The sequence below is a fragment of the Streptomyces sp. NPDC001410 genome, assembly GCF_042895235.1.
Classification (GTDB): Bacteria; Actinomycetota; Actinomycetes; order Streptomycetales; family Streptomycetaceae; genus Streptomyces.
Window position 1 is genome coordinate 1 of sequence record NZ_JBIAWE010000032.1, and the last position, 51,945, is coordinate 51,945.

Annotated in this window: 49 protein-coding genes and 1 pseudogene; 24 read left to right on the forward strand and 26 right to left on the reverse strand. The window is 71.7% G+C overall.

Going from position 1 to position 51,945, the window contains the following annotated elements:
* Positions 1–115: 115 nt before the first annotated feature.
* A complete protein-coding gene (locus tag ACFY3C_RS43150; protein WP_386575507.1) occupies positions 116–1,252 on the reverse strand; it encodes a methyltransferase in 1,137 nt (378 codons plus the stop codon).
* A 78-nt stretch (positions 1,253–1,330) separates the two neighbouring features.
* Between ACFY3C_RS43150 and ACFY3C_RS43155 the strand changes: the two genes are divergently transcribed.
* Complete coding sequence (locus ACFY3C_RS43155) at positions 1,331–1,981, forward strand: alpha-ketoglutarate-dependent dioxygenase AlkB family protein (RefSeq protein ID WP_390774811.1); 651 nt, start codon at positions 1,331–1,333, stop codon at positions 1,979–1,981.
* Between the two features lie 48 nt (positions 1,982–2,029).
* Entirely contained in the window at positions 2,030–3,277 is a 1,248-nt protein-coding gene (locus ACFY3C_RS43160; protein WP_386575154.1) for an ROK family protein, read from the forward strand.
* Positions 3,278–3,314: 37 nt separating this feature from the next.
* On the opposite strand, the gene ACFY3C_RS43165 is transcribed toward ACFY3C_RS43160, so the two are convergent.
* Complete coding sequence (locus ACFY3C_RS43165; protein WP_386575155.1) at positions 3,315–3,980, reverse strand: serine/arginine repetitive matrix protein 2; 666 nt, start codon at positions 3,978–3,980, stop codon at positions 3,315–3,317.
* Positions 3,981–4,167: 187 nt separating this feature from the next.
* Between ACFY3C_RS43165 and ACFY3C_RS43170 the strand changes: the two genes are divergently transcribed.
* Positions 4,168–5,463 (forward strand): phosphatase PAP2 family protein, encoded by a 1,296-nt coding sequence (locus ACFY3C_RS43170; protein WP_390774812.1) that lies wholly within the window; start codon positions 4,168–4,170, stop codon positions 5,461–5,463.
* Positions 5,464–5,473: 10 nt separating this feature from the next.
* On the opposite strand, the gene ACFY3C_RS43175 is transcribed toward ACFY3C_RS43170, so the two are convergent.
* From ACFY3C_RS43175 to ACFY3C_RS43195, 5 genes are all read right to left on the reverse strand, one after another.
* Complete coding sequence (locus ACFY3C_RS43175; RefSeq protein ID WP_390774813.1) at positions 5,474–5,668, reverse strand: DUF1272 domain-containing protein; 195 nt, start codon at positions 5,666–5,668, stop codon at positions 5,474–5,476.
* A gap of 126 nt (positions 5,669–5,794) precedes the next feature.
* Entirely contained in the window at positions 5,795–6,703 is a 909-nt protein-coding gene (locus ACFY3C_RS43180) for a phosphotriesterase (protein ID WP_390774814.1), read from the reverse strand.
* The gene (locus ACFY3C_RS43185) at positions 6,700–7,284 is read right to left on the reverse strand and encodes a DUF4865 family protein (protein WP_390774815.1); all 585 of its coding nucleotides are present in this window, start codon (positions 7,282–7,284) and stop codon (positions 6,700–6,702) included. The genes ACFY3C_RS43180 and ACFY3C_RS43185 overlap by 4 nt, the downstream gene beginning before the upstream one ends.
* Before the next feature lie 40 nt (positions 7,285–7,324).
* Complete coding sequence (locus ACFY3C_RS43190) at positions 7,325–7,714, reverse strand: cupin domain-containing protein (RefSeq protein ID WP_386575161.1); 390 nt, start codon at positions 7,712–7,714, stop codon at positions 7,325–7,327.
* Between the two features lie 17 nt (positions 7,715–7,731).
* Positions 7,732–8,295: a TetR/AcrR family transcriptional regulator gene (locus tag ACFY3C_RS43195; RefSeq protein WP_390774816.1), complete on the reverse strand. Its 564-nt coding sequence runs from the start codon at positions 8,293–8,295 to the stop codon at positions 7,732–7,734.
* A gap of 181 nt (positions 8,296–8,476) precedes the next feature.
* Between ACFY3C_RS43195 and ACFY3C_RS43200 the strand changes: the two genes are divergently transcribed.
* Genes ACFY3C_RS43200 through ACFY3C_RS43210 form a run of 3 tightly spaced genes read left to right on the forward strand, consistent with a single transcriptional unit; the run spans position 8,477 to position 12,068 of the window.
* Entirely contained in the window at positions 8,477–8,767 is a 291-nt protein-coding gene (locus ACFY3C_RS43200; RefSeq protein ID WP_386575165.1) for an SHOCT domain-containing protein, read from the forward strand.
* Positions 8,764–9,510, forward strand: coding sequence for an ABC transporter ATP-binding protein (locus tag ACFY3C_RS43205; RefSeq protein WP_386575166.1), 747 nt, complete (start codon positions 8,764–8,766; stop codon positions 9,508–9,510). Before ACFY3C_RS43200 ends, ACFY3C_RS43205 begins: the two co-directional genes overlap by 4 nt.
* Positions 9,507–12,068: an ABC transporter permease gene (locus ACFY3C_RS43210; RefSeq protein WP_390774817.1), complete on the forward strand. Its 2,562-nt coding sequence runs from the start codon at positions 9,507–9,509 to the stop codon at positions 12,066–12,068. The genes ACFY3C_RS43205 and ACFY3C_RS43210 overlap by 4 nt, the downstream gene beginning before the upstream one ends.
* Before the next feature lie 69 nt (positions 12,069–12,137).
* On the opposite strand, the gene ACFY3C_RS43215 is transcribed toward ACFY3C_RS43210, so the two are convergent.
* Positions 12,138–12,716, reverse strand: coding sequence for an ATP-binding protein (locus ACFY3C_RS43215; RefSeq protein ID WP_386575169.1), 579 nt, complete (start codon positions 12,714–12,716; stop codon positions 12,138–12,140).
* A 227-nt stretch (positions 12,717–12,943) separates the two neighbouring features.
* Positions 12,944–13,267, reverse strand: coding sequence for a hypothetical protein (locus ACFY3C_RS43220; RefSeq protein WP_145880253.1), 324 nt, complete (start codon positions 13,265–13,267; stop codon positions 12,944–12,946).
* Between the two features lie 375 nt (positions 13,268–13,642).
* Here ACFY3C_RS43220 and ACFY3C_RS43225 point away from each other — a divergent pair, with 375 nt between their 5' ends.
* Positions 13,643–14,767, forward strand: a complete 1,125-nt coding sequence (locus tag ACFY3C_RS43225) for a PLP-dependent cysteine synthase family protein (RefSeq protein ID WP_145880254.1) — start codon at positions 13,643–13,645, stop codon at positions 14,765–14,767.
* Positions 14,768–14,783: 16 nt separating this feature from the next.
* On the opposite strand, the gene ACFY3C_RS43230 is transcribed toward ACFY3C_RS43225, so the two are convergent.
* The 3 genes from ACFY3C_RS43230 to ACFY3C_RS43240 all read right to left on the reverse strand — a co-directional run bounded on the left by ACFY3C_RS43230 (position 14,784) and on the right by ACFY3C_RS43240 (position 17,281).
* A complete protein-coding gene (locus ACFY3C_RS43230; protein WP_390774818.1) occupies positions 14,784–15,758 on the reverse strand; it encodes an alpha/beta hydrolase in 975 nt (324 codons plus the stop codon).
* Positions 15,759–15,912: 154 nt separating this feature from the next.
* On the reverse strand, positions 15,913–16,377 hold the full coding sequence (locus ACFY3C_RS43235) for an SRPBCC family protein (RefSeq protein WP_390774819.1): 465 nt from the start codon (positions 16,375–16,377) through the stop codon (positions 15,913–15,915).
* A 73-nt stretch (positions 16,378–16,450) separates the two neighbouring features.
* On the reverse strand, positions 16,451–17,281 hold the full coding sequence (locus tag ACFY3C_RS43240; protein WP_390774820.1) for a DeoR/GlpR family DNA-binding transcription regulator: 831 nt from the start codon (positions 17,279–17,281) through the stop codon (positions 16,451–16,453).
* Positions 17,282–17,585: 304 nt separating this feature from the next.
* Between ACFY3C_RS43240 and ACFY3C_RS43245 the strand changes: the two genes are divergently transcribed.
* Positions 17,586–19,919, forward strand: coding sequence for a hypothetical protein (locus tag ACFY3C_RS43245; RefSeq protein WP_390774821.1), 2,334 nt, complete (start codon positions 17,586–17,588; stop codon positions 19,917–19,919).
* 4 nt (positions 19,920–19,923) lie between these two features.
* Here the strand turns inward: ACFY3C_RS43245 and ACFY3C_RS43250 are convergent, their stop codons facing one another.
* The 4 genes from ACFY3C_RS43250 to ACFY3C_RS43265 form a co-directional block, all read right to left on the reverse strand.
* Positions 19,924–22,362 carry a right-handed parallel beta-helix repeat-containing protein gene (locus tag ACFY3C_RS43250; RefSeq protein ID WP_390774822.1) on the reverse strand — a complete coding sequence of 813 codons (2,439 nt, stop codon included), beginning with the start codon at positions 22,360–22,362 and terminating at the stop codon, positions 19,924–19,926.
* A 111-nt stretch (positions 22,363–22,473) separates the two neighbouring features.
* A complete protein-coding gene (locus ACFY3C_RS43255) occupies positions 22,474–23,079 on the reverse strand; it encodes a hypothetical protein (RefSeq protein ID WP_386575177.1) in 606 nt (201 codons plus the stop codon).
* Positions 23,080–23,248: 169 nt separating this feature from the next.
* Positions 23,249–24,073: an MOSC domain-containing protein gene (locus ACFY3C_RS43260; RefSeq protein WP_386575179.1), complete on the reverse strand. Its 825-nt coding sequence runs from the start codon at positions 24,071–24,073 to the stop codon at positions 23,249–23,251.
* Between the two features lie 43 nt (positions 24,074–24,116).
* Positions 24,117–24,551 carry a DUF6643 family protein gene (locus ACFY3C_RS43265; protein ID WP_386575180.1) on the reverse strand — a complete coding sequence of 145 codons (435 nt, stop codon included), beginning with the start codon at positions 24,549–24,551 and terminating at the stop codon, positions 24,117–24,119.
* 296 nt (positions 24,552–24,847) lie between these two features.
* On the opposite strand from ACFY3C_RS43265, the gene ACFY3C_RS43270 reads away from it, so the two are divergent.
* A complete protein-coding gene (locus tag ACFY3C_RS43270; RefSeq protein ID WP_390774840.1) occupies positions 24,848–26,140 on the forward strand; it encodes a TerD family protein in 1,293 nt (430 codons plus the stop codon).
* Positions 26,141–26,147: 7 nt separating this feature from the next.
* Here the strand turns inward: ACFY3C_RS43270 and ACFY3C_RS43275 are convergent, their stop codons facing one another.
* Entirely contained in the window at positions 26,148–27,323 is a 1,176-nt protein-coding gene (locus ACFY3C_RS43275; RefSeq protein WP_386575181.1) for a glycosyltransferase, read from the reverse strand.
* A gap of 57 nt (positions 27,324–27,380) precedes the next feature.
* Here ACFY3C_RS43275 and ACFY3C_RS43280 point away from each other — a divergent pair, with 57 nt between their 5' ends.
* Together ACFY3C_RS43280 and ACFY3C_RS43285 are read left to right on the forward strand one after the other, a co-directional pair.
* Positions 27,381–28,175, forward strand: a complete 795-nt coding sequence (locus ACFY3C_RS43280) for a glutamate racemase (RefSeq protein WP_390774823.1) — start codon at positions 27,381–27,383, stop codon at positions 28,173–28,175.
* A gap of 94 nt (positions 28,176–28,269) precedes the next feature.
* Positions 28,270–28,815 (forward strand): hypothetical protein, encoded by a 546-nt coding sequence (locus tag ACFY3C_RS43285; RefSeq protein WP_386575184.1) that lies wholly within the window; start codon positions 28,270–28,272, stop codon positions 28,813–28,815.
* Between the two features lie 415 nt (positions 28,816–29,230).
* Here the strand turns inward: ACFY3C_RS43285 and ACFY3C_RS43290 are convergent, their stop codons facing one another.
* A complete protein-coding gene (locus tag ACFY3C_RS43290; RefSeq protein ID WP_386575185.1) occupies positions 29,231–30,184 on the reverse strand; it encodes an O-antigen ligase family protein in 954 nt (317 codons plus the stop codon).
* A gap of 299 nt (positions 30,185–30,483) precedes the next feature.
* On the opposite strand from ACFY3C_RS43290, the gene lnt reads away from it, so the two are divergent.
* The 4 genes from lnt (at position 30,484) to ACFY3C_RS43310 (ending at position 35,522) form a co-directional block, all read left to right on the forward strand.
* The gene (gene lnt / locus ACFY3C_RS43295) at positions 30,484–32,091 is read left to right on the forward strand and encodes an apolipoprotein N-acyltransferase (protein ID WP_390774824.1); all 1,608 of its coding nucleotides are present in this window, start codon (positions 30,484–30,486) and stop codon (positions 32,089–32,091) included.
* A gap of 67 nt (positions 32,092–32,158) precedes the next feature.
* Positions 32,159–32,638, forward strand: coding sequence for an NUDIX domain-containing protein (locus ACFY3C_RS43300; protein WP_386575187.1), 480 nt, complete (start codon positions 32,159–32,161; stop codon positions 32,636–32,638).
* Between the two features lie 54 nt (positions 32,639–32,692).
* On the forward strand, positions 32,693–33,493 hold the full coding sequence (locus ACFY3C_RS43305; protein ID WP_390774825.1) for a 3-hydroxybutyrate dehydrogenase: 801 nt from the start codon (positions 32,693–32,695) through the stop codon (positions 33,491–33,493).
* 76 nt (positions 33,494–33,569) lie between these two features.
* A complete protein-coding gene (locus ACFY3C_RS43310; RefSeq protein WP_390774826.1) occupies positions 33,570–35,522 on the forward strand; it encodes a helix-turn-helix domain-containing protein in 1,953 nt (650 codons plus the stop codon).
* A 47-nt stretch (positions 35,523–35,569) separates the two neighbouring features.
* On the opposite strand, the gene ACFY3C_RS43315 is transcribed toward ACFY3C_RS43310, so the two are convergent.
* On the reverse strand, positions 35,570–36,949 hold the full coding sequence (locus tag ACFY3C_RS43315; RefSeq protein WP_386575191.1) for an MFS transporter: 1,380 nt from the start codon (positions 36,947–36,949) through the stop codon (positions 35,570–35,572).
* Positions 36,950–37,681: 732 nt separating this feature from the next.
* Positions 37,682–38,146, reverse strand: a complete 465-nt coding sequence (locus tag ACFY3C_RS43320) for a 3'-5' exonuclease (protein WP_390774827.1) — start codon at positions 38,144–38,146, stop codon at positions 37,682–37,684.
* 777 nt (positions 38,147–38,923) lie between these two features.
* Here ACFY3C_RS43320 and ACFY3C_RS43325 point away from each other — a divergent pair.
* Positions 38,924–39,685, forward strand: coding sequence for a hypothetical protein (locus ACFY3C_RS43325; protein ID WP_390774828.1), 762 nt, complete (start codon positions 38,924–38,926; stop codon positions 39,683–39,685).
* A gap of 66 nt (positions 39,686–39,751) precedes the next feature.
* On the opposite strand, the gene ACFY3C_RS43330 is transcribed toward ACFY3C_RS43325, so the two are convergent.
* Positions 39,752–40,204 (reverse strand): MerR family transcriptional regulator, encoded by a 453-nt coding sequence (locus ACFY3C_RS43330; RefSeq protein ID WP_390774829.1) that lies wholly within the window; start codon positions 40,202–40,204, stop codon positions 39,752–39,754.
* 28 nt (positions 40,205–40,232) lie between these two features.
* Between ACFY3C_RS43330 and ACFY3C_RS43335 the strand changes: the two genes are divergently transcribed.
* On the forward strand, positions 40,233–41,003 hold the full coding sequence (locus tag ACFY3C_RS43335) for a methyltransferase domain-containing protein (RefSeq protein WP_390774830.1): 771 nt from the start codon (positions 40,233–40,235) through the stop codon (positions 41,001–41,003).
* A 108-nt stretch (positions 41,004–41,111) separates the two neighbouring features.
* Positions 41,112–41,687 (forward strand): TetR/AcrR family transcriptional regulator, encoded by a 576-nt coding sequence (locus ACFY3C_RS43340; protein ID WP_390774831.1) that lies wholly within the window; start codon positions 41,112–41,114, stop codon positions 41,685–41,687.
* A 202-nt stretch (positions 41,688–41,889) separates the two neighbouring features.
* Here the strand turns inward: ACFY3C_RS43340 and ACFY3C_RS43345 are convergent, their stop codons facing one another.
* Complete coding sequence (locus ACFY3C_RS43345) at positions 41,890–42,459, reverse strand: TetR/AcrR family transcriptional regulator (RefSeq protein ID WP_390774841.1); 570 nt, start codon at positions 42,457–42,459, stop codon at positions 41,890–41,892.
* Here ACFY3C_RS43345 and ACFY3C_RS43350 point away from each other — a divergent pair.
* The 3 genes and pseudogenes from ACFY3C_RS43350 to ACFY3C_RS43360 all read left to right on the forward strand — a co-directional run bounded on the left by ACFY3C_RS43350 (position 42,376) and on the right by ACFY3C_RS43360 (position 45,950).
* Positions 42,376–42,945: a hypothetical protein gene (locus tag ACFY3C_RS43350; protein ID WP_390774842.1), complete on the forward strand. Its 570-nt coding sequence runs from the start codon at positions 42,376–42,378 to the stop codon at positions 42,943–42,945. The genes ACFY3C_RS43345 and ACFY3C_RS43350 overlap by 84 nt on opposite strands.
* Positions 42,942–44,391 (forward strand): annotated as a pseudogene (locus ACFY3C_RS43355) (MFS transporter). Before ACFY3C_RS43350 ends, ACFY3C_RS43355 begins: the two are co-directional and overlap by 4 nt.
* Positions 44,392–45,380: 989 nt before the next feature.
* Complete coding sequence (locus ACFY3C_RS43360; RefSeq protein WP_390774832.1) at positions 45,381–45,950, forward strand: hypothetical protein; 570 nt, start codon at positions 45,381–45,383, stop codon at positions 45,948–45,950.
* Positions 45,951–46,671: 721 nt separating this feature from the next.
* On the opposite strand, the gene ACFY3C_RS43365 is transcribed toward ACFY3C_RS43360, so the two are convergent.
* The 3 genes from ACFY3C_RS43365 to ACFY3C_RS43375 form a co-directional block, all read right to left on the reverse strand.
* Entirely contained in the window at positions 46,672–47,790 is a 1,119-nt protein-coding gene (locus ACFY3C_RS43365; RefSeq protein WP_390774833.1) for a HoxN/HupN/NixA family nickel/cobalt transporter, read from the reverse strand.
* 216 nt (positions 47,791–48,006) lie between these two features.
* A complete protein-coding gene (locus ACFY3C_RS43370; protein WP_390774834.1) occupies positions 48,007–48,654 on the reverse strand; it encodes a DUF305 domain-containing protein in 648 nt (215 codons plus the stop codon).
* Positions 48,655–48,751: 97 nt separating this feature from the next.
* On the reverse strand, positions 48,752–49,210 hold the full coding sequence (locus tag ACFY3C_RS43375; protein ID WP_390774835.1) for a hypothetical protein: 459 nt from the start codon (positions 49,208–49,210) through the stop codon (positions 48,752–48,754).
* A 151-nt stretch (positions 49,211–49,361) separates the two neighbouring features.
* Between ACFY3C_RS43375 and ACFY3C_RS43380 the strand changes: the two genes are divergently transcribed.
* The 3 genes from ACFY3C_RS43380 to ACFY3C_RS43390 are packed head-to-tail and all read left to right on the forward strand — an operon-like array spanning position 49,362 to position 51,176.
* On the forward strand, positions 49,362–49,919 hold the full coding sequence (locus tag ACFY3C_RS43380) for a hypothetical protein (RefSeq protein WP_390774836.1): 558 nt from the start codon (positions 49,362–49,364) through the stop codon (positions 49,917–49,919).
* Positions 49,903–50,271: a BlaI/MecI/CopY family transcriptional regulator gene (locus ACFY3C_RS43385; RefSeq protein WP_390774837.1), complete on the forward strand. Its 369-nt coding sequence runs from the start codon at positions 49,903–49,905 to the stop codon at positions 50,269–50,271. The genes ACFY3C_RS43380 and ACFY3C_RS43385 overlap by 17 nt, the downstream gene beginning before the upstream one ends.
* Complete coding sequence (locus tag ACFY3C_RS43390) at positions 50,268–51,176, forward strand: M56 family metallopeptidase (RefSeq protein WP_390774838.1); 909 nt, start codon at positions 50,268–50,270, stop codon at positions 51,174–51,176. Before ACFY3C_RS43385 ends, ACFY3C_RS43390 begins: the two co-directional genes overlap by 4 nt.
* Before the next feature lie 231 nt (positions 51,177–51,407).
* On the opposite strand, the gene ACFY3C_RS43395 is transcribed toward ACFY3C_RS43390, so the two are convergent.
* Positions 51,408–51,809, reverse strand: coding sequence for a hypothetical protein (locus ACFY3C_RS43395; RefSeq protein WP_390774839.1), 402 nt, complete (start codon positions 51,807–51,809; stop codon positions 51,408–51,410).
* Positions 51,810–51,945: the final 136 nt, after the last annotated feature.

Here is a 51,945-nt window from a genome sequence, read left to right on the forward strand (position 1 = left end):
GTGCGGTGAAGATTCGACACCTCCACCACACACGGAGGCCTTCGCCACGATCAAGACCGGCCCGCGTTAACAACGCTCGTGATCAATACAGCTAGGCCCTGTCGTCAAACAGGACCTAGCCCCGCTTGACGGCCTTCAGCACCACGAACTTCGGGTCGCTCGCCACCAGTTGGCTGTTCCCGAACAGCCGCTTCAGCTTGACGTGGTACCCGAGGTGCCGGTTGCCGATCACCCACAGCTCGCCGCCGGGGCGCAGCGTACGCTTCGCCCCGGTGAACATCCGCCACGCCGTCGCGTCCGTCGTCGCCTGGTGGGAGTGGAACGGCGGGTTGTTCAGGACGAGGTCCACACTGCCCGGCGCCACCCCGGCCAGCCCGTCCCCGACCCGGAACTCGGCGTGCCCGGGCACCCCGTTGGCCTTGTACGTCGCCTCCGCCGAGGCCACGGCCTGGAACGACTCGTCCACGAACAGCACTTCGGCCCGCGGATCGGCCACCGCCACCGCCGTACCGACCACGCCGTTGCCGCAGCCGAGGTCCACCACGCGCCCGCCGCCCGTCCCGGCCGGCAGATGCTCCAGGAAGAACCGGGTGCCGATGTCGAGCCGGTCGGCACAGAAGACGCCCGCGTGATTGACGACCGTCCGCCCCGAGACCGCGCCGACACCGTCCGGGAGCGCATAGCTGTACGGCCACGGGTTCGCCGGCCGCTCAAGGGCCGGGTCCGGGGTGCAGAAGATCAGCCGGGCCTTCTGCTGCGCGAGAGAGGTCCGGGTCGGCCCGAGGATCCGCTCGAACAGCTCCAGCGTGGAGGTGTGGATCTCCTTCACCATCCCGGTGCCGACGACCACCGTCTCCGCGTGCACCGCGGGAGCGAGCCGCAGCAGCTGGTCCTCCAGCAGCGCCAGGCTCTTCGGCACGCGCACCAGCAGCACGTCCACCCGCTCCGGCGGCGGGTCCTGCGTGGTGAGCAGGCCCACGGCACCGGGCTCGACCCCGGCTCGGGCCAGGTTCGCCCGGGTCGCCTCCTGGCTCAGGAAGGAGTCGGTGATCTGCGTCGGCCGGTGCCGCGCGAGCGCCGTCACGAGTGCGCCCCAGCGGTCGCCCACCACCACGACCGTGCCCGTGAGCGGCACCCCCTCCTCGGCCAGGTGCCGCAGCAGGTACGCGTCGGAGGCGTCCCAGGCACGCAGCCGGTCGCGGGGATCCTCGGGGAAGCGGGACAGCTCGAACTCGCCCCACGGAGTCGTCATACGGTCGTTCATCGCCCCCCAGGCTAGCCGAGCCGCAGCTCAGGGCCGGTCGGACGGGGCTCGGGCAGGATGGAGCGCATGGACGTGGAACTGTTTTTGCGGGAGCGGGCCGAGGTCGCACCGGGCGCCGTGCACGTCCCGCACTGGCTCGACGCCGAGCGGCAGCGCGCGCTCCTGACCGCCTGCCGCGACTGGGCGCGCCCCCCTGCCGGACTGCGCACGGTCCGCACGCCCGGCGGCGGCACGATGACCGCCCGGCAGGTCTGCCTGGGCCTGCACTGGTACCCGTACGCCTACGCCCGCACGGTCGTCGACGGCGACGGCGCCCCCGTCAAGCCCTTCCCGGCCTGGCTGGACGAGCTGGGCCGCCGCGCGGTGGCCGACGCGCTCGGCCCGCAGGCGGTCCCGGCCGAGCCGTACGACATCGCGCTGATCAACTTCTACGACGGCACCGCCCGCATGGGCATGCACCGCGACGCCGACGAGCGGTCGGACGCGCCGGTGGTGTCGCTGAGCCTCGGCGACACCTGCGTCTTCCGCTTCGGCAACACAAAGACTCCTACGAAGCCGTACACCGACGTGGACCTGCGCAGCGGAGACCTGTTCGTCTTCGGCGGGCCCTCCCGGCTCGCCTACCACGGCGTGCCCCGCGTGCACCCCGGTACGGCGCCGCCGGAACTGGGTCTCGCCGGGCGGCTGAACATCACCCTGCGGGTGAGCGGGCTGTAGATCACGGCACCGGCCCCGACAGCTGCGGATCATGGGAGACTCACCCTCATGAGCGGCAAGGCGGACCCCCGGAAGGCGGGGGAAGGGACCACCTCGAGGGTGCGGCTGGACCGGGGGCGCGGAGCGCTCGGACCCGCGCTGGAGCTCGTGCACACGGGGCGGGCGCCGACCCGGGCCGTGCTCACCGCCGAACTCGGGGTCACCCGGGCGACGGCCGGAGCGGTGGCCGCGGAGCTGGAGGCGCTCGGGCTGATCCGGGTCGATGCCCGGCCGGGCGCGGCAGCCGGTGGCCAGGGGCGTCCCTCGCACCGGCTGGAGGTCGCCGAGGACGGCCCGGTCGCGCTGGCCGCGCAGGTCCACGCCGACGGCTTCCGGGCCGCGCTGGTCGGCATCGGCGGACGGATCGTGGCGACCGCGCCCGGCTGCGAGACCGTCGACGCCGACCCGGCGAAGGTGCTGGGCTCCGTGGTGGAGGCCGGCGCGGAACTCCTCCGTACGACCGGCCGCCGCTGCGTCGGCGCCGGACTCGCCGTCCCTTCCGCTGTCGCCGAACCCGACGGCCTGGCCCTCAACCCCCTCCACCTGGCCTGGCCGGTGGGCGCACCGGTACGCCGGATCTTCGCCGAGTGCGTACGTTCCGCCGGCATCACCGGTTCCGCCTTCGCGGGCAACGACGTCAACCTCGCCGCGCTCGCCGAACACCGGCACGGCGCGGGCCGGGGCGCGCGGGACCTGCTGTGCGTGGCCACCGGGCACCGGGGCGTCGGCGGGGCGCTGGTCCTCGACGGCCGCCTCCACACGGGCAGTTCGGGCCTCGCCCTGGAGGTCGGTCACCTCACCGTCAACCCGGAGGGCCGCCCCTGCCACTGCGGCGGCCGGGGCTGCCTGGACGTCGAGGCGGACCCGCTGGCCCTCCTGCTGGAGGCGGGCCGCGAGCCGGGCCCCGAGGTCTCCCTGCTCCAGCAGGCCAACGACCTGCTCCGCACCCACTACGCCGACCCGACCGTCCGTACCGCGGCCGAGGCCCTGATCGACCGCCTCGGCCTGGGCCTCGCCGGTCTGGTCAACATCCTCAACCCCGACCGCATCATCCTCGGCGGCCTGCACCGCACCCTGCTCGACGCCGACCCCGAACGCCTGCGCGCGGTCGTCGCCGACCGCAGCCTGTGGGGCCAGAGCGGCGGCGTCCCCATCCTGCCCTGCACCCTGGACCACAACAGCCTGGTCGGCGCGGCGGAGTTGGCCTGGCAGCCGGTACTGGACGATCCGCTGGGGGCGCTGGTCGGGGACGCCTAGACGGGAGGGCCGAGGCGGCGGCCCGCCCCCACCCCGCTCAAACAGTGGGCGGTGGCCCCGGGTTGGGGCCGTAGGGCGGTGCGCCCCACTGCGGCGGAGGGGCCCACGTCGTGGTGAGTCGTCGACGGTGGCGGCTGCGGCGGACGGCGGTGACGACGACGATGGTCACGGATGTGGCGAACGCGGCGAGGAAGCAGACGACCCCCGCGGCGATGCCACCGATGGTCGCGCCCACCCGGGGCTTGTCTCCCAGCGCGAACTCGGCCGGCAGCTCCGAGGTGCACGTGACCGTGTACTTGCCGCTGCTCGCGGGGTTCACCTCGAAGATGCGCTCCCAGGTGCGGGACCCGATGGTGATGTGGAAGGTGCTGTCCGGCTGGGTCATCGACCCGGACTCCATGCCCGGGATCCGGCAGTCGACCTGGCCCTTCCCGGACTGCGAGACGTAGATCGCCTCGGTCTTCCCCTGGACGAAGTCGAAGGTCTGGGAGTCCCCGCTGGAGAAGCTCCGGGCGGTGTTGACCGAGTCCACCGTGTTCATCACCGTCACCACGATGAAGGCGACGCCGACACCGGCCAGTACCAGCCCGAGCAGTGCAGCCACCAGGTACCAGACGCGCCGCGGGCGCAAGTCCTTTGCCGGGATGTTCGGCGGCGGCTGCGGGCTGCCGTACGGTGCTCCCCAGGGATTCTGTATTGCCACGACAGCGCATCGTACGGGATGTGCCGTGACCCGGGACCGGCGAAACTCACCCGCGCCGATAACATGTTCGACCTCACGGTGATCGCCCTTGTCGCCTGTTTCACTAAAACCTAACAAATCGGCCAAGTAATTGATATCTAGACAAAACTCCAGAATTGAGTCCGCCGCGTGGCGTCGACCACGGGCGATGCTGTGGGCCGCGGCGGGTGTGGCAGTACTCGGATTCCTCATCACGCTGGAGATAGCCGCACGTCACTACGGCCTGCCGGGGCCGATCACCAGCCAGGTGCAAGAGGTGGTGTTCCGCCCCAAGTCGGGGCCGCTGTTGTACGCCAGCATGGCGTTGATGATGGTGGTGCTCACCCGGCGGGAGAGGTTCATCGCGGCCGGTGCCGCGATCGGTATCGACATCGTCTTCTTTCTGGTGCGGTGGGCGGTCGGCGACAGGGCGACCGACGGCCACCCCTTCGGCAACGGCGCGTTGTGGGTGATTCTGGGCTGTGCGGTCATCGCCGTCACACGCCGCACCGGCCGGGAACGTGTCCTGCTGCTGAAGGGCGTCGGGCTGGCCCTGCTGCTGGTGGCCGGCCGCAAGACCGGCGACACCTGGCTGCTCATCACGTCGAAGACCCGCCCGACGGTGCTCGACCAGTACGTGGCAACGGCCGACCACGCACTGGGCGACCCGTCGTGGCTGGCGGGCCGGATCGTCAGGGCCGCCGGCCCGATCGGCGCCCACGTCCTCGACTTCGTCTACATCCAGCTCGCGGTGGCCGCGGTCGTCGTCACGCTGTACCAGCTGCGTCATGTGGCGGTCGAGCGCCGCTTCCCGCGCCACCATCTGGTGCGCACCTTTCTGGCGATCGGGCTCGTCGGGCCGGCCATCTACATGATCTTCCCGGTGGTCGGACCGGTCTTCGCCTACGGCCCCGGCGCCTTCGGCACGGGCGGCTTGCACTGGGCGGTGGCCGACCTGTGGCCGGACACGCCGCCGGTCAACGCGCCGCACCCGATGTCGTTCGACCAGCTCACCCCCCGCAACTGCATGCCCAGCCTGCACACGGCGTGGGCCACCGCGATTTTCCTTCATTCCCGCAAGGGCCCGCGCATTCTGCGATGCGCGGGCGCGTTCTGGCTGATCGCCACGCTCAGTGCGACGTTGGGCTTCGGCTACCACTACGGCGCGGACCTCATCGCCGGCGTGGTGTTCACGCTCACGATCGAGGCAGCTCTTCGCTCGCACGACCGTGGCTGGGAACGGTCGGGAATCCAGCTGGTCGCTCACGGCGCGACGGTCTTCGTCGCGCTCCTGGTGTCGTATCGCTATCTGCCGACGGAGATGGCCGGTCATCCGTGGGTGTTCGGACCGCTTCTCCTTCTGGCGATGCTCTCAGTGGTGTACGGCTACGTGCGAACCACCAGACTGTGGGAGCCGAAGGCCGCACCGGCGCCGCGCCCGGAACCGCAACCCGAACCGGTGTGAGACGCGCGGCTCAGAGCCGCCGGGCGACGGCCACCCGCCGGGGCCTCGCCGCCAGTTCGCCGCCGCAGTTGGGACAGACCTGCCCCATCGCCTCGCCGCACGCCACGCAGAACGTGCACTCGTAGGAGCAGATGCGGGCAGGGCCGTCCGCGGGCAGCTCGGTGGTCTCGCACCGCTCGCAGCGGTCGCGCATCTCCAGGGCCATGGCGGTCTCATCTCCTCGAACAGCGGGGCACCGGGGCAGCGGTGTGCCGACTCCCATCCTCCGCACTGCCGTCGGCGCCGGAACCGTCCCGAGGGACAGGGATCGACACGATCGGGCCACGCCCGGTCACTTCCAGTCGACCGCGAACGCCCGCCCCGGGTGCTCCCTGAGGATGCGGTCCACCAGCTCCGCACCCACCGCCTCCGCCAACCGCGGCCGCACCCGGCGCAGCAGGTACGGCATCCCCGGCCCGCCGTCCACCGACCGTGCCCCGGCGACCACCGTGTCACCGCCGAGCAGCAGCCGGTCCCCGTACCCGGCCTCCGCGAGGGCACGGACCGCCTCGGGCATCCGCCAGTCGGTGGCGTGGTGGGCGCGGGAGGGTCCGTCGAAGGCCAGCCAGCAGCCCGACTCGGCGGCCTGCCGCTGCACCACCGGGTCGGGGAAGCGGTTGAGGTGTCCGAGGATCACCCGGTGCCCGGGCACGCCCGACTCGCCGCACAGCAGGTCGAGCACGTCCAGCGCGCCGGTGCCCAGCTCCAGGTGGACGGCGATCGGCGCACCGGTGGCGTGCTGGGCCTCGGCCGCCGCGGTCATCGTCCGGCGGGCGTGTGCGTCGAGGCCGTGGAAGCCGCCCGCCACCTTGATCAGACCAGCCCGGACCCCCGAGCTGCCGATGCCCTCCGTCAGCTCGGCGACGAACCGCTCGGACAGCCGGTCGCCCAGCCCGCCTAGCGACTCCGGGGCGTAGTGCGCCGCTTGGTGCAGTCCCGTCGCGCAGACCAGGTGCACACCCGTGGCCCGGGACAGCGCCGGCAGGTCCGCCGCCCGCCGTCCCATGCCGTACGGCGTCCACTGCACGACCGCGGCTCCGCCCGCCGCCCGGAACGCCGTCAGCTCTGCTCGCGCGGCGGAGAGGTCGTCCAGCTCCTGCCCCGGCAACTGCGGGCTGCGCAGGAAGAGATGGTCGTGCGCGTCGCACACGCCCAGTTCCTCGGGGCGGATGTCACCGAGGACCGTACGGACCGCACTCACCACTGCCGCCCGCGCGGCAGGTCACCCCGCCCGGGCGCCGACAGGTGCAGCACCTCGAACACGTCGCCCTCGGCCTTGGGCGCCTCATGCTCCCAGAGCGAGAAGTGGACCACCTCCCACGCGCGCGTGTCCACGGCGGCCGCCGCCAGCACCGCCCCGTCCGTCGCGGCCAGCCGCCCGGTCTCGCTCGCCGCGTCGGCCATGAACGCGGCCAACTCCACACCGTCCGGCACCGGTCGGCGCCGCCGCACGGCGAACGCGGCGGGGGAGCCGGCGGCCGAGCCCTCCTCGAAGGCCAGGCCCGTCCACTGCCGTATGTCCGGCCGCCCGAAGTCGTCGACCGGTCCCTGGAAGGCGCCTCCCCAAAGGAAGCGGTTCATGCCCTCCATCGTGTTCCAGAGGTAGAACGGCCCGTACTGGTTCACCGGCGAGCCGTGCACCCCGCGCTCACGCAGCACGTACGTCTTGATGCCGAGACCGTCCCAGTCGTCCAGTCGATGCGCGACACGGGCGACGCGGGAGCGGATGACGCCCATGTCGTAGTCCGCGGGCAGGGTGAACTCGTACTGCATGGCGTGCATGTCGGGGTTCCCTTCTCGGGCGGGGAGTCGGTCGCCTGTCTCAGGCGGGGTAGTCGCTCACGTGCTCGTGCCACTCGGTGGTCGTGCCGTCCGCCGCGGCCTCCACGACCGCGAGGTGGCTCATGAAGGTGCGTGGCGCGGCACCGTGCCAGTGCCACTCGCCCGGCTCGATCCACACCGTGTCGCCCGCCCGGATCTCCTCCACCGCACCGCCCCTGCGCTGAACGAGCCCCTCGCCCTCCAGGACGTGCAGCACCTGACCGTGCGGATGCCGGTGCCAGGCGGTGTGCGCGCCGGGCGCGAAGTGGACGTTGAACATGCGCAGCCGGGAGGGGGTGGCGGGGGCGGCTATCTCGTCCAGCCACACCGAGCCGGTGAAGTTCTCCGCCGGACCCTGCAAACTCTCGGGACGCCGTCTGGTGATGTGCACGGAAATCGCTTCTCCAGTCAGGGAGTTCGGGGTGCGAGCAGGGAGAGCAGGCCGCGGACGCCGGTGTCGAAGGCTGCGGGGGAGCCGGAGGCGCGGGCGAGTACGTAGCCGCCCTGCACGGTCGCGAGGACGGCCGCGCCGATCTCCTCGCCGTCCAGGCCGGGCGCGAACTGCCCCTGCCGCTTGCCCTCTTCGACGATCCCGGCGATCCGCGCGCGCATCCACGCGATCGTCTCGTCCACCGGCGCGCGCAGCTCGTCGCTCGCGATCACGTCCGGATCCATGGTCAGCCGGCCGATCGGACAGCCGCGCAGCACGTCACGCTCGCGCAGCAGGTACGCCTCGATGCGCTCGTACGGCGTGCCCGGCCCGTCGAGCACGCCCTCGGCGGTGGCCCGCAGCTCCTCGGCGGTCCGCCGGATCGCCGCCAGGGCCAGGTCCGGCTTGCCCTTGAAGTGGTGGTACATGCTGCCCTGGCCGGCCCCGGCGCGCTCCAGGATCGCCTTGGGGCTCGTGCCCACGTAGCCGCGCTCCCACAGCAGCTCGCGGGTGGACTCGATCAGTCGTTCCGAGGTGCTCATGGGAGCACTGTACATACTAGTAGTTACAATCCGCGAGTCCTCAAGGAGCAGCCGCGTCTCACCGGCGTACTCCCGCGGAGGTACGCGCACTGCCGCCGGCCGCACGACGACCCGGACCCCCTGTCGGAGGGAGTCTCGTGGCATCACCCCGAGACCCTGCCGACAAGGGAGTTGAACCGACATGCAGACCCTGGCGAACTGGGACGGCGGACCCGGCCCGTGGATCCTGTTCTTCCCGCTGATCTGGGCGGTCGTCGTGATCGGCGCCGTCACCTTCCTGCGCCGCACCGTCTGGCGCGGCCGCGGCGGCCCCTGGCGGCCCATGGACGGTTCACGCCCGGCGGGGGACTCGCCGCTCGCGGTCCTCGGCCGCCGCTTCGCCTCCGGCGAGATCGACGAGGACGAGTACTGGCGCCGGCTCTCCGTCCTGGAGGAGCAGTTCGGCCGCATCGGCAAGGGCGGTGCGGCATGACCACGACCGCCCTGCGCACGGCGGCCCGCGTGGTGGATGCGGTGAAGGTGTACGGCGGTGGCGACACCGCCGTACGCGCCCTGGACGGCGTGGACGTCGACTTCCCCGCCGGCCGCTTCACCGCGATCATGGGCCCCTCGGGCTCCGGCAAGTCCACCCTGATGCACTGTGCAGCCGGCCTCGACACGCTCACCTCGGGCGCCGCCTACATCGGCGACATCGAGCTGGGCGCGCTGGACGACCGCCGGCTGACCCTGCTGCGCCGCGACCGGGTCGGCTTCGTCTTCCAGGCGTTCAACCTGGTGCCGACGCTGACCGTCGCGGAGAACATCACCCTGCCCCTGGACCTCGCCGGGAAGCGGGGCGACCGGGAGTGGATCGACGCGCTCGTGGACGTCGTCGGGCTGCGCGACCGGCTGCACCACCGGCCCTCCGAGCTGTCCGGCGGACAGCAGCAACGGGTCGCCGTGGCACGGGCGTTCGCGGGCCGCCCGGACGTCGTCTTCGCCGACGAGCCGACCGGCAACCTCGACTCCCGCTCCGGCGGCGAGGTCCTCGCCCTGCTGGGCCGCGCCGTACGGCACATGGACCGCACGGTCGTCATGGTCACCCACGACCCGGTCGCCGCCGCCCACGCCGACGAGGTCCTCTTCCTCGCCGACGGGCGGCTGGTCGACCGGATGGCGTCCCCGACCGCCGACAAGGTCCTGGACCGGATGAAGGCCTTCGAGGTGCGGTCATGAACGCCTCTCTCAGGCTCAGTCTCACCTCGCTGCGCGCGCACCGGCGGCGCTTCGCCGGCACGTTCCTCGCGGTGTTCCTCGGTGTCGCCTTCCTGGCCGGCACCCTGGTCATGGGCGACACGCTGCGCGCCAGCTTCGGCTCCATGTTCGGCGAGGCCACGAGCGGCACGGACGCCGTCGTACGCGGCGCCGACGCCATCACCACACCCGGCGAGGCCCGGGGCGTACGAAGTCCCGTCGACATCTCGCTGGTCAGGGCCGTCGAAGGGGTCCCCGGGGTGGCGGCCGCCGCACCGAACATCCAGGGCGCCGGTCAACTCGTCGGCGCCGACGGCAAACCCGTCGGCGGCCAGGGCCCGCCGACCCTCGCCGGCAACTGGATCACCGACCCGGAACTCAACCCGTACCAGCTCGCCGAGGGCCGCCTCCCCGCGCGCTCCGGCGAGGTCGTGGTCAACCGGGGAGCCGCGAAGAAGGGCGGCCTGAAGATCGGTGACACCACCACCCTGCGCACCCCGGACCCGGTCAGGGTGACCGTCGTCGGCCTCGCGACCTTCGGCGGCCAGGACGGCATGGCCCAGGTGACCTTCACCGGCATGACTCAGGCCGACGCGGAGAAGTACCTCACCGCCCGGCCCGGCCGGGCGGCGAGCATCCAGGTGCGGGCCGGCCCCGGAGTGAGCCAGCGGGAACTGGTCCGGCGGCTGACTCCCGTACTGCCCAAGGGAGTCGAGGCCATCACCGGCCAGGACTCGGCGCGGGAGAACAACGACATGATCTCCAGTCAGTTCCTGTCGATCTTCACGACGTTCCTGCTCGTCTTCTCCGGCGTCGCCCTGCTCGTCGCCACCTTCTCCATCCACAACACCTTTGCGATCGTGGTCGCCCAACGCACCCGTGAGAACGCCCTGTTGCGTGCCCTCGGCGCCTCCCGCCGCCAGGTGTCCGCCGCGGCGCTCGCGGAGGCCTGCGTCGTCGCCGTCTCGGCCTGCGTCGCCGGGCTCGCGGGCGGGATCGGCATCGCCGCCGGGCTCCAGGCGCTGTTCCCGGCGATCGGATTCCCCTTCCCCGACGGCGACCTGGTGATCAAGACGCTGTCGATGGTCCTGCCGCTCGCCGTCGGCATCGTGGTCTGCCTGGGCTCCGCGCTGCTCCCCGCCCTGCGCGCCGGCCGCACCGCCCCGCTGGCCGCGCTGCGCGAGAGTGCCGTCGACTCCTCCGGCGCGTCCCGCTTCCGCGCGGTTGTCGGAACGGTCCTCGGCGCCGCGGCCCTCGCGGCGGCCCTCACCGGTGTCCTCGTCTCACCGTCCGTGTGGCTGGCCGGACTCGGCGCGCTGCTGGCACTGGTCTCCTTCGTGGTGCTGGGTCCCGTCGCCGCCACCACGGCCGTACGACTCCTCGGCGCACCCCTGGACCGGGTCCGCGGTGTCACCGGAGCCCTCGCCCGGCGCAACGCCCTGCGCACCCCGAAGCGGACCGCCGCCACCGCGAGCGCCCTGATGATCGGCGTGGCCGTCGTGTCCCTGTTCACCGTGTTCGGCGCCTCGCTGAAGGCCACCATGGACCAGACGGTGTCCCGGTCCTTCGCGGGTGACGTCGCCGTCAGCACGCCCTCGTTCGGCGCGGGCGGCAGCGGGCTCAGCCCCCGGCTCGCCCCGTCCCTGCAGCGGCTGCCCGAGGTGGACACCGCCGTGGGACTCGGCCGCGGCGTCGCCGAAGTGGACGGCAAGGGGCGCGCGTTGACCGTGACCGACCCGGCCGCGCTCGCCCGGACCTTCGACCTCGGCACGGTCACCGGATCCCTGCGCGACCTCGGCACCGACGGCATCGCGCTGACCCGTGCGGAGGCCGACCGCCGAGGCCTGCACACCGGCGACACGGCTCGGCTCACCTTCACCGACGGCAGGACGCAGAACTTCACCGTCCGTGCCGTCTACGGCCGCTCCGAACTCGCCGGCGACTACGTGGTCACCCGCGCCGCCTGGGCACCGCACCGCACCCAGGACGCCGACACGCTGATCGCCGTCACCTTCCGGCACGGTGTGAGCGCCGACGCGGGCAAGGCGGCGGTGCGGAAGGTGGCCGCCCAGTACGGCAACCCTGAGGTGCAGACCCGGAAGGAGTACGCGCAGTCCTCCGCCGGCGGCGTCGACATGATGCTCACGCTCGTCTACGCCCTGCTCGCCCTCGCGGTGGTCATCGCGCTGCTGGGCATCGCCAACACACTGACCCTCGCCCTGCATGAACGCACCCGGGAACTGGGCCTGCTGCGGGCCGTCGGCCAGACCCGGGCCCAGCTGCGGGCCATGGTCCGCTGGGAGTCGGTCCTGGTCGCCGCCTTCGGCACGGCAGGCGGGCTCGCCCTGGGCAGCTTCCTGGGCTGGGTCCTGGTCAAGGCCTCCGACGGCGCGAGCGACACCGCGTTCGCCTTCGCCCTCCCACCCGCCCGGCTCACCGTGGTCGTCCTGGTCGGCCTGGCGGCAGGCGCCCTCGCGGGCCTGCGCCCGGCCCGTCGAGCCGCCCGCCTGGACGTACTGCGCGCGATCGCCACCGAGTGAGACGCCGTGCGGCTTCCCTGCGGAAGTGCGGCGGAAGCCACCGCGGCAGGTGACCGACTCACCGCCCGGTCAGCCGGGGACGGCCGACCGGGCGGAAGCGGGTGCCGGGGCCGAGGCATGGGCCACCACGGGGGTCGGAGCAGCGGCGACCGGGGCCGGTGCCGGCTGCACCTCGGTGAGCCGGGGTACCGGCTGCGGCTCGGCCACGGGGCGGGGCGAGCGGGCCGGCTGCCGCTGGGCCGTGGACGGCGCGGGCAGCGTGAACCACACGACCTTGCCGTTGTCGCCGTCGGGGCGTGCCCCCCAGCTCTCGCTCATCGCGGCCACCATCGCCAGGCCCCGCCCGCAGGTGGCCAGGGGAGCGACGTCCGTCGCGTCGGCCACCACCGGGAGGCGCGGATCGTGATCGCGCACCGAGACCGTGAGCCGGTCGACCAGAAGTTCCAGCTCGACGATGCACGACTTGTCGGGCCGGGCATGCCGGTGGACGTTGCTGAGCAACTCGGTCACACCGAGCGCGGCCCGGTCTATCAACGGGTCCAAATGCCAGTAGCGCAACTGTGCAGATACGATTCTGCGGACCTGACCGATCCGCGACGGCAGGGCTTGGAGCTCCACCGTGCAGTGCCTGCTTGGATGACTGATCACGGCTGCGACTCCCCGATGTGAGGTCCGGAGGAACCGGAGGAACACGGAGAACAACGGATCCAGCAGGGTGCTTGCGTCCAAACGTCCGCCTGCTGTCGTGGCCGGCGGGCTGGTTCGCAGCGTTATCGCCGGTAAACCCAGAGTGACGTGAGACCAGCGTGACGCAGCGCGTGTGCTCCCGCAACTCGCAGCGACCGGGCGCAGGTCGGACGCAGGTCGGACCGGGCTCAGGTGCCGCGTCCGGCCGCCCGGCGCACCGCCTCGATGAACCGCCGTGCCGCGGGTGGCCCCGGTTCGCCCGGTGCGGGGTCCTGCTCGCCCAGCGTCAGCAGGTACCGGTTGCCGTTGAGGTCCGCCAGCGCCCGGTCCTCCGGGGCGAACCACGGCTTGGAGGCGCGCACCGCCTGCACGGGTGCGCTGTCGATCTCGCTGCCGTAGCTGTTGAGCAACTCCACCCTGCCGTCGCTGATCCGGACCTTTCCGGCCCGGGTGAGCGAACGCATCCGCTTGCCTATCCGCACGCCCGTGGCCGTGAACTCCGGCTCCGCCATCCTTCGCCGCCCCCTTGCGCGTCGCTCGCCGGACCCCGGCCCGCGTGGGTCCGGATCCGGCCCGTGTCCGGTCGTACCGCCCGGGGCCGTACCGGCTCTGCCGCGCCGGTGTGCGCCCCTGTTCGGGACGATCGTCCCGTCCGGTGCAGTCTGCCCCGATGCGGCCTGGAGCACCAGTACGCAGGTGGCGCGTGCGACGGACGTCGGAGCACTCGCGCCAATGCGCCCCCGAGTTCCGCGCACGGGTGTGCCCCAGCCTGTCTTTGGGTGGCTCAAAGATGCGTTTATGCAGGTGAGAAGCGGTGTGGAAGGTGCTTATGATCGAGGTGTCGGCCGCGCGAAGCGCTGTCGGTGCCCAGCCTAAGGAGCCCCGCCGTGAGCACCACCCCACAGACCCGGACCGGCGCCACCCTCGACGTCGACCGCAGCGACGCCGCCTACCGCGACTGGCTCAAAGAAGCCGTCCGCAAGGTCCAGGCCGACAACCAGCGCTCGGCCGACACGCACCTCCTCAAGTTCCCGCTCCCCGAGCAGTGGGGCATCGACCTGTACCTCAAGGACGAGTCGACGCACCCCACCGGCAGCCTCAAGCACCGGCTGGCCCGCTCCCTGTTCCTCTACGGTCTGTGCAATGGCTGGATCCGCCCGGGCCGCCCGGTGATCGAGGCGTCCAGCGGCTCGACGGCCGTCTCCGAGGCCTACTTCGCCAAGCTGATCGGCGTGCCCTTCATCGCGGTCATGCCGCGCACGACGAGCGCCGAGAAGTGCCGTCTGATCGAGTTCCACGGCGGACAGTGCCACTTCGTGGACGACTCCCGGAAGATGTACGAGGAGTCCGCCCGCCTCGCGGTGGAGACCGGCGGCCACTACATGGACCAGTTCACCTACGCCGAGCGGGCCACCGACTGGCGCGGCAACAACAACATCGCCGAATCCATCTTCCGTCAGCTGGAGTTGGAGCGGTTCCCGGAGCCGGCCTGGATCGTGGCCACGGCCGGCACCGGCGGCACCTCGGCGACCCTCGCGCGCTATGTCCACTACATGCAGTACGACACCCGTATCTGCGTCGCCGACCCGGACAACTCCTGTTTCTTCGAGGGCTGGACGACCGGTGACCCTGACGTCACGTGCGACTGCGGCTCCCGTATCGAGGGCATCGGCCGGCCGCGGATGGAGCCGAGCTTCGTGCCCGGCGCCATCGACCGGATGATGAAGGTCCCGGACGCGGCCAGTGTGGCCGCCGTGCGCGCCCTGGAGCGGGCCATCGGCCGCAAGGCGGGCGGTTCGACGGGCACGGGCCTGTGGAGCGCGCTGAAGATCGTCTCCGAGATGGTGGCCGAGGGCCGCACGGGCAGTGTGGTCACCCTGCTGTGCGACCCGGGGGACCGCTACCTCGACAAGTACTACTCGGACACCTGGCTCGAGGAGCAGGGCCTCGACATCGCCCCGTACACGGAGGCGATCGAGTCCCTGCTGGCGACGGGCGTGTGGCCGGACTGAGCCGGTCCTTCGCGTCCTACCACTCCGCAGTCCCGAGGGTCTTGCGCAGCACCGTGACGGCCTGAGCCACGGCCGCACGGGCGGCGTGCGTGCCGCTGAGCGGGTTCAGCATCATGAAGTCGTGCGTGATCCCGGCGTAGCGGACCGTCGTGACCGGCACGCCCGCGGCCCGGAGCCTGGCCGCGTAGGCCTCGCCCTCGTCGCGCAGTACGTCGGCCTCGTCGACGACCACGTACGCGGGCGGCAGCCCGGCCAGCTGCTCCAGGCTCGCCCGCAGCGGTGAGACCGTGATCGCCGAGCGCTGGGAGGTCTCCGGCAGGTAGGCGTCCCAGAACCACTCCATCGCCTTGGCGGTGAGGAAGTAGCCCTGGGCGAACTGCCGGTAGGAGGGCGTGTCCATCCCGGCGTCGGTGACGGGGTAGTAGAGCGACTGGTGGACGAAGGAGAAGTCGCGGCGCTGCTTGGCCAGCAGGGCCAGGGCCGCGGCCATGTTCCCGCCGACCGAGTCGCCCGCCACCGCCAGCCGGGAGGCGTCGAGCCCGCGCGGGGCGCCGTGGTGGACGATCCACTGGGCGGTCGCGTAACCCTGCTCCAGGGCCACCGGGTACTGCGCCTCGGGCGAGCGCGTGTACTCGACGAAGACGACGGCGGCCCGGGCGCCGACCGAGAGTTCGCGCACCAGCCGGTCGTGGGTGTCCGCGTTGCCGAGGATCCAGCCGCCCCCGTGCATGTACAGCACCACCGGCAGCGGCTCTGCCACGTCCGGCGGCCGTACGATGCGCGCCCGCACGCCTTCGACGCCGAAGGGCACGGTGACCCACTCCTCGTCCACGGGGAGCTTCTCGATCGGTTGCGCCTGGATGTCGTCGAGCACCTTGCGGGCCTTCTCCACGCCGATCTCGTAGAGGAACGGCGGCTGGGAGGTGGCGTCGGCCAGTTCCTGGGAGGCAGGCTCCAGAACGACGTCGCCGATGGCGGGCTGGGCAGTCATGGCGGAATTCCTCACATGTGTCCGGATTGCGCGGCCCTCTCCAGCATGGGTGCGGCGCGCGCTGGTCGCATCCGTGGACTGCCGGGCCGGGGCGCGGCGCACCGCTCACTCTCCGTGCCGATCGCGGGAAGCGGGGGAAGTCAGGGGGGGCGGGTCACCCGCCCAGTCGCCGGTCCAGTGCCCTGACGGCGTCCCGGAACGCGCGGCCCACCCCGGGGCGGGCGAGGCGGCACACGAGGCGGAACGCGGCCGTACCGTCCAGGGCGAAGGTCATCCGGACCCGGGTCCCGGTGCCGGCCGGGGTGAGCCGCCACTCCTCGATCCAGGCGCGGGCCCCCGGGGTGTTGGTCACGTCGACGCGGTAGGCGTACACCTCGGGGGCCTTCGCCACCAGCACCGACTCCCCGAAACGGATGCCACCCCGGAGCCGTACCTCGCGCCCGCCCTCGGTCGGCCGGGCCGCGGACACCGCCGAGAACCACTCCGGCCAGCCGGGCACGTCCTCGGCGAGCGCGTGGAAGACCGCGTCGGGAGCGGCCGCGACGTCCCGGGTGAACACGAGCCGTACGGGGGCGGTCTCGACGAAGTCGAACTCCACCGGACGCAGACGGTGAGCCATGGCGACGAACCCCCTCGTGAAGTCCCTCGGGAAAGCGGGGTGTTGCACACCGGGCAGCCTAGCTGACGCCCTGTCAGATGTCCTCGTCCTCTTCCGGTTCGCCCGCCACCACCAGCCGCCTCAGGTGCTCGGAGATCTCCGTCCGCGCGTCGGTCGGCAGGCCCGCGTCCGTGACCAGCGTGTCCACCTGCTCCAGCGCGGCGAACGAACTCAGGCCCACCGTGCCCCACTTGGTGTGGTCGGCCACCACCACGACCCGGCGCGCCGACTGAACCAGCCGCCGGTTGGTCTCGGCCTCCGCGAGGTTCGGCGTCGACAGGCCCGCCTCGACCGATATCCCGTGCACCCCGAGGAAGAGCAGGTCGAAGTGGAGGGCGGCGATCGCCTGGTCGGCCACCGGGCCCACCAGTGAGTCGGACGGGGTGCGCACTCCGCCGGTCAGCACCACCGTCGCCGCGCCCTGCCGCTGTCCCGAGGTGCGCTGCGCCGCGTGGAAGACGTCCGCGACCCGCACCGAGTTCGTCACCACGGTCAGATCGGGCACCTCCAGCAGATGCTGCGCGAGCGCGTAGGTCGTCGTACCGCCCGACAGGGCGATCGCCGTACCCGGGGTGACCAGCCGGGCGGCGGCCCGCGCGATGTCCTCCTTGGCCGACAGCTCCAGACCCGACTTGGCCTCGAAGCCCGGCTCATGGGTGCTCGCCTCGACCACCGGGACCGCGCCGCCGTGCACCTTCTCCAGCACACCCTGGCGGGCCAGCGCGTCGAGATCGCGGCGCACGGTCATGTCCGACACGCCGAGCTTGCGGGTCAGTTCGTTGACCCGCACACCGCCCCGGCGCCGGACCTCGTTCACGATCAGGGCGCGGCGCTGCTCCGCGAGGAGGTTCTGATTCTCACTCACGTACGCTCCGGTCCTTTCGCCGCAATCCGTCCGACACGCCCGCCGCGCCTGCTCCGACCTGGACGTTCCATCCGTCTTCGGTGCGCGGCGGTCCCATCTTTTCACGGGAGGGTACCGGTTGCGCCACTACCGGTTACGACGCGCTCATGTCATTCGGGCACAACCGGGCCTCACGTCTCCCGCCCGTAGTCACACGGATCGGGGAGATTTCGTGACGAGAGGTGTACGACGCCCCCGAAACGGAGATCCTGATGCGCGCACGGACACATGCCATCAGGCGCGTCACGGGGGAAGTGCGAGAACAGTGGAACGTGCAAGAGAGCGCAGTGCCGCGCGGGAGGCGGAGCATCCCACCGCGAAGGTCACGGAGGCGGAGCCCGAGCTGGAACTCCTGGTGCACGGAGTCGGCGGCACCACCCCGGAGAAGATGCTCGGCGACCCGCGCACCGTCCGGATCACCGGCGACGACACCGCCGCGGTCTTCCGGCGCGCCGATCACACCGCGGACGCCCCGGCCGGGCAGGGGCCGCACAGCGAGCCGGTGCAGGAGGCGTACGTCTGGTGCAATCTGACCTCCGGCGACGGCAGCCGCGCCTTATGGCTCCTGTTACTGCCGTTCATGGTGGTCAACCTCGCCCACTGGATGCGCCCCGCCGCCTCCGGCCGCGGACGCACCGTCCGGTTCTACGGCCTCCTCGTACGCCTGGCCGCCCTCACCCTCACCGTGCTGCTGGTGGCCGCGGCCTGCGAGGTCGCCCTCGACCTGGTGGCCTGGCAGTGCGCGGGCGTCTCCGCCTGCGCCCAGCGCCACTCCTGGCTCGGCTTCCTCTCACCCACCGTCTCCAGTGACGGCTGGTGGAGCCTGCCCGGCCGCCGGCTCGCCCTGGCCGCGTCGGTCCCGGCCGCGCTCACCGCCCTGCTCTGGTACCTCTCGCACCGCACCTGGAGCGCCTACGAGTCCCACCGGCCGATGTCCCGCGACCCCGAGCCGGAGACCGACGACGACGCTCTGGCCCGGCCCGGCTTCTGGTACGGCCGGCGCCTGGTCGCCCGGCTGCGCGCGGCGCACACCGCGGCGGGCCTGCTCACCGTCGCCGCCGCCGTCCTCACGCCCGCGGCCCGCTTCGACCACCGCTCCGGCGGCCCCGCGGCCCTGGACGCCCTCGGCTGGATCCTCGCCGCGGCCCTGCTCGGCTGCGCGGCCGCCGTGGTGGGCGTGGTCTGTCGCCGTGGCCGCAGCGAGAACCGCCTCGATCAGCACCTCGACCGCCACCTCGTATGCCGCCTGCCGCTCGGCGCGCTCGGCCTGCTGCTGCTCACCGTGCTGTACGCCGGCTGGTCCCGCCCCGGCTGGCGGTCCGCCGGGCGGCTGCCCGGGGACCCGGCCTTCGGCGCCCTCATGCTGGCCCAGGGCCTGCTCGTCGTCGTCCTCGTCGTCGTCGCCCACGACCTGTACCGCCGGCGCCCGGACCCGCGCGCCGGGATGCGCGGCCTCGGCGGCCCGGCGGTCGCGCTGCTCGCCTGCGCACTGGGCGGGGTGATGTCCGGCGGCGTCGCGCAGCGGGTCGCCGACTGGCTGGACGGCACCCGGGCCCTGCTCGACGGGCCTCCGGTGCTGCTGACCTGGCAGGCGTCCGCGATCCCGCCGATCCTCGCGGTGCTGCTCGCCGTCGTCGCCCACCTGGCCCTGCGCACCGCACGGCTCGCCCACGCCGAACGCGACCGCGTACGCGACGAGCACCCCGGCGAGCCCGAGGACCCGTTCCGCACCCGCGCCATCGCCCAGGCCCGCGCCATGGCCACCCTCACCGACCGGGCACCGCTGGTCGTCGCCGTGCTCGCCGCCACCACCCTGCTGATCGGCGCCGCAGCGCTGGCCGGCGCCCAGGCCACCGGAGAGCCCCCCGAGGGCGCGGCCCGGCGGACCTACGCCGCCGTCCAGGCCGTGGCCGAGACCTCGCAGACGCTCGGCTCCTGGCTGGTCGGAGTGGGCTTCGTCCTGTTCGTCACCTGGGCCCGGCGCGCCTACCGGGACGCCTCCGCCCGCCGGACCGTCGGCATCCTGTGGGACGTCGGCACCTTCTGGCCACGCGCCGCCCATCCCTTCGCCCCGCCCTGCTACGCCGAGCGCGCGGTGCCGGACCTGACCTGGCGGATGGCGACCTGGACCCGGCACACCGGCGGCCGCCTGGTCCTCTCCGGCCACTCCCAGGGCAGCGTCCTGGCGGCAGCAGCCGCCTGGCAGCTGACCCCGTCCGTACGCAAGCGGGTCGCCCTGCTCACCTACGGCTCGCCGCTGGAGCGCCTGTACGGCCGCTGGTTCCCGGCCCACTTCGGCCCGCGGGCCCTGGCCGCCCTGCACGGCGACGTCGCCTGCTGGCGCAACCTCCACCGCCGCACCGACCCCATCGGCGGCCCGGTCCGCCTCCCCGGCGACTGCGGCCCGGAGGTCGACCACCAGCCCCTGACGGACCCGCTCGACTACGGCCGCACTCCCCGGCAACCGCTGCCGGCCCCGATCCTCGGCCACTCCGACTACCAGGCGGACCCGGCCTTCGCGCGGGAGAGGGCCCGGCTGCTGGCCCGCCTGCGCCCGGACCTCCCGGGGCAGCGCCCGGTACCGGGGGCGCCGGAGTGAGCCCTCAGTCCAGCTCCGGCAGGTCCTCCGCGTAGAGCAGGGTCAGGTCGTCGGTGCTGGGGTCCGCCAGCTGCGCGACGCGGCTCGCGTGCCGTTCCACCATCGCCTCGAAGGTCTGGCGCGCGGTACGGCCGTTGCCGAACGCGGGGCCCTTCGGGATCGCCGTGAAGTACTTCAGCAGGGCCTCCGAAGCGCCCGGCGCCAGCCGGTACTCGTGCTCGTCGGCCTGCTGCTCGACGATCCTGAGCAGTTCGTCGGGGCCGTAGTCGCTGAAGGTGATGGTCCGGGAGAAGCGGGAGGCGACACCGGGGTTGACGGAGAGGAAGCGCTCCATCTCGGCCGTGTAGCCGGCGACGATCACCACCACCGCGTCCCGGTGGTCCTCCATCAGCTTCACCAGCGTGTCGATGGCCTCCTTGCCGAAGTCCCGCCCGGCGTCCTCCGGGGACAGGGCGTAGGCCTCGTCGATGAACAGCACACCGCCGCGCGCCCGTTCGAAGGCCTCCTGGGTGCGGATCGCGGTGGAGCCGATGTGCTCGCCGACCAGGTCGACCCGGGACACCTCGACCAGGTGGCCCTTCTCCAGCACCGCGAGGGAGGCGAGGATCTCGCCGTACAGCCGGGCGACCGTCGTCTTGCCGGTGCCGGGGGAGCCGGTGAAGACCAGATGCCGCTTGACCGAGGCCGCCTTCAGACCCGCCTGCTGGCGGCGCCGGCCCACCTCGATCATGTCGGTCAGCGCCCGCACCTCGCGCTTGACGCTCTCCAGGCCCACCAGTGCGTCCAGTTCACCGAGCACGGCCTTCGACGTCCGGGCCGGCTTCTCCGGCTCGGCCGCGGCGACGAGCGGCTCCTGCTCCGTGGTGCGCTGCCCGGGGATCGCGCCGAGCAGCCCGGGCGAGGGCGAGGAGGTCTGTACGGCCGTCTCGCGGGGCGCCGGCGGCCTGAGGCTGCCGCTCTCGTCGCTGGTGCAGTCCTCCACGACGGGGCCCGTCCCGGTCCCCGCGTCCGGCCCCGCGTCGGCGAACTCGTAACCGCCGCGCGCACACCGCTCCGTGCGGCACTTCCGCAGCGTCGTACGGCAGCCGTCGATCACATGGAAGCCGTAGCCGCCGCTGCCGCTGACCCGGCAGTTCAGGAAGCTGCCCCGGCCGCCGGCGGACACGTAGAAACCCGCCTCGGCGGGCGAGTCGACCGTGCACCGCTCGATGGTCGGGTCGGCGCCCTTGGTGACGATCACACCGGTCTGCATGCCGTCCAGGGTGCAGTTGTTGAGCGTTCCGCCGCTGCCGTGGTCACGGAACCAGGCGCCGGTGGCCGCCTCCCGGATCCGGCAGTCGTCGAGCTGCGCGGTCGCGCCGTCGCTCACCGACACGGCCGTGTTGCGCACCTGGGAAAGGTCGCTGTCCACGACGTCCGCGCGCGAGCCGCGGTCCAGCACGAACAGCGCGTCCGGCACGTCGTGCACCCGGCAGGACTCGAGCACCACGGTGGCGCCGTCGCTCACCCACACCGCCGGATAGTCGCCGGTGCTGTCGAAGATCTCGCACTGGTTGGCGTCCACCCGGGTGCCCGGGTCCCACACCGACAGGCCGTTGCGCCCGAACTGACGCACTGTTGTCCGGGTCAGCGTGAGCACCGAACGGGAGCGCAGATCGACCGCGTTCTCCGGGATGTCGTGGATCCGGCAGTCCGCGAGCGTGAGCACCGCGTCCGTGTCGAGCGTGACACCGTCGGCCGTGGTGCGGTGCACGTCGCAGTCGGTCAGGTGCGCCGTGGCCCGCTGGGTGACCTGCACCCCGGAGCCCCGGACCTCGTACACCTCGCAACCGACGGCCTCCAGGGCGGAGTTCTCTCCGGTCGCGCTCAGCCCGGTGCCGGAGGCGTGGTGCACCCGGCACCGCTCCAGGCGGGGATGGGCGCCGCCACGGACCGCCACGCCCGCCTGCCCGGCCGCGACGACCTCGCACTCCTCGAACACCCCGCCGCCGCCGTCGAGGACGGCGATGCCGATGCCGGCCGGGTTGTCCACGGTGCAGCGCCGCACGGTCGGCCGCGCCCCGCCCCGCACCTCGATGCCCGTGGCGGACCGGGTGACGATCCGCACGTCCATCAGCTCGGGCGTGCCGTCCTCCACCAACAGGGCGGGCGCCGCCGCGTCCTGACCCTCCACGTGCAGGTCCTGCACCACCGCGGAGGCCCGCACGGTCAGCGGCACCCCGTCCACGGGCGCGATCCGCACCGAGCCCGGCGAGCCCTCCGGCCCGCGCAGGGTCACCGACCGCTGGACGACGAGGTTCTCCCGGTAGGTGCCGGGCGCGATGGTGAGGACGTCACCGTCGGCGGCGGCCTCCAGGGCGGCGGCGAGCGAGGTGTACTCACCCGTGCGGCGCCGCCACCGCGATGTACCGGTGTGCGTCACCTGGACCGTGCCCTGTGCCATGGCGTTGCTGTGCCCCCACCTCGTAGTACGCGGGTTTGATGCCGAAAGCGAGTCGGCCGGTCCACCGTAGCGTGCGCGCGGGTGGTGGATTGACCAGAGCCGGAAAGGCCGTCAGCTGCCGGTGCCCGCCTTGCCCCAGTCCGGGCCCGCCCGGTCCCAGGCCTGGTCCCAACGTGCGTAACGGCGGCGGACCATGCGCCAGACGACCAGCCGCCGGCCGCTCTCGACCAGGCCCACGGCCAGCAGAGCCGCGCCGAATCCGGCCAGCACCGCGTGCGTCGTCGCCGTGGGGGAGTCCAGCGGGCGGGTCGTTATTCGGCCGTGCGGATCCGTCCACAGCCTGAAGTGGTCGCCCGCCTGCGGGGACTTGAGGTTCGCCAGCGCGACTCCGTGCTGACGGGTGCCGTCCGGTGCCGTCCAGTCGGCGAGGACCCGGCTGCGGGAGTCGTGTGCGGTGCCGGTGTCGGGGTCGGTCTCCATCGGGGCGCTGCCCAGCCCGCGGACCACGGTGGCCGTGACGAGGTGGCGGGAGTGCTGCTGCTCCCGCACGGAGCGCTGCAGGGAGTCCTGCGCGGCCACGCCGACCAGGGAGCCGATCACGGGTGCGGCCACGGCGACCAGCACCAGCGCCACGAGGGCCACCCAGGCCTCGGCCAGGTCGGTCGTGCGGCGCAGCGGATTGCGCCGCCAGCGCCACAGGCCGCGGATTGCTCGCACGTCCCCCCACCCCCCTCTGCTCCGTGATGACCCCCGACGGAGCCGCTCACCCCCGGCCCCGACCGAGGAAGAACGAGATCACTCCAGGCCCGGGGCCTCTCACGCAATTCTCATGTCGTCTCAACGACCGGGCCCCGCCCCTGGGTTCCCCGCCCGCCGAGCCGTTTCGCTACCTGAGCACCCGCACCGGGTCCCCGACCCGGATCGTGCCGGGCGTGAGAGCCACCAGGTTCTGGCCGAAGAGCAGCCGCGAGCCGACCCTGCGGTGCCGTGCGAGCGTGCGCAAGGGCTCACGGCCGCGTACGGCGGTGTCCTGGTCGGTCGTGGTCACGACGCAGCGCCCGGAGGCCTTGGCGACCCGGAAGACCACCTCGCCGATGGCGATCCGTGCCCAGTCGTCCTCGGCCCAGGCCTCGGTGCCCGCGACGACCACGTTGGGCCGGAACCGGTTCATGGGCAGCGGGCCCTCGGCGGCGTCGTCTCCCTGGGCTATGAGGGAGTTCAGGGCGTCGAGGGAGGCGACGGTGGTGACCAGCAGGGGGTAGCCGTCGGCGAAGCTCACCGTCTCGCCCGGCAGTGCGTACTCCGGGTCGACCGGACGCCGGGTGGCCGGATCGTCCATGTGGACCAGACGGACATCGGCACCGAGATAGGCGGAACACCAGTCGTGAGCCGTGTCGGAGGCGAGGACCGCCTCCACCTTCGTGCCGAAGACGTGCGTCGGCACCGTCGCCCCCGGCTCAGGGACGCGGACCGTGAGCGGCTCCTGACCGGGCGCGGACAGACGAACGCCGCCGCCGGGCATCGGCTCGGCGGCGGCCAGCGCGAGGCGCGGCTCCTCGCGCTGTGTGACGACCTTTCCCCCGTCGTCGATCAGAGCCCAGCGTCGGTCTCCGGCCAGCCCCCAGGGCTCCACCACGGCTGTCCGGGGCGCGATCCCCCGGAACGCCTTGACCGGATGGACGTGGATCGACTGCAGTTCGGCGTTCCCCATGACGCCATCGTGCCAGGTGGCACCGACAACCGGGGTGCGCCGGTCAGTAGCCGCGGTACTGCTGGTTGTTGTACGGATCCTGGTAAGGAGCCGGTGCGGGCCGCGGCGCGGCGGGGCGCATGGCCTCGTAGCCCGTGCCGCCCGCCATCGGACGCGGCGGCTGCGGGGCCTGCGGGCCGGGATAGCCGCGGGGCGCGCTCGCCTGCTGCGGGATGTACGCCGTGGGCGCCTGCTGCAGCGGGGCGGGCTGGACCTGCGGATAGCCGTAGGCGGGGACCTGCGGGGACGGGGCCGCCGGGAGGGCAGGCAGCGCCGACGGGAGCGCGGGCAGGTTGCTGCCCATGTCGTACGCGGCGGGGACCCGGATCGGGGCGATCTGCGGGGTGCCCCGCTCGGCCACGAGCGAGTCGTAGATCGGGGTGTCCGGGAAGGAGGCGGAGTAGTAGCCGCCGCCATAGGTGGAGCGGGGGGAGGTCATGGCACATAAGTTAAGCCCACGATGTGCTGGTTGGGGAGACCGATAAGAGGGTTGTTTTCCGTGTCGGCAGTGACGCGGGATCCCCAATCCGAGCGAACTTGGCAAAAATGGACGCCGTTCAACGTTTGGATCGTGTAAATGCCGAGTTCCTGCCGGGTTACCGGCGGTTGACCGGCGATCTTCCTGCGCCGGTCATGGGAGTTCCCTGTCCCTGGGAATAGGTTGGGCGGGTAGGGATGATCCCGGGAGCCCGGGCGCGTCCGGGACGCTGACACGCGATGGGGGCGGACATGACAATGCCGAAAGGATCCAATGCGCCGGTGCCGACCACGGCCCTGCGCGTCGAATTGGGCTGGCGCTCCGGACCCGGCGTGCCCGACGCGGACGCCTCGGCCCTGCTGCTCGTGGCCGGAAAGGTCCGCTCCGACGGGGACTTCGTCTTCTACAACCAGCCGGCGCACCCCTCCGGCGCGGTCCGTCACGAGGGCAAGCGGACCGCCGGCGGGCTCGTCACCGACACCCTCTTCGTGGACCTCGCGCGCGTGGAGAGCGGGATCGAGCGGGTGGTCCTCGCGGCCTCCGCGGACGGCGGGACGTTCGGGCAGGTCCCGGACCTCTACATCGAGGTGACCGACGCCGCCGGTGGCGCGGTCGCCCGCTTCGACAGCCCCGGCGCGACCGTGGAGACGGCCTTCGTGCTCGGCGAGTTCTACCGCCGTCAGGGCGGCTGGAAGTTCCGCGCCGTCGGCCAGGGGTACAGCAGCGGACTCGAAGGCCTGGCAGCGGACTTCGGTATCACCGTCGACGAGCCGCAGCAGACCGCGCCGCCTCGCACGGCAGCCGCACCGCCTCCCGCGCCCCCCGCCGCGCCGCCGGTCCCGCCTGCGGCGACCCTGCCGCCGCCGACCACCGCTCCCGTGCCCCTGCCACCGCCCCCGGCGACCCCTGCTGCCGCGCCGGTCCGCCTCTCCAAGGTCACCCTCACCAAGGCCGCCCCCTCCGTCTCCCTGGCCAAACAGGGCGGCACCTCCGGCGCCATGCGGGTCAACCTCAACTGGCAGGTGCGCAAGCAGTTCCCGGGCTGGGGCGGCCGATGGGGCGGTGGCCAGGGGGACCTCGACCTCGACCTGTGCGCCCTGTACGAACTCGCCGACGGCCGCAAGGGCGTCGTCCAGGCACTCGGCAACGCCTTCGGGTCCCTGAACCGGCCGCCGTACATCCACCTCGACGGCGACGACCGTACGGGCGCCGTGGCAAGCGGTGAGAACCTCACCGTCAACCTCGACCACAAACAGGACTTCCGGCGCATCCTGGTCTTCGTCACGATCTACGAGGGCGCGGCCTCCTTCGCCGACCTGCACGCCACGGTCACCCTCCAGCCCCAGCACGGCGCCCCGATCGACTTCTCACTGGACGAGTGCACGGTCCCCTCCACGGTGTGCGCACTCGCCCTGATCACCAACAACGGCGGCGACCTCGTCGTCCAGCGCGAGGCGCGCTACCTGGTACCGGAGCGCGGAGTGAGCCCGCAGCGGACCATGGACCGCGCCTACGGGTGGGGAATGAACTGGACACCCGGGCGCAAGTAGCGCCATTTCAGCCCTCGTCGGGCACGGCGTCCGGACGCGCGTACGTGCGGCCCTTCCAGGCCGCCCCGCGACCCCGGTAGTGCTGCACGGCGGAGTCGACCGTCATGAGGAGGTAGAGGAGCGCGGTGAAGGGCAGCAGCGGCGCCAGCCACAACGGCTGCCGGTAGTAACGGAGCATCGGCACGTACGTCCCCGTCATCACCGCCCACGCGGCCGCGCCCACGACCGCCGTCGCCGCACTGCCCGTGACCGCACCGGCCACCACGGCCGCGGGCGGCACCAGGTACACCAGGGCGAGCCCGGCGACCGTGCCGAACAGCAGCAGCGGGTTGTGCCGCAGCTGGGCGTACGCGCTGCGCGAGACCATCCGCCACAGATCGTGCAGCCGCGGATAGGGACGCACGCTGTCCACCCGGTCGGCCAGCCCGAGCCAGATGTGACCGCCGATGCCCTTCACCGCGCGCGCGAGGGCGACGTCGTCGATGACGGCATGCCGGATGGCGTCCGGGATCCGCGCCTTCCCGGCCATGTCCGCGCGCAGCAGGACACAGCCGCCCGCGGCCGCCGCCGTCCGCGACCCCTGCAGGCCGATCCACCGGAAGGGATACAGCTGCGCGAAGAAGTAGACGAACGCCGGGACCACGAGCCGCTCCCACAGGCTCTCCACCCGCAGCCGCGCCATCTGCGACACCACGTCGAACCCCCCGGTGCGGGCCGCCGCCACCAGTTCCCGCAGGCTGTCCGGCGCATGCGCGATGTCCGCGTCCGTCAGGAGCAGGTATTCGGGGTCACGCGCGCGTGCGAGACCGATGCCGTGCCGCACCGCCCACAGCTTGCCCGTCCAGCCCGCGGGCGGCTCACCGGGGGAGTCCACCGTGAGCGGCAGCCCGCCGTGCCGCCGCGACAGCCCGCGGGCCAGCTCCCCGGTGCCGTCCGTGCTCCCGTCGTCCACGAGGAAGACCTCCGCCCGCCCCGGATAGTCCTGCGCGAGCAGCGACGGCAGGCTCGCGGGCAGCACGCCGGCCTCGTCACGGGCCGGTACGACCACACAGACCGACGGCCACACCGCAGGTTCCCGGCGCGGAGGCAGCCGGACGTCCGTGCGCCAGAAGAAGCCCTGGCACAGCAGCAGCCAGCACCAGGCGGCGAGGGATACGACGGTGGTCCACACGATCGCGCTCACGGGCGCAGTCTGCCCCACCGGACCGGCGCGCAAGGTCGCATCGTCTATCGTGGCCGGGTGAAGATCGCGCTCATGGACTCCGGAATCGGCCTGCTGGCGGCCACCGTCGCGGTACGGCGCCTGCGCCCCGACGCGGATCTCGTCCTCTCGCTCGACCCCGACGGCATGCCCTGGGGGCCGCGCACAACCGAGGACCTCACCCAACGTGCCCTGGCCGTCGCCGAGGCCGCCGCGGCCCGCCGGCCCGACGCCCTGATCGTCGGCTGCAACACCGCCACCGTGCACGCCCTGCCCGCCCTGCGCGCCCGCCTGGAGCCCGGCGTCCCGGTGATCGGCACGGTCCCGGCGATCAAGCCGGCCGCCGCCGGCGGCGGCCCCGTCGCCATCTGGGCCACGCCCGCCACCACCGGCAGCCCCTACCAGCGCGGTCTCATCGAGGACTTCGCCGACGGCGTCCACGTCACCGAGGTGCCCTGCTGGGGGCTCGCGGAGGCCGTGGAGCACGCGGACGAGGTGGCCATCGACGTGGCGGTCGCCGCCGCGGCCGCGCTGACCCCGCAGGACGTGACGACCGTCGTCCTGGGCTGCACCCACTACGAGCTGGTGGCGGAACGTATCCGCGCCGCCGTCCAGCGCCCCGGTGCCGCTCCGCTCGCGCTGCACGGCTCCGCCGGCGCCGTGGCCGCCCAGGCCCTGCGGCGCCTGGGCGAACAGCCCGCCCCCGAGGCCCCGGCCGAGGGCACGCTGACGGTGCTGCTGAGTGGCCGCGAGGGCGTGCTGCCCGCGGCCGCGCTGCACTATGCCGAAGGACGGCTGCTGCCCGCCGCCGGACCACTCGCCGACCGGCGGTGACCTGGGGCGGCCGCCTCCACGGGGCGCGCCGCCCGGAACAGTCACCCTCCGCACGCCGGTACCCGCGGAGCGAAACCTGAGTAACCTCGTAGATATGAGGGAGCACCGCGACGCCGAGGACACCTCGCACCCCGACGTCTGGATCGGACGTGCCACCAACCGGGTGCAGTGGCTGCTGGCGCTGGGCGGCGCGGCCTGCCTGGCGCTCGGCATCCTGCTGGCCGTGGACTCGGCCTGGAGCTCCGGCATCGCCCCGCTGGTGATGTCCGTCGTGGGTTGCATCGCCGCCGGCCTGCTGGTCCTCTTCGGCACGCTCGCCTTCGTGCACGTCGACCTCAAGCTCGACAAGGAGTGCGTCGAGGTGCGCTGCGGCCACATCGGCGTGCCACGCCGCCGCATCCCGCTCTCCCAGGTCGCCGGCGCCGACTTCACCGCCCATGTCACCCCGCGCCAGTGGGGCGGCTGGGGCTACCGCTGGCGCCCCGAGAAGGGCACCGCGGTCGTCGTCCGCCGGGGCGAGGGCATCGTGCTGCGCCTGTGGGACGGCCACACCTTCACGATCACCGTGGACAACGCGGAGGCAGCGGTCCGGGCCATCAGGGACCGGCTGCGGACGATGACGCCCGGGGGCGCGAGCTGAGGCGGCGGTCGGCCGGGTTCTTCCGGGAACCTTGGCCGCTTCGAGTCGGACGCTGCCTCGCAGACATCGATCGGACGGTGCCCGCGCGCACCGGACGCCACGCTCCCGATCTGCGCTGAGCGCGCGGACGTGGTGGGCCGCCGGGTTCGTTCGGAAACCCAAGTCGTTTCGAGTCGGACGCTGCCTCGCACACACCGGACGCTGCCCTCGGCGTGCAGCCGGACGCCGTGCTCCCGCTCTGTGCACTGAGCGCGCGGGGGTGGTGGTGCGGGCCGTCAGGGACCGGCTGGGTTGGGAGCGGCGGGCTGCCGGGCTGGTTCGGGAACGCGGGTCGCTTTGAGTCGGAGGCTGCCCTCGCACGCACCGTACTCTGCCCGCGCGTGCGCCGGCCGCCGCGCTCCTGCCTTGCGTCTCGCTACAGCTCCGTGCTGTCGCCCGCCCACGGCCGTGCCGTAGCCCACCCCGCCAGCAGGCCCGCGCCCGCGGTCACCGTGGTGAAGCTCAGTGCGTTGCCGACGGAGGCGATCGCGGCAAGGGCGGTCAGGGCCGCGCCCGCGGTGAGGGCGATCGGTGTGGAGCGCGGGGTGCGCCACAGGGCGTAGAGGGCCCAGCCGAATCCGGCGGCCAGCAGGAGCACCCCGACGAGGCCCTGTTCGGCCGCCTGCTGGAGCAGGGCCGAGTGCGGTCTGTCGTCGAGCAGGACGGCCGGTGGCGCGGTGTCGCTCAGCTCGCCGAAGCGGCCCGGGCCGACGCCCAGGCCCGCGTCCCGGCGGGCCAGCCGCAGCGCGTCCTGCCACAGCTGGACCCGGTGCGGGGCGAACCGGCTCTCCAGCGCCTCCGGCAGGGCACCGGCGGCGACCGCCCAGATCGTCCCCGCCACCAGGGCCGCCGCGAGCGCGAGACCGGCGATTCCGACGCCTCGGCGGGGCATCGAGCCCGCGGCGAGCGAGCACAGCAGAACCGCGGCACTGGCCGCGCAGCCGATGGCCGAACCCATGGCGGCCCCGGTCAGCGCGATCCCGGCGGCGAGCAGCCGCAGCCCGAGCCGCAACCCGGGCCCGCGCGCGGCCCAGGCGGCACAGCACGCGGCGCCGGTCGCCAGCGCCAGCAGGGCGGCGGTGGCTCCGGCGTGGCCGAGCGGGGCGGCGTAGCGGGGGCCGGGGGAGAGGTCGGGCAGGACCACGGCCAGCGCGAGTCCCGCCGACGCACCCGCGCAGGGCGCGGCCACCGGAAGCAGCGCCCCGGATATCCGGCCCGCGGCATAACCGGCGATCACGGCGAGCACCGCGAGCAGCACTCCCTCGGGCCGCCCGTCGTGGGCCGCCGCCGTGATCAGCGACCAGGCGGCGCACGCTCCCAGCAGGATCATGCCCGCCCCGTCAGAAACGTTTCGCCTGCCTCTGTATGCGTCCGCACCGGTCGCGGACCTCGTCCCCGTCGACACCACCCGTCGCCCCTCGCACCCCGGTCCCCCGACCTGTGGCAGGCCCCGGCCGCACGCGCCGGGACCGGCCGCACCGCTGAGGCTCGGGCACACCGTAACGGCTGATGACCGATTTGGGCACGAGCGGCGCAGGAACGTCGTGATTCCGGCGCGGTGCAGGTGGGGGCACCGCTCGCACCGGCCCGTGCTGTCGGCGGCAACGTCAACCGCCGTACACTCCCCGGGTGACCGTCACCGCAACCTCCGTGGACCAGTCCGGCCTCCAGCCGTCCCCCGCGCCGAGCGCGCGCGGCCGCCGGCTGCAGCGCCTGGTCCCGGCCGTCGCCTCCGCACTCTGCGGAGTGCTGCTCTACGTCAGCTTCCCGCCGCGCCCGCTGTGGTGGCTGGCCCTGCCCGCCTTCGCCGGCTTCGCCTGGGTACTGCGCGGCCGCACCTGGAAGGCGGCGCTCGGTCTCGGCTACCTCTTCGGACTCGGCTTCCTCCTGCCGCTGCTGGTGTGGACCGGCGTGGAGGTCGGCCCCGGCCCCTGGCTCGCGCTGGTCGCCATCGAGGCGGTCTTCGTCGCCCTCGTCGGCGTCGGTGTCGCCGCGGTGGCCAAGCTGCCTGCGTGGCCGGTGTGGGCGGCCGCCCTGTGGATCGCGGGCGAGGCGGTACGCGCGCGCGTGCCCTTCCGCGGCTTCCCCTGGGGCAAGATCGCCTTCGGTCAGGCCGACGGCGTCTTCCTGCCGCTCGCCGCGGTGGGCGGCACCCCGGTGCTCGGCTTCGCGGTGGTCCTGTGCGGCTTCGGTCTGTTCGAGGCGGGGCGCCTGATCGCCGAGCGGCGCCGCACCCGGACCCTCCGGCGCGGGGCCGCGGCCGTCGCGCTACTGAGCGTCGCCGTACCGGTGGCGGGAGCGGCCGCCGCGCGGCCGCTGGTGAGCGACAAGGCCGAGGACGGCACCGCGACCGTCGCGGTCATCCAGGGCAACGTGCCCCGGGCCGGGCTGGAGTTCAGCGCCCAGCGGCGGGCCGTCCTCGACTACCACGCGCGCGAGACCCTCAAGCTCGCCGCCGACATCAAGGCGGGCAAGGTCGCCAAGCCCGACTACGTGCTGTGGCCGGAGAACTCCTCCGACATCGACCCCTTCACCAACTCCGACGCGGCCGCCGTCATCGACAGTGCCGCCCGGGCCGTCGGGGTGCCCATCTCGGTCGGCGGAGTCGTCGAGAAGGACGGCAGGCTGCTCAACGAGCAGATCCTGTGGGACCCGGCCAAGGGGCCGACCCAGACCTACGACAAGCGCCAGGTGCAGCCGTTCGGCGAGTACCTTCCGCTGCGCGGGCTCGTCGGCGCGATCAACAAGAACTGGACCGGCATGGTCCGCCAGGACTTCAGCCGGGGCAGCGAGCCGGGCGTGTTCGACATCGACGGCGCCAAGGTCGGCCTCGCCACCTGCTACGAGGCCGCCTTCGACTGGGCCGTGCGGGACACCGTCACGCACGGCGCGGAGATGATCTCCGTGCCCAGCAACAACGCCACCTTCGACCGCAGCGAGATGACCTACCAGCAGCTCGCCATGTCCCGTGTCCGCGCCGTCGAGCACAGCCGGACCGTGACCGTGCCGGTGACCAGCGGCGTCAGCGCGGTCATCATGCCGGACGGGAAGATCACCCAGAAGACCGGCATGTTCGTGCCCGCCTACCTCGTCCAGAAGGTCCCGCTGCGCACGTCCGAGACGCCCGCGACCAGGCTGGGCATCCTGCCGGAGATCGCCCTGGTACTGGTCGCCGCGGGCGGTCTCGGCTGGGCGATCGGGTCCGGGATACGTGCCCGGCGCTCGGGTGACGCATAGCCGTACGCCCGCCGCACGCCCGGGGAACCGACTGGCTTGATGGAACCGGCCCGTTAGGGTCGGTTCCATGGCTACTCCTGACTTCATCCGCACGATCAGGGCCTCCGCGGGCCACCAGCTGCTCTGGCTCCCCGGAGTCAGCGCCGTCGTCTTCGACGACCAGGGCAGGATCCTGCTGGGGCAGCGCGCGGACAACCACAAGTGGGCGCTGCTCTCCGGCATCCCGGACCCCGGTGAGCAGCCGGCCGCCGCCGCCGTGCGCGAGGTGTACGAGGAGTCGGCCGTACGGTGCGTAGCCGAACGGATCGTCATGGTGAAGTCCGGCGAGCGGATCACCTACAACAACGGCGACATCTGCCAGTTCATGGACATCACCTTCCGCTGCCGGGCCGTCGGCGGCGAGGCGCGGGTCAACGACGACGAGTCGCTGGACGTCGGCTGGTTCGAGGTGGACGCGCTGCCGCCGATGGACGAACACCAGCTGGTCCGGATCAAGCAGGCCCTGTCGGATGAACCCACATGGTTCGACCCTACGAGTTTCGAATGAAGTATGGGGTCTGACCACATGTGGTCGGGCTGGGGTGCTGCTTAGGGTCGGCACATGACCCAGCCCAGCGCCCTGCCCGGCCCCCACGCCCCCTCGCTCGACCTCGGCGGCCGTACCGCCCTCGTCACCGGCGCCGCCGGCGGCATCGGCGGCGCCTGCGCGCTGCGGCTGGCGGCTGCCGGGGCCAAGGTGAGAGCCGTCGACCGGGACGCCGCCGGCCTGGACTCACTCGCCGACCGAGCCCGGGACCTGGCGGGCACCGTCGAACCGCACGTCCTGGACCTCACCGACCTGGACGCCGCCGAACACGCCGCCGCCGGCACCGACGTCCTGGTCAACAACGCCGGGCTGCAGCTGGTGCGGCCCATCGAACAGTTCCCGCCCGACGTCTTCCACACGGTGCTCACCGTGATGCTGGAGGCGCCGTTCCGGCTCATCCGCGGCGCCCTCCCGCACATGTACGCGCAGGGCTGGGGACGGATCGTCAACGTGTCCTCCGTCCACGGGCTGCGCGCCTCGGCCTTCAAGGCCGCCTATGTGGCCGCCAAACATGGCCTCGAAGGCCTCTCCAAGACGGCTGCCCTGGAGGGCGCCCCGCACGGTGTGACCTCGAACTGTGTGAACCCGGCCTATGTGCGCACCCCACTGGTCGAGAAGCAGATCGCCGACCAGGCCCAGGCGCACGGCATCCCCGAACAGCGCGTCCTGTCCGACATCCTGCTCAAGGACAGCGCCGTCCGGCGGCTCATCGAACCGGACGAGGTCGCCGAGGCCGTGGCCTACCTGTGCAGCCCGCAGGCGTCCTTCGTCACCGGTACCTCGCTGGTGCTGGACGGCGGATGGACGGCCCACTGAGCGGGCCGGCGGCGCCCGGCCGGAGAGTTTTCCACAGGCCCGACGGGCCGGGCGCCCGATGCGGAATCCTGTGACCATGTCTCGCGATCACGTCCAGCCGGCCGAGCGCCCCACCACCGAGGGCGCCACCGGGGTGTCCGAGGGCAGCGCGGAGGCCCCGTACCTCGAGCTGCTGGCCCGCGACGCCTCGGTGGAGGCGTATGAGCAGCCGGTGCTGCTCGCCCGCGCCGAGGGACAGCCGGCGGACCGGATCGCCGCCCTGGAGCGCGCCAAGCTCGTCGCCCTGCGGGTGCGTTCGGAACTGGAAGGGCGACGGCGGCGCGAGGCGGAACTGTCGGCGCTCTTCGAGACCGCCCACGACCTGGCAGGCCTCAGGGACCTGGACGCCGTCCTCCAGGCGATCGTGCAGCGCGCCCGCTCCCTGCTCGGCACGGACATCGCCTACCTCAGCCTCAACGACCCGGCACGCGGCGACACCTACATGCGCGTGACGGAGGGCTCGGTCTCGGCCCGCTTCCAGCAACTGCGTCTCGGCATGGGCGAGGGGCTCGGCGGACTCGTCGCCCAGACCGCGCGGCCGTACGTCACGGACGACTACTTCCAGGACGGCCGCTTCCAGCACACCCTCACCATCGACGCCGGCGTCCGCGACGAGGGCCTGGTCGCCATCCTCGGCGTGCCGCTGATGCTCGGCCCGCACGTCATCGGCGTCCTCTTCGCCGCGGACCGGCGGGCCCGCGTCTTCGAACGCGAGCAGATCGCCCTGCTCGGCTCCTTCGCCGCGCTCGCCGCGGCCGCCATCGACACCGCCAACCTGCTCACCGAGACCCGCGCGGCCCTGGCGGGACTGGAGCACGCCAACGAGATCATCCGGGACCGCAGCGCCGTCATCGAGCGCGCCTCCGACGTGCACGACCGGCTCGCCGAGCTGGTGCTGCGTGGCGGCGGAGTCCACGACGTGGCCGCGGCCGTCTCCCAAGTCCTCGACGGAACAGTCGAGTTCACCGAGGCCGGCACGGCACCGGCCGAGTCCCTGGAGGCGTCCCGTGCCGAGGGACACGCCGTACGGCACGGCGGCGACTGGATCGCCGCGGTGACCGCGGGCGGCGAACTCCTCGGCGCACTGGTGCTGCGCGGCCACCCCGGCCTGGACCCGGTCGACCAGCGCACCCTGGAACGCGCGGCGATGGTCACCTCGCTGCTCCTGCTGGCCCGCCGCTCCGCCTCCGAGGCCGAACAGCGCGTGCGGGGCGAACTGCTGGACGACCTCCTGGACGCCCGCGACCGGGATCCGCGCCTGCTGCGCGAACGCGCCGCCCGGCTGCACGCCGACCTGGAAGCCACCCACGTCGTCCTCGCGACCCGCCTCGACGGCCCGGCGGCCGACGCCGACGAGGAAGCCGCCGCCCGCCGCCGTCTGTGGTCCGCCGCCTCCCACCTCGCCGCCACCCGGCAGGGCCTGGCCGCCGCCCGCGACGGCGGCACGGTCCTGCTGCTCCCGCTCGCCGCCGGCGACACCGCCACGGACGTGGCCCGCCGCACCGCCCGCCACCTCGGCACGGCCGTCCACCAGCCCGTCACGGTCGGCGCCTCAGCCCCCGTCACCGACCTCGCCACCCACCCCGACACCGTGGCCGCCGCCTACGCCGAGGGCCGCCGCTGCCTGGACGCCCTGCACCTCCTCGGCCGTGACGGAGACGGCGCGGCGGCCGAGGACTTCGGCTTCCTCGGCCTGCTCCTCGCGGGCGAACGGGACATCGGCGGCTTCGTCGACCGCACCATCGGCCCGGTCGTGGCCTACGACGCGCGCCGCGGCACGGAGCTGTTGCGCACCCTGGACGCGTACTTCGCCTGCGGACTGAGCCCGGCCCGCACCAAGGACGCACTCCACGTGCACGTGAACACGGTCGCCCAGCGACTGGAGCGGGTGGGCCGCCTCCTGGGCGAGGACTGGCAGAGCCCCGCCCGCGCCCTGGAGATCCAACTGGCCCTGCGCCTGCACCGGTTGGCGGCACCGGTACGGCACTGACCGGCCCCCGCGCGGGGGCCGGTCCTCGGTTCGTGCCGTCGCGCCGGTCAGACCGTCCGGGCGTCGGCCGCCGCACTCACGGCGGCCTGAGCGCCGTCCCCGGCCTCCACCTGGGCGAGATCCCGGTGCCGGGTCTCCCGGGCCACGCCCACCGCGATCAGCGTCAGCACGGCCGCCGCGATCACGTACAGGGCGATCGGGGTGGAGCTGCCGTAGTCGGCGAGCAGCGCGGTGGCGATGAGCGGGGCGGGGGCGCCGGCCGCCACCGAGGCGAACTGGGCACCGATGGAGGCACCCGAGTACCGCATCCGGGTGGCGAACATCTCGGCGAAGAAGGCGGCCTGGGGTGCGTACATCGCACCGTGCAGCACCAGGCCGACGGTCACGGCGAGCACCAGGTACCCGAAGGAGCCGGTGTCGACGAGCGCGAAGAACGGGAACATCCACAGACCCACGCCGGCCGCGCCCAGCAGGTACACGGGCCGCCGCCCGACCCGGTCGGAGAGCGCGCCCCAGGCCGGGATCACGGCGAAGTGCACGGCGGAGCCGATGAGGACGGCGTTGAGCGCGGTCTGCTTCGAGACACCGGCGGACGTGGTGGCGTACACGAGGATGAAGGCGGTGATGACGTAGTAGCTGATGTTCTCCGCCATGCGGGCGCCCATGGCGACGAGCACGTCCCGCCAGTGGTCCCGCAGCACGGAGACGAGCGGCGGCTTCTCCGCCTCGACGGACCGCCGCGACTCGGCCCGCTCCAACGCCTCCTTGAAGACGGGCGATTCATCGACGGAGAGACGAATCCACAAACCGACGATCACCAGCACACCGGAGAGCAGGAACGGGATCCGCCAGCCCCAGGTGCCGAAGGCCTCGTCCGAGAGCACGGCGGTGAGCAGCGACAGCACACCGGTCGCCAGCAACTGCCCGGCGGGCGCCCCCGTCTGCGGCCACGCGGCCCAGAACCCGCGCCGCCGCGCGTCCCCGTGCTCGGACACCAGCAGCACGGCGCCACCCCACTCACCACCGAGCGCGAACCCCTGTACGAGGCGCAGCGCGGTCAGCAGCACCGGCGCGGCGGAGCCGACCGTCGCGTGCGTCGGCAGCAGCCCGATGGCGAAGGTCGCCCCGCCCATCAGCAGCAGGCTCAGCACCAGCAACTTCTTGCGCCCCAGCCGGTCACCGTAGTGCCCGAACACGAGCGCCCCCAGCGGGCGGGCCGCGAACCCGACGGCATACGTCAGAAACGACAACAGCGTCCCGACGAGCGGATCGGAGTCCGGAAAGAACAGCTTGTTGAACACCAGCGCGGCGGCAGAGCCGTACAGGAAGAAGTCGTACCACTCGATGGTGGTGCCGATGAGGCTGGCGGCGACGATGCGGGGGAGGCTGGCGGGGGGTGGGGGAGCGGATGCTGCTGCGGAGGCCATGTGCGCCACTTCCTCGTGTGCGGTGGGGACGGGTACGTGTCGGCACACCGTAGAAACACGCACGTCAGGCGCACATGTGGTGGGGCACCATAGTTCGGGGTTCAGCTGTGCGTGCATCCACCATGCCCGCTCACCGAAGGGTGGTTCGGCCGATTGAAACGGTCGAAACGAGTGGCGTCCGAGAGGCGTATTTCGGGGTGATTTGACGGTGCCGTGCTGTCTCCCGTGCTGGTTTGGTGCTGACTACGTTCCGTTGAACTCGGTCATCTGGGGCTGATGGACCCAGGGAAGCCGGTGGTAGGTGACTCGGCTGGAGAGGCAGGCGCCGCTCTTGGGAGCGGTGCACGTTCGTCCCGGCAGTTCTTCGTCTGCTGGTGGTACATCACGCATGGCGTCGTGACCAGGGGAAACGATGGTTGGACTCACTATGGGTGGGGTGTTGGCCCGTGTATGGTCGGGATCTTGGTCTTGATTGAGTTGGTGGGCGCACCCGGAGAGAGGTTCTGCACCCCGGGAGCTCAGGGATGAGCGAGGGGCGCTCGCGGTTGTAGCGAGCCCGAGCGGCGGCGTGGCGGTCGCCTTGGTGGTGAAACGAGGGATCGTAATCGCCGTTCCTGGTCGTATGGACTTGCGGCGACCGCCCATCACACTTGCCCTGCCCCCGGCAGCGGCGCGGCAGGCACCGGCAGCGGTGTCATAGCGGTCACCGAGGGCAGGTGGTCGGACGGACGGTCATGCGTGCACGTTCCGCACGAGTCTGGGTGGGTCGGACGCGACGGTGCGGCGTCGTGCCCGGGTAAGGGCGACGTACAGGGAACGATGCTCCTCGCATTCGAGGACGAGGCCGTTGTACAGCGCTGCCGCATCGTTCTCTTCCAGCCTGACACCGACGGTGTCCCACTCTTTGCCCTTGGCCTGGTGACAAGTCAGGCCGGGGACCAGTTGGTCGCGCGCGACCTGAGATCTCGCTCGGAGGTTCTGCAAGCCGGCGAGTGCGGTTCGCGCATGCTTGTTCGAAGGTTTGACGGGCAGTTTCGTGATCAGTATGTCGACGAAGTCGTTCCAAATTCTCCGCACTCTATTTGCGCCGGTCAGTGATTCCACGGTGGATTGGAGGTGCGGATGCAGCCGTACCAGAGCTTCGCGGTCTGCGATGCCCAAGGTGATCAGGGCGTCGTTGAGGAAGACGGCCTGCATGCCGAGCGAGCTCTCGGCGATTTCGTTGAGGAGCAGAGTTGAACTGGCCGTTCGCCAGGGAGACTTGCGCGATGGCCTGCCCTTGTTCAGGGAGCATGCGCCGCCGGCGGATGCACGCCCCGGGCAGACGCCCGCGCGTTCCGAGACCCTGCCCGGCTACACCACTTCATGGGACGCGATCCCCGGAGGCCCTGGCTGGCACCATCCCGCCAGGGTCTTCGGTGTTGAAATGCCGGATTCCAGTGGTGCTGTGGTGGGCCACTCGACGGTGAGCCCCCCGCCGAGCAGCGCGCTCAAACCAGACCGTCGAGGGGACCCTGGCCCTTGGCGTCCAGGCCATGGCTCGTGCGTCTGCATCGAACGCCCGGGGAAGGCAAGCAGCGTGTTAGCGACCGAGCTGTGGCGTGCTCTCGATGTCCTGGCCGGCAACTCGGCTCACGCCAACTCTGAGGCAGGCTGCAGGACTACCAGCCGACATCTGGCACGTCTTTGGGACTCGGTTCCACTACGAGTCTACTTAGCTAAACCTTTACGCATTGTGTGCATGACAAAAGTTGAACCGATCCTCTAACCTTCCTGCGATCCGGTCTCTCGGATCGACTGGAGCCCCACCGGCGTGCCCGTATAACAGAAACGTTTCGCATGCCGTCCAGCCCGCACGGTCAGTCACCACCGCACCATCGCAAGGTAGTTCGCGATCTCGGCTGTGCCGTCGACGAAGGGGCGCTCCCGGGGTCGCGTGTGGCTTTCATTCCCCGACCACTGAGGAGACCCCTCGTGCGTATGAAGCTGCTCGCCGCCGTTACCGCAGCGGCCGCTGCCACTCTGACCTTCAGTACGTCCGCTCAGGCCAGCCACTCGTGGGGCGGATACCACTGGGCCCGCACCGCCAACCCGTTCACGCTGAAGCTCGGTGACAACCTCAGCTCCAGCTGGAAGAGCTACCTGAGCATCGCGTCCAGCGACTGGTCCAAGTCGTCCGTCCTCGACACCACCGTCGTGGCCGGCCAGTCCTCCGCCAGACGCTGCCCGGCGACGAGCGGCCGGGTCGAGGTCTGCAACAACACCTACGGCAACAACGGCTGGCTCGGCATCGCGTCCATATCCCTCAGCGGCGGCACCCACATCTCCTCCGGAACGGTCAAGCTCAACGACACGTACTTCAACACGGCGAAGTACAACACCCCGTCCTGGCGGCAGATGGTGACCTGCCAGGAAGTCGGGCACACCTTCGGCCTCGACCACCAGGACACCAACTTCGACAACGCCAACCTCGGCACCTGCATGGACTACACGAGCAACCCCGACGGTCCGCCCAGCAACCTCGACCCCAACCAGCACGACTACGACGAGCTGGCCACCATCTACGCGCACCTCGACTCGACCAGCACCGTCGACCAGTCGGCGGCGGTGCCGCAGGTGAGTAACGACAAGGCGAGCTGGGGCAAGCGGGTGGCGCACTCGGCGCACGGCGACACCTACGTCCGGAACTTCGGCAACGGCAAGTCGGTGATCACGTTCGTGGTCTGGGCGAGCTGACGCCGCCAGCCTCCCGCTGAACCGGGGTGGCCGGATCACTCCGGCCGCCCCGGCACGCACCCGAGGTCACACCGGGATGTGGGCGGGGGCGTCGACGCCGATCCGCTCGGCGACCCATTGCCGGAAGTGGGGGCACCGCGAGAAGTCCTCGTGATCGCAGTCCAGCGCGCATTCGATGAGCTCCAGCGAGGCCTGGGCGGCGGCGATACGGGAGCGTAGAGCCTCGGCCTGCTCACGCAGCAAGTCCCTGCGCTCGGCCGGATCGGTGGTGGCGGACAGGGCACGGATGGTGTCGAGGGACAGCCCCGCTTCCTTTGCCCGCAGGATGACGGCTACCCGGACGAGGTCATCGGCGCCGTAGCGGCGACGGTCCGCAGCGTCGCGTCCGGGTGCCAAGAGCCCCATTGCCTCCCAGTGGCGCAGGACATGTGTGGCGAGACCGAAACGCTCGGCGAGCGCGCCGATCCTCAGGACTTCGTGCTCGCCGCCGGTCGAGGTGCTGTGCTCGCTTGACTTCACGTCGGCATTAAGTCGCAACCTCGCGCTCATGACCAGGGAAACAGAACCAACACAGCAGTCGACGGATGAACTCATCGCCCTTCTGGACGCGGCCGACGCGCTGCCCGCCGCCAGGGAACTACGGGCTCTGTCCTACGAGTTGATCGGCGCCGAGGCCGGGACCTCCGTGGTGGACGTAGGTTGCGGAGCAGGTCGGGCCGTGGCCGAACTGGGCGAGCACGGGGTGAAGGCCGTCGGCGTGGACCCGGATGAGCGGATGATCGAGATCGCCCGGGACCGTCGGCCCGGGGGCGACTTCCGTGTCGCGGGAGCGTACGGACTGCCGCTGGCGGACGCCTCAGTGGACGGCTACCGCGCGGACAAGGTGTTCCATCTCCTCGAGCAACCGGAGCGGGCTCTGGCGGAAGCCCTGCGTGTGCTCGTCGCGGGCGGGCGGATCGTGCTGATAGGGCAGGACTGGGACACCTTCGTCATCGACTCCGACGACCCGGCGCTCACGCGCAGCATCGTGCACGCGCGCGCGGACCTGCTCGCCGGTCCCCGGGCCGCCCGCTGCTACCGCAACCTCCTGCTGGAGGCAGGCTTCGGCCAGGTGACGGTCGAGGTACGTACCGGAGTCTTCACCGGGCCGACGATGCTGCCACTGCTCGCTGGACTGTCGGCGGGGGCCTGCTCCACCGGTGTCGTCACGCGCGGGCAGGCGGCCAGGTGGATCGCCGAGCAACGCGCCCGCGCCGCCGCCGACCGGCTCTTTCTGGCCCTGCCGATGTTCGTGGCCGCGGCGAGCGCACCGCGTTGAACCGGTGACGGAGCCGCACGCGATCGGACCCGGCCGCACCAGCCGAGATTCGAGACATGGTGTCTGATTCAAAGCGAGGTGTATCGAGTCGGGACGTACACTGAGCTGGTGCCGAAGCTGTGGAACGAGACCATCGAGGAACATCGCCGCGCCGTCCGCGACGCGGTGTTGGAGACCACGGCGGCACTCGTGGCCGAGCAGGGACTGCGTGGCGTGACGATGTCGCGGATCGCAGAGCAGAGTGGCATCGGCCGGGCGACACTGTACAAGTACTTCCCGGACGTCGAATCGATCATGGTGGCCTGGCATGAGCGGCAGATCGCCGGACACCTCGACCAGCTCGCCGCACTGCGAGACCGCCCCGGCACTCCCGGTGAACGACTGCAAGCGGTGCTGGAGGCCTACGCGTTCATCCAGCAGCAGCGGCACGGCCATGGGGGAGAGTTCTCGGCGCTCATGCACCGGGGTGACCACGTGGCGCACGCCGAGCAGCATCTGCGTCAGTTCATCCGAAGTCTGCTCGTCGAGGGTGTGGAGGCGGGCGACGTGCGGGACGATGTCGCGCCGGACGAGCTGACCGGGTACTGCCTGCACGCCCTCGCCGCTGCCGGTGGCCTGACCTCCAAGGCCGCGGTCAGGAGGCTTGTCGTGGTTACCCTGTCCGGACTGCGTCCACAGGACTGACCGTCATACATGACGTGTTGGAGCGCGACGTCCCAGTTCATCCTCCGTCGCCGGCGTCCGGCCCACGCCGACAGTTCCGTCGCCGTGGTGCACGGACCGGGTGCGCAGCTGACGGTAGTCGTCCACGGACGGGACGCCGGGGCGAGTGTCGTACGCGTTGTGCGGCAAGGCGGCTCCTTCGAGGTCTGGCACCGGGGACTCGCTAGGACTGGGTGGGGCGCGGCGCGTAGTGGCCGAGGAACATATCGACTCCACCGGTGATCAGGCGGTCGGTGAGGTCGGCGTCGATGTCGGTGCCGTAGGCGCTGAAGACAAGGTGCGGGTAGAGCAGTAGCGAGTAGAGTTGGATGATGGCCAACTCGATGTCGGGGATGTCGAGTCGGCCGCGCTCGGTCAGTTTCTGGAGTGCTGTCGCCACCGCGGAGTGGTGGCGCTCAGGGCCGACCTCGTGCCAGACGGTGCCGAGTTCGGGGAAGCGGTGCAGCTCGCGGGCGACCACATTGCGCAGCGCGAGTACGTCCGGGTTGGCGCGGGTGCCGGCCACCCATGCCCGGGCGGCGGCGACGAGATCGCCGCGCAGGTCGTCGGAGTCGGCGAGCCCGTCGATCGCGGTGACCAGGGAGCCCCCGAGAGGTGCGTCCAGGGAGTCCTTGATGACGCCGATGAACAGGGCTTCCTTGCTGCCGAAGTGGTTGTAGACGGTCACCTTGGACACGCCCGCCTCGGCGGCGATGGCATCGACGCTGACGTCGAACCCATCACGCAGGAACAGCTCGCGGGCCGCTTTGACGCCATGGTGCTGCTCGGCGCGGGCGCCGGGTTCGTCATCACCTCCACCTCGGACGCGATCGTGGGAGCCCTGCCCGAGGAGGACCTCGGCGTCGGGTCGGCCACCAACAGCGCCGCCATCCAGCTCGGCGCGGCGACCGGCGTCGCGGTGACCGGGAGTGTGCTGTCCGGCCGCTACCAGGACCAGCTCGCCGACGGCCTGCACGGCACCTCTCTGCCACCCGGCATGCTCGCCTCCGCCCAGGACTCCCTGGGCACCGCGCTCGCGCTGGCCCGCCAACTGCCCGGTCAGGCGGGAGAGTCCGTCGCTGCCGCGACCCGCCACGCCTTCATCACCGGGATGGGGCCGGCCATGACCGCCGGGATCGGCGTCGCGGCCCTCGGCATCGTCGTCTCGCCCCACGCCCGCGGATCTCAACCCGCTCGTACGCCGCGCGTGCGTACGCCCCATACGGAGGAGTCGTCATGAGTCACCTTCACCGCACCACCGAAGCGAAGCACGCACCTCAGTCCCACGAGACCGCCGTCCCGCGCCGCTGGCTGATGCTCACGCTGCTCTGCCTGGCCCAGTTCATGCTGATCCTGGACGTCACCGTCGTGAACGTCGCCCTACCCGACATGGCCGCCGACCGCCACCTCGGCCGCGAGACGCTCACCTGGGTCGTCACCGCGTACACGCTCTGCTTCGGCGGGCTGATGCTGCTGGGCGGGCGCCTCGCCGACGCGATCGGCGCCCACCGCACCGTCCTCGCGGGACTGGCGACGTTCGCGGCCGCCTCCCTGGTCACCGGGCGCGCCACCGGTGCACCCATACTGCTGACCGGGCGCGTCTTCCAGGGCATCGGCGCTGCGTTGCTGTCCCCGGCTGCGCTGTCGATCGTCACCACCAGCTTCCACGGCGAGTCACGCAACAAGGCCCTGGGGGGTGTGGGCCGCGATCGGCGGCACCGGCTCGGCGGTCGGCGTTGTGCTCGGCGGCGCCCTGACTGGTGGCCCCGGCTGGGAGTGGGTGTTCTACATCAACGTCCCGGTCGGTGTGCTCGCCCTTGCCGCGCTGCCCGCACTGCTGCCCCGTCGCTCGCCCCAGCCCGCGCGCCTCGACCTGCCCGGTGCCGTGCTGGTGACGGCGGGCACCGGCTGCCTGATCTATGGCCTGGTGAAGGCAGGGGACGCCGGCTGGGGGATGCCACCGCTGTATCGCCACTGCTTGGCGCCGTCGTCCTGTACGGAGCCTTTGCCGCCGTCGAGCGCGCCAGCCGGGCTCCACTGATGGACCTGCGGATGCTCACCCGGCGCCCGGCGCCCGGCGCCCGGTGGTCGCGGACGCGTTCCTGATGCTCGTCGCCACCGCGCTGCTGATCGCGTTCTTCTTCCTTGGCTCGGTGTACCTCCAGCACGTACGCGGATTCAGCCCGCTCAAGACCGGGCTGGTGTTCCTGCCCGTGGCCGCGGCCACCGGCGTCGGAGCCCACCTCGGGCGCAACTCGTCGGCCGGATCGGCAGTCGCCCCACCGCCGTGGCCGGCATGGCCGCCGCGGCGGGCGGATCCCTCCCGCTCACCTGGCTGTCGGCCGGCGGAAGCGTGTATGCGGTGCTCCTGCCCGGCCTGGTGATCGCCTCGTTCGGTATCGGTGCGGTCTTCGTCACCGCCACGACCACCGCGCTGGCCATGGTCGCCCACGAGGAAGCGGGACTGGTCTCGGGCGTCGTCAACACCTTCCACGAAGTGGGCGGCTCGATCGGCGTGGCCGTGATGTCGACCGTCGCCGCGGCCGGCATCGAGCATGGAGCGATCGGCGGCTTCACGGACGCCTTCACGCTCAGCGCGGTCGTGGCCGCAGCGAGCGCTTTGGTCGCGCTGGTGCTTGTACCGCGGGGGAAGCCGCAGATCACCGGAGGCCCGCACGTTCACTGAGCCGCTCGCGAGGGCAGCGGCGGTGCACGCCCTGCCCTCGCTCGCACTGGAGCAAGCCCCTTCCTCCGCAGCAGAGACGCTTCACCGGTACGCTGTGCCGCCGAGGACGGACAGGAACGCCTGCTGCAGAGCAGCAGGGAGACAGCGGTAGGGGCGCGTGGGCAAGAGCATGAAGGCGGGCGACATCGCCCTGCGGCTCGTCCTGCTCGCGTTGCTGCTCCTCGGCGTGGGCGTTCTGCACACGTTGGGGCATGCCGGAGCCCACGGCGGGGTCCCGGCGTCCGGCGTCGTTCAGCATGCGAGTCACGCCGGGGCCGTTTCCGACGCGCCGCGGCTCTTGTTCCCAGACGGTGAGACCGCTGAGCTTTCCGATCCTCATCAGCACATCGGAGCCCCTGCCCACACGGAAGTCTCCAGTTGCTTCGCGGTGGTCCCGATCGGCTCCTGCCTGGTCCCGCCGCATGGCCTGCCAGCGTGGGGCGGAGACGCAGGCGTCAACGCGGTTAGAGGGCGCCCGGCGTCGAACTCCACTGCGATGAGGGAGAGTTCTCGACTGCAGGTACTACGGATTTAGAGCACTGGTGACTTGAGGCGCGCGCAATCGTGCGCTGCGCCCACGGTGCGCCGGACGATCAGCTTCGGACGCGCCGCTCCACAGTCCACCGTCTCTACCTGACGGGTCGGCCCGGTGTGCCCGCACTCGGCCGCCCGCCGCCCTGCGCTGAAAGGCGTCATCTGTGTCCCAGTACCGCGTCGTCGACCGCCCCACCACGCCTGTTCCTTCGGAGGAATCACAGCCGTACGAGCCGTCCGTACCCCGACAGCGGCAGCACGCACCTGTCTCACCGCGGCAACCTGAACCGTCCTCCTCGCGAGGCCGAGGACGCCGGGGCGGTCGCCGCCGCGCGCCGAAGCAGACACCCCTTCTCGGCAATTACCTCGGCTACGCCGCCACGTTCGTCGGCGCCGGACTGATCAGCGGCGCCATCGTGCACCATCCACTCGACCCCGCCCGGTACACGGTCATCGCGGTGATCGGTGCGGCGGTGTTCCTCTGCGCCACCCTCCTCACCGAGTTCGTCCTCAGCAAGCAGCGGCCCAAGGCGTCGAAGGTGCTGAGCATCGTGGGCGCCTCGCTGGCGCTGTCGTTCGGCATCGGCATGCTCAGCGGCGGACTGCAGCACTTCGAGGACTTTCCCGAGCGTGGCGCGATGCTCATCCCCTTCGGTCTCACCCTGTCCTTCATGGCGTACGTGCTGCGGCATGAACCGGCGCGCTGGCGCAGCATCATCGGCCCGGCGGGCGTGCTGGTCCTGGTCACGGCGGCCCTCGCATTCGTGGGGCTGCGCGGTATCGCCGACGGCATGGCCTCCGAGTCAGGGGGAGGCGGCCACAGCCACGGTGAAGAGTCGTCCGCAGAGTCTGAGGAAGACGAGCACGGCCACGACGCGGGGCCGGAAGGCCAGAGCCCTGCTGCTTCCCCCTCCCATGAGAGCAGTACTTCTGCCGACACGGGCGTGGAAGAGGCCAAGCACGCGGACGACGGCCACAGCCACTGACGGACGCGGAGCCGGGCCGACGGCCCCGGAGCCAGCAGTTCCGGGGGTCTTCCGACGGGGGCGCCGGGTGCCTGGGGCGGTCGTTCTGGTCGCCACTGTGGTGGTGGCGGTCGGGCTGGGCGCCGCGGCTCTGGCCATGCGGCAGGGCAGCAGCCGGTCCGCCGGAAGTGCATCGGGTGCCGCCGGCGCGACGGCTTCCCCGGTCGTCCCGCCCGTCGCCGATGTGCGGCTCGTCCACGAGGCGCTGCACGACATCGATGCCCGGTGCAAGCCCGAAGCCGACCGTGAGGCTCGCGTCCGGCTGCGGGCCGATGCGGACGTGATCGTCGCCTTCGCCCGCCGCTACCCCCAATGCCGCCTTCCCCGTCGACGACGAGACCGGGCGCACCCTGTCCCTGCTTCTGGTCGCCCGCCAGAGCCTGCGCGGCTGCGACGCCACCGCCACGGCCCGCGTGGACGGCGCCCTGCCGGACCAGTTCCGCGGCGAGCCGACGGCGACGCCCTCGGGATGACGGCGCACGGGGGCGTAGCACGGCTGGAGTGATCGAGCTGACCCTGCTGGTGTTGCAGCTCCGGTCCGGCCGCCGGAAGGCGGGCGATGGGGAACAGGAGACGGCTCCGCCCACGCCGACGGCCTCCGCAGCGCGGATGACACTGCACGGGAAGGGACTGGAGACGTCTTTCTGAGGCTCCGCTCTGTGGAGCCTCAGAACCGTGGGCGTCAGACGGACACCGGATCGGGGTCCGGCTCGGTGTGTGCGGGATACCACTCGTCGTAGCGGCGCAGCTTCCACAGGGCGACCGCGCCGAGCCAGGTCACCAGGAAGGTGACCACGATGACGATGCCGATCGTGTTGAGATCGATGGCGGTCAGCCAAGACCAGGGTGCGCGGTCGGCCGCGCCGAGCCGTTCTGCGAGCAGCGAGACCAGCTCCACCGTGCCGACCACGAATGCCACGAAGATCGACAGGCCGGTCATCGTGAGGTTGTAGTAGATCTTGCGGACCGGGTTGGAGAACGACCACTCGTACGCCTTCGCCATGAAGACGCCGTCGGTCGTGTCCATCAGGCTCATGCCGGCGGCGAAGATCAGCGGCAGGGCGATGATGGCGAGCGGCGGCAGCGTGCCGTCCGCGGCCGACCCGGCGGCCAGCCCCAGCGCACCGACCTGCGTGGCGGTGTCGAAGCCGAGGCCGAACAGCAGGCCCACGAAGTACAGCTGCCAGCCGTGCTCGATGAACTTGTTGTACCGGCCCTTGAAGACGCGGTTCATCAGACCGCGGTCGGACAGCAGTTGCTCCAGTTCCTCGGGTCGGTGGCGGCCCTGTTTCGCCTCGCGCCAGGTGCGGACGATGCCGCGCAGCACGGTGAGGTTCAGCGCGGCGATCGCGTACAGGAAGACCCCGGAGACCAGCGTGCCGATCATCCCGCCGATGTCGGCGAAGCCTGCTTGGAAGCGGTTCGCGGCCTGGGCGGCGAAGGCGATGCCGAGGGAGAGGCCGAAGACGACGGTGGAGTGGCCGAGCGAGAAGGCCAGGCCCAGGCCGAGCGGGCGCTTGCCCTTCTGCAGCAGATAGCGGGTGGTGTCATCGATCGCCGAGATGTGGTCGGCGTCGAAGGCGTGCCGCATCCCAAGGGTGTACGCCAGTCCGGCCGCTCCCGCGTACAGCAGTGTGCCCTGGCTGTCGGCGAGGTCGTGGTAGCGGGCGTTGTAGTAGGCGAAAAGGCCGAAGCCAACGATGTGCAGCGCGGCCACGAAGCCGTACATGGCCACCAGACGGCGTATCTCACCCCGGTCGAACCGGCGGCTACGCCGGGTGGCCACGGCATTGGTACTCATGGGCAGCTTCCCTCGGGATGATCTCGGCCATGCCTTACTGCACTTGCGCTTCAGATGCGAATCATATGCAGTAAGGCCCGGTCACTGTCTGCCCTGGGTTCGGATCGGGGCTGGCCGCGGATTGGTGGCCGTGCGCGGTCAGGTGGGAGAGGGGTGACCGCCCGGGTTCCTCGACATGCGTGGCGAGGAACCCGGGCGGTCAGTGGATGATGCGGTTCAGAGCCGGTCGAGGATGCTCTGGAGCTGCTTGACCTCGACGGACTGGCCCGTGACGATGTCGCCGGCCATCTTCTTGGCGTCGGCGTCCTGACCGTTCTTCTGCTCGTCCTTGGCCATGTTGATCGCGCCGTTGTGGTGCTCGATCATCATCTGCGCGAACATCGTGTCGAACTCGGCGCCCTTCATGGACGTGAGTCCCTTCATGTCCTTGTCGGACATCATGCCGTCGCCCATGTCCATGCCGGGCATGTCCCCCATCGCTTCCGGCTTGCCCCAGGACCGCAGCCAGCCCTTCATGGTCGTGATCTCGGGGTCCTGGGCCTTCTCGATCTTGGACGCGATGTCCTTGACCTCCGAGTCGGAGGCCCGGCCGTCGGCCAGCTTGGCCATCTCCAGCGCCTGCTCGTGGTGCGGGATCATCATCTGCGCGAACTTGACGTCCGCCTCGTTGAAGTCGCCGGCAGGGGCGGTCTTGCCGGCGGCGGCCGTTGCCGAGGCGGTGCTGCCGCCGTGGTCCATGCCGCTCATGCCGTCCGTACCGCCGCCGCTACAAGCGGACAGCAGCAGGGCTCCCGCTGCGACGACTCCCGCGGCGGCGATACGGCGGGCCGGCTTGTGGCGCAGCGTGCGCGTGAAGGCAGTCATGATCGATGTCACCTCATGTGTCAGGTTCTTGTGGCTGTTTTGGCGCATGCGACATCGCGGGGTCGCGCATGGTGCGCGCCCGCGAGGGCAGTTCGGCCTACAGCCGCAGAACCGACAACCGGGTGAGATCGGGGCCGTGCGGGGGAGGGTCGGGGCGCAGCAACACACGAACCTGGGCGAGGAGGTGCGCCAGCCAGTCGGGGTGACGGGCGAGCGCCGAGCGCAGGAGCGTGTCGAGGACCCAGGCCGCGAGCATCACGGCCAGGCACAGCGACATCATGTCCATCGCCATCAGGGGCACATGCGCGGATGACGACTGCTCGGCGTTCACCGCTTGGCGTGTGTCCATGGGTGCTGCGGCCGAGCCGGCCTCGTGAGTCGCCGGATCGTCATACATCGCCGCCATCGGCGCGTGGGACGCCGTAGTCGTCCCGGCAGAGGGCGAGTCGTCAGGGTGTCCCAGGGTGTGCATGACGAAGACGCAGAGCGCGAGCACGACGACGAGCAGCAGGTGCCCGAGGGCGCCTCCTGTCCGTACCCGTCGGCTCACGTTCACCACGGGATCTCCTGTCCGGTCGCTGTGGATCCGACAGTACCGAAGCGGAAGAGGGCGTACTGCTGGCGGGGTCCGGCGTCCGCTGTTCCGTAAACGCCCGCTGCGCTACTAAGCTGTTTCGCATTGATGCTCATGGCAGAGAGGCGGGCGTATGCGTACATGGACGCCACGTCAGTGGTCGGCGGCGGTGGCCGTGGCCCTGGTCGCCGGTGTCGCGATCGGCGTGCCGACCGGAGTCGTGCCCACACCCTTCTATACCCGGATGACCCCCGTGCTGTGGTGGAACTATCCGGTCTGGGCGGTGTCGTCGCTGCTCATGGGCCTGCTGGTGGCGACCTATGTCGGGCAGCCCTCGGCCGTGAAGAACAGCGGGCCGCGTTCGCGCCGCGCCGTCTTCGCCGGGCTGCTCTCTGCCTTCGCCGTCGGCTGTCCGATCTGCAACAAGCTGGTGGTCCTGGCCATCGGGGTCAGCGGCGCCCTCTCGTACTGGGCCCCGGCGCAGCCCTTCCTGGCGATCGCCTCGCTGGCGCTGCTCGCGCATGCGCTCGTACGCCGTCTACGGACGGCCGGCGCCTGCCCGGTGCCGAGTGCGCCTGCCCCGTACGACCTCGAAGATCGCCAGGGCCCTGAAGCCTACGATGAACGTGCACTGGTGCCGGGAGCGTCGCAGCCCGGCGGCGAAGGGAGCGGTCGTGCGTCGGCTGGGTGAGCTGGAGGCGGAGATCATGTACCGCCTGTGGGCCTGGGGACGTCCGGCCAGTGCGCGTGATGTGCTCACGGACATCAACAAGCAGCGTTCCCTCGCCTACAGCACGGTCAAGACCGTCGCCGACATCCTTCATCACAAGGGCATGCTCACGCGACGCAAGGAGGGCCGGGCGTGGGTCTACACGCCCACGTGTACGCGTCAGCAGTACACGGCGGCGCTGATGCAGGACGCTCTCGACGACAACCCGGACCTGGCGGGCGCTCTGGCCAGTTTCGTAGAACAGATGAGTACGGAGGAAGTGGACGCGCTACGCTCGGCGCTCCGAGCGGTGAAGAGGCGGAGCAGCGCATGATCACAGCAGTGGGGCTGGCCGGATACGCGCTCCTGGTGGGTGCCGCGGTGCCTCCCCTGCTGGCTCGCGCCCGGTGGGCGCACCGCGCGCCTGGCATCGCGGTCCTGGCGTGGCAGGGCCTCATGGTCACGTTTATCGTCGCCACCGCGCTTGCGGTGTACCACCTGGTGATGACCGAGCAGCACGTGCACGACGGAGTGGTCGGGCTGCTTACTGAGTGCGGACTGGCTGCCGACGCCCCGCCCGGCAACGCACCGCCCACCCTCGGCGACGCCCTCGTGATCGCCGCCCCCATCGTGGTCGTACTGCTGCCGGCCGGCTGGCTGGTCCGCTGCGCCTGGCGCGCTCGAAGTGCTCGCGCCCGTCAACTGGACCTGCTCACCCTCGTCGGCGAACCGGCGCCCGAGTACGGCGCCACGATCGTCGACTACGACACCCCGGCCGTCTACTGCCTGTCGGGACGCGGGTCCCACATCGTCGTCACCAGGGGTGCGCTGGACACCCTGACCGAGGAGCAGTTGCGGGCCGTCCTGGAACACGAGCGCGCCCACATCTCGGGTCGGCATCACCTGCTGAAGATCCTCGTCGACGCGTTCTCCCGCGCGTTCCGCGGCCTTCCGCTCGCCCGGCACGTCAAGGAGCAGACGAACCTGCTGCTCGAAATGATCGCGGACGACCACGCGCTGCAGTTCCACTCCAGGGAAGTCCTGGCCACCGCGATGTGCGAAGTAGCGGCCGGGCGGGCTCCGCAGGTTGCGCTGGGGGCCGGTGGTTCGGGCGCCCTCATCCGTCTGCGGCGCGTTCTCACCCCGCAGCCCCGACCGCACCGTGCGGCCTGGCTGGGCGTCGTGGTGGCGACCGTCGCGGCGCCGCTGCTTCCCCTGCTGGTGGCGTGCGGGCCCTGACTCCTACAGGACCTGGACCCGCACTTCCCCAACGGTTGTGCATCTCTGCGCCGTTGTGTGTGCAGGGCGGTGCCGGAGACGGCGCCTGGGCGTGGGTCGAAGCGACGGATCACCACCACGGCCAGGGTCACACCGACGCTGACGACCGGCAGATACCAAAGCGCCGAGAATTGGGGCACATCGGAGTCGTACTCCATGACCGGCACCAGCGCCGCGGCCAGCACCAGGGCTTCAGCCGCCGCCCTCCCGCACGACGGCTCGCAGCAGCGCCATGGTCAGTGCCATCGTCGCCGCGATGGCCAGCAGGTGTGGCGGGCTCCACAGCACGGCGTCCCGGCCGAAGGCGGTGTGCCAGGCCGCATCCGCGGGCGCCGCGATGCCCACGGCCGCTCCGGAGACGGCGGCCCCTCGCAGGACGGGGTCCCGAAGGATGCCGGTTGCTCCTTGCCGGCGGGCATGTGGCCACGCCCAGCGGGCGAGTGTCCCGAGTGTGACCAGGATCGAGCCGTACAGCAGCAGGTGAGGCGCGCTCCAGAAGGTGTCCCGGCCGACGTCCGTGTGCAGCGAGTCGTCCCAGTAGGTGCTGAACAGTGCGAATGCGCCGCTCATCACTGCTGCCAGCAGCCGGTCCATGCTTCTGCCCCCTCATCGCCCGGAACTGCCGCGACCTCTACTTAGACCGTGTCCTACATGGTCAGTTTGAGGAGCCGTTTGTAGCAGCAGAGGGCTGCGGCGAGTCCGAGAAAGGCCAGGTAGTTGCCGGGTTTGC

What these genes read in the sequence shown, in the direction of transcription:
- ACFY3C_RS43150 (WP_386575507.1), bottom strand. Translation starts at nt 1,252, where the DNA reads ATGACGACTCCGTGGGGCGAGTTCGAGCTGTCCCGCTTCCCCGAGGAT.
- ACFY3C_RS43155 (WP_390774811.1), top strand. Translation starts at nt 1,331, where the DNA reads ATGGACGTGGAACTGTTTTTGCGGGAGCGGGCCGAGGTCGCACCGGGC.
- ACFY3C_RS43160 (WP_386575154.1), top strand. Translation starts at nt 2,030, where the DNA reads ATGAGCGGCAAGGCGGACCCCCGGAAGGCGGGGGAAGGGACCACCTCG.
- ACFY3C_RS43170 (WP_390774812.1), top strand. Translation starts at nt 4,168, where the DNA reads ATGCTGTGGGCCGCGGCGGGTGTGGCAGTACTCGGATTCCTCATCACG.
- ACFY3C_RS43175 (WP_390774813.1), bottom strand. Translation starts at nt 5,668, where the DNA reads ATGGCCCTGGAGATGCGCGACCGCTGCGAGCGGTGCGAGACCACCGAG.
- ACFY3C_RS43185 (WP_390774815.1), bottom strand. Translation starts at nt 7,284, where the DNA reads ATGCACGCCATGCAGTACGAGTTCACCCTGCCCGCGGACTACGACATG.
- ACFY3C_RS43195 (WP_390774816.1), bottom strand. Translation starts at nt 8,295, where the DNA reads ATGAGCACCTCGGAACGACTGATCGAGTCCACCCGCGAGCTGCTGTGG.
- ACFY3C_RS43200 (WP_386575165.1), top strand. Translation starts at nt 8,477, where the DNA reads ATGCAGACCCTGGCGAACTGGGACGGCGGACCCGGCCCGTGGATCCTG.
- ACFY3C_RS43205 (WP_386575166.1), top strand. Translation starts at nt 8,764, where the DNA reads ATGACCACGACCGCCCTGCGCACGGCGGCCCGCGTGGTGGATGCGGTG.
- ACFY3C_RS43210 (WP_390774817.1), top strand. Translation starts at nt 9,507, where the DNA reads ATGAACGCCTCTCTCAGGCTCAGTCTCACCTCGCTGCGCGCGCACCGG.
- ACFY3C_RS43220 (WP_145880253.1), bottom strand. Translation starts at nt 13,267, where the DNA reads ATGGCGGAGCCGGAGTTCACGGCCACGGGCGTGCGGATAGGCAAGCGG.
- ACFY3C_RS43230 (WP_390774818.1), bottom strand. Translation starts at nt 15,758, where the DNA reads ATGACTGCCCAGCCCGCCATCGGCGACGTCGTTCTGGAGCCTGCCTCC.
- ACFY3C_RS43235 (WP_390774819.1), bottom strand. Translation starts at nt 16,377, where the DNA reads ATGGCTCACCGTCTGCGTCCGGTGGAGTTCGACTTCGTCGAGACCGCC.
- ACFY3C_RS43250 (WP_390774822.1), bottom strand. Translation starts at nt 22,362, where the DNA reads ATGGCACAGGGCACGGTCCAGGTGACGCACACCGGTACATCGCGGTGG.
- ACFY3C_RS43260 (WP_386575179.1), bottom strand. Translation starts at nt 24,073, where the DNA reads ATGGGGAACGCCGAACTGCAGTCGATCCACGTCCATCCGGTCAAGGCG.
- ACFY3C_RS43265 (WP_386575180.1), bottom strand. Translation starts at nt 24,551, where the DNA reads ATGACCTCCCCCCGCTCCACCTATGGCGGCGGCTACTACTCCGCCTCC.
- ACFY3C_RS43270 (WP_390774840.1), top strand. Translation starts at nt 24,848, where the DNA reads ATGCCGAAAGGATCCAATGCGCCGGTGCCGACCACGGCCCTGCGCGTC.
- ACFY3C_RS43285 (WP_386575184.1), top strand. Translation starts at nt 28,270, where the DNA reads ATGAGGGAGCACCGCGACGCCGAGGACACCTCGCACCCCGACGTCTGG.
- ACFY3C_RS43290 (WP_386575185.1), bottom strand. Translation starts at nt 30,184, where the DNA reads ATGATCCTGCTGGGAGCGTGCGCCGCCTGGTCGCTGATCACGGCGGCG.
- ACFY3C_RS43300 (WP_386575187.1), top strand. Translation starts at nt 32,159, where the DNA reads ATGGCTACTCCTGACTTCATCCGCACGATCAGGGCCTCCGCGGGCCAC.
- ACFY3C_RS43305 (WP_390774825.1), top strand. Translation starts at nt 32,693, where the DNA reads ATGACCCAGCCCAGCGCCCTGCCCGGCCCCCACGCCCCCTCGCTCGAC.
- ACFY3C_RS43310 (WP_390774826.1), top strand. Translation starts at nt 33,570, where the DNA reads ATGTCTCGCGATCACGTCCAGCCGGCCGAGCGCCCCACCACCGAGGGC.
- ACFY3C_RS43315 (WP_386575191.1), bottom strand. Translation starts at nt 36,949, where the DNA reads ATGGCCTCCGCAGCAGCATCCGCTCCCCCACCCCCCGCCAGCCTCCCC.
- ACFY3C_RS43320 (WP_390774827.1), bottom strand. Translation starts at nt 38,146, where the DNA reads ATGCAGGCCGTCTTCCTCAACGACGCCCTGATCACCTTGGGCATCGCA.
- ACFY3C_RS43335 (WP_390774830.1), top strand. Translation starts at nt 40,233, where the DNA reads ATGACCAGGGAAACAGAACCAACACAGCAGTCGACGGATGAACTCATC.
- ACFY3C_RS43365 (WP_390774833.1), bottom strand. Translation starts at nt 47,790, where the DNA reads ATGAGTACCAATGCCGTGGCCACCCGGCGTAGCCGCCGGTTCGACCGG.
- ACFY3C_RS43370 (WP_390774834.1), bottom strand. Translation starts at nt 48,654, where the DNA reads ATGACTGCCTTCACGCGCACGCTGCGCCACAAGCCGGCCCGCCGTATC.
- ACFY3C_RS43380 (WP_390774836.1), top strand. Translation starts at nt 49,362, where the DNA reads ATGCGTACATGGACGCCACGTCAGTGGTCGGCGGCGGTGGCCGTGGCC.
- ACFY3C_RS43390 (WP_390774838.1), top strand. Translation starts at nt 50,268, where the DNA reads ATGATCACAGCAGTGGGGCTGGCCGGATACGCGCTCCTGGTGGGTGCC.
- ACFY3C_RS43395 (WP_390774839.1), bottom strand. Translation starts at nt 51,809, where the DNA reads ATGGACCGGCTGCTGGCAGCAGTGATGAGCGGCGCATTCGCACTGTTC.